A 57,671-nucleotide genomic window follows, 5' to 3' on the forward strand; every position below is an offset into this window, starting at 1 on the left:
TGATCCCTTCCCGAACTCAGAAGTGAAACATCATTGCGCCAATGGTAGTGTGGGTTCGCCCATGTGAGAGTAGGTCATCGTCAGCTCTCTATTCTAAAGAAAAACCCCCTCCGCTTTCGCGGAAGGGGTTTTTCTTTGTTTGGGATTTGGGAGATTAAGTGTAAAATTATACTTAATCTAACTTACTTTTATAATTCACACTCTATAAGTGTATTTTCTATTTGAATTGACGATTTTTTTGTTTAATTGCTATGCAATTTTATGAATATATTTTCTAGTCCTGCCATCAAAATGATTTGACTTATATCATTATAGCTGCTAATTTTAAACTATATTTTTATTACAGGTATGTAAAAGATATATTTAAAACTTGTAAATTATTACATCTGGTATAGATTGGATTATTTACCAGTGATGTATTACTCCTATTTTCACAATTATCAAAAGGAATTGATAATGAAGCTAGCTCCTCTTTTTTCAATTGGTGCCTTAGCGGCTGTTAGTCTTTTAGGCTGCTCTAACCAATCTGCTAACACGACTGATGGCTCATCAGCAAACTCTCAAGAAACGACCGTTTTACGCTTCTCCCACTTTTGGCCAGCAACCTCTTCTATTAGCACAGAGGTTTTTGAACCTTGGGCCAAGCAAATAGAGACAGATTCTAATGGTCGCTTAAAAGTAGAGTTGTATCCTTCCGCGGGTCTTGCCAAAGCAGATGTTACGTACGAATCTGCTGCTAAAGGTACGATAGATATCGGCTCACAAGCACATGGTTATACCAGTGGACGTTTTCCTTTAACTCAAATCACTGAACTTCCTGGTTTATCAAACTCAGCGACTCAAATGGGTTGTATGCTTCAGACGCTTTATGAGGATGGTACGCTTGCTAGTGAGTATGAAGACTCACATCTACTATTTATGTATGGCGCTGGGCCTGGCTCACTGCATACTACGGATAAGTTGATTCGGACTCCTGAAGACATGAAAGGCATGCGCATCCGCCGCCCTTCTGCGGTCGCGGGTGACATTATCGAAAGTGCTGGGGCGTCACCAGTAGGATTGCCTGCTAATGATATGTATACCTCGCTACAGCGCGGCGTCGTCGATGGGTTGAGTTTTCCCTGGGAGGCCGTAACAGCGTTCAAAATTGACGAAATCACCAAATATCATACCAATATTCCTTTTTATAGTTCGGCGCTGATGGTCACTATGAATAAGGATAAATATAACAACTTACCTGATGATTTAAAGCAAGTGTTGGATAAAAACTCAGGAATGGCATTGGCTAATAAAGTTGGTGAAGTGTTTGATAAGCATGATCAAATGGCCATTCAAGCTGCTAAAGCTAAAGGCGATGAGATCGTTGAAATTCCCGATCCATTGAATGATCCTGATTGGAAAGGACCACTTGAAAAGGGTACTAAAAAATATCTAAGTGATGTCAATGCTTTGGGTTTAGATGCTGATAGTGTCTATGAGAAAGCAAAAGCTGCCAGTGCTGCTTGTAAAGTGGTATAACCCATTGGAGGTGTCACATGGCATTTTTAGTAAAAATCAGTATTCTAATCTCTAGATTATGCCAGTTTATCGGTGGTATCAGTCTTATTATTATTGTTCTCACAACGATGCTCGATGTGACTGCTCGTTACATTTTCAAGCTGACTGGTGGCGAGTTTGGCTTTACCGTTAAAGGCAGTGTAGAGATCGTCTCTTACTTCATGCTCTTTGCTTTACTTTCTGCCTTTGGCGCTTTCGTCGAACGCTCACAAATCATCGTTGATGTCTTTACCCAAAAAATGCCGCAAGCCATTAAAGGTTATATGATGGGCGTCTTTATGATGGGCTTTTTTATCATCGGTATCGTTTTTGCTTGGGGGCTTTATGAGAGTGCTGTTGATGCCATAGAATACGGCAAAGTCACTCAAGATCTTAGATTGTCAATGATGCCCATCTATGCATTTAGTGCATTTTTAAGTCTCTTACTTGCCATTCGCTCATTAATCGAATCCATCAATATCTTTAAAACGGGCGAGTTCTTTGACGCCGAGGAGACAGGCGCATGAGTCCAGAAATTATTGGAGCTATCGGCTTAATCGTCATGATACTGCTTGTTGTCCTACGAGTGCCAGTGGCGCTTGCCATGTTAGGTGTTGGATTGGTTGGTTTTGGCGCAGTGACGGCGCCCAGTGGCGCACTGCAAATGCTTAAAGATATTCCGGTAGATGTGTTAGCCAAATATGACTTTAGTGCGATTCCCTTATTTATTTTAATGGGCGTTTTTGCCACTCATTCAGGGATGGCAGGGAAGTTATTTGAAGCTACCCGAACTATTTTTGGTGGAGTGAGGGGCAGTTTGGGTATTGCTGGTATAGGATCGTCTGGTATTTTTGCTTCTATTTCAGGCTCATCCTTAGCCACAGCATCCACTATGACCAAGGTTGCGCTGCCACAAATGGAGAAGTATGGTTATCAACCAGGTTTTGCCTGTGGTATTTTAGCAGCGGGTGGCACGTTAGGTATTATGATTCCGCCTAGCATTGCGCTACTGGTCTATGCCATCTTAACCCAGCAGTCGGTCGGTGACATGTTCATCGCTGGTTTCTTGCCTGGGATTTTGGGCATGGTGATGTATTCAATCACTGTTATGATTATGGTACGCTGGAAGCCGAATTTAGCGCGTCGCGGTGAGCCTACTTCTTGGAAAGCCAAGCTGCTGTCGTTGACGGGACTCATACCATTTAGCTTTATTTTTATTGTGATTATCGCTGGTATTTTCTTTGGGTTATTTACTCCGACAGAAGGAGCAGCAGTCGGTGCGTTTGTTTCTTGGGCTTATGCTTTTGCCAAAGGCATGCGTATAAAAGGTCTAAAGCAATCTTTGATTGAAACGCTTGCATTATCAGCGGTGGTGTTCTTTATGCTGCTGGGTGCAGAAGCCTTGGGTTACTTTATCTCTGTTTCACGTTTGTCTTATACGTTAGCGACTTGGATTGGTACATTAGCAGTTAGCCCGATGATTGTACTGATCTGTATCTTAATCATGTACTTCCTGTTAGGGTTGTTCATGGATGCTTTGGCGATGCTGGTCATTACCATTCCAGTGGTATATCCAATCATTGTGGCGTTAGGGTTTGATCCCGTATGGTTTGGTATCATCGCTGTATTGACAGTAGAGCTTGGACTGATTACGCCGCCGATGGGGATGAATATCTTTGTGATTAAGGCAATGGCACCGCATATTAAGCTGTCTGATATGTTTCGCGGGGTCGCACCGTTCATTGTCTCTGATCTGATTCGACTGGTTATTTTGGTCGCCTTTCCAGCGATATCTTTAGTGCTGCTAACGTAAGCGCTATTGATAAAAGTAAGCTTAGAAAATCATAGCTTCGTCGTTCATCTACACTGTTCATCTGTATTGTTCATTAATAGGGCCATATTGTTTTCATAGCAATATGGCTTTTTTATGATAAAAAAAAGTTGACGTGATAATTCTATAGATAAACTATTACACATAAAGTCACATTATGAGACACTTTCTGAGCGGTCATTTAATTACTTAAAAGGTGGTTTTTATATTAAGTGACATCGTACGTGGATAACTTTTCTTATCATTCTAAGGGCTTGTGAATGTAGTAAACTGTTGGCATTTCCGAATAGATAACTTTATAAGTAGAGAAAATCATGGCAGTCGATTTTAGTAATACGCTCATCGTCGCGATTTCTGCAACGGCACTTTTTGATTTAACAGAATCAGAAAATTATTTGCTAGAGCTGCTAGAGCAGAGACCTGTAAGCGCCATAAAAGAGTTTCGAGACTATATGACCAAGCGTGAAAACGATGCTCTCAGTATAGGTGCTGGTTACCCATTAATTAAAGCTCTATTAAATCTGAATAATTATTGCAATGATGGCATGCAAGATTTAGAGATTGAGACACCTTTGGTGGAAGTGGTCATTGTCTCAAAAAGTAGTCCAGATACGGGCATTCAAGTCCTCAATGCAATTCTTGAACATGAGCTGACTATCTCGCGCTCGGCTTTTATTTCAGGCAGTCCTGTTGCTCCTTATATTAAAGACTTCAACGTCGATCTATTTTTGACGACCAATCGCGAAGATGCTCAGCAAGTGGCTGATGCCAATATCTGCGCTTGTGCGATACTCGACGCAACCCCTGTCAATACCTATGAGTTAGATACTGATCAGCTACGTATTGCTTTTGATGGTGATGCGGTGCTGTTTGATGATTCAGGTGAACTGCTGTACAAGCAAAAAGGACTGCGTGCTTTTCACGATCGCGAAATACAGATGCGTGATTTACCGATTGAAAAAGGCCCCTATGCTGAACTGTTGATTAAACTATCAAATTTACAGGAACGTCTACCCGCTGGTCTCAAGTATTCTCCAATAAAGATTGCATTGGTGACAGCTCGCAACGCACCTGCTGATCTGCGTGCGATTAAGACATTACGAGAGTGGGGCGTCAATGTTGATATGGCGTTTTTCTTAGGAGGTTTAGAAAAAACAGCTGTACTTAGAACGTTTGCACCTCATATCTTTTTTGATGATTCTATCAAACATATCGATGCCGCTCGTCGTTTTGTGCCCACCGCTTTAGTGCCTTATCACTCGACGTCGTTATTACATAGTGACAGTTATTTGATGACTGACAAAGAGGCTGCATTGTTAGATTTTACACCTGTAACACGCTCCACTGCTACGCTGAGCCATTAAAATATTGCTAAAAACATAGATTAAAACATGAATTAAAAGAATAGGGCATTATATGAATTGGCAGCAACTGCTTAACTTGATTATGATACGAATAAAGCAGGTTATAGGCTTATATGCTTTTGTATTAATACCGATGTGGGGCATGTTTTTTTTAAATGAAGTGGCATTATTTGGCATGTGGAATATCTTTGGGATTGTGCCTCGTGCCTTAGATGTGGGCAGCATGATTGGAGTATTTGCATCATGGACGATGCATGGCAATTTTTCACACTTGCTTGGTAACACTTTGACGTTATTACAAATTTTATTTTTGTTTGGATTGTTTGAGAAGAATGCTTATCGAACAGTGATTAAGCTCATTATCGCATCTGGATTGGTCACTTGGATCATTGGCTCGCCATTGTCAATTCATGTTGGCGCATCAGGGCTATGCTTCGCGATGCTCGGCTATATGATAGGCGGTGCTGTATTTGCACGGCGTTGGGTTTATTTGATAGCCTGTATTATCATGGGTACTGGCTATTGGTTGACTATCAAGCAAGGATTGATGCCGCAACAAGGTATCTCGTTTGCGGCGCACTTCGGTGGTCTATGCGCTGGATTGCTGTTAGGCGCTAATTCTAAGCATACTTATACGGCAACTTCTCAGCGCAAATGAATACACGATTATAATATAAGCCGTCTTAAATCCCTTAATAATCAGATGTTTTAGCAGGGTTTTATTTGCATATTTATGAGGAGGTTAGCTTTTATCAGTACAAATACTAATGAACAACGGATCATCTGTTGCCAACTCTCGCCATGCTGTTGTTTGCTTGACATGTTCATCAATCGTTAGCTTACTGTCTTTTTCGGGTATGACATAATCGGCACGCGCAGGAATACGACAGTCTATAACTTGTGGTACTTTCTGCACACTTCTGCGTCTTTCAAAAAGATATAAATTAACCAAATATATATCTGGATTGTCTACCTGCACGCTAGCGTTGGCGGTATCGGCAGCGATAAAACGTAATATTTGCGGTTTGATATAAGACCATGGGCGAAACCACTCGGTGCTTTTTGCTACTTTGACGACTTGCACGCCTGCTGGTAACTTGCTCACTTGCTGACCATACCAGTTATACTCTTGGTGTATTTGAAAGGCAAACATACCAATCGCAGCAAACAAAGGAATAAGCCACTTTGGTGCGCGTTTGCCAGCCAGTTTACTGAGGTGAGTTATAATGAGTGCCAGACCAGCCATGCCAAATGCGGCAGCAATGGTAGCGATAAACTCAAAAAGCATAAAATCTTCCTTAATGCGTTAAGCACTTTTAATTGAGCGCTTTTAACTAGGGCGTGTCCTCATTTTAAAAACGGTCATAAAAATGAGATAAATTGCCATCAAACAAGGAAAGTAGCGAAAATAATATCGAGATATTGATAAGCTATTGACGATGTTTGGCAAAATTTAGCCATTTTTAGCCCATTTAGAGGGTAATCGATCTAATTGAGGACACGCCCTAAGCATAGTTAATAAAGTATATTCAATAAAGCAAAAATCTAGCATTTTTTATAATAAATAAGAGATAAAAAATCACTCACAAGCAGCTACTGCCTGTGAGTGATATATAGTAACTGAAAATATATTCTCATTTATACACTTAGTGGTCGACTGCACCGCCTGCGCCACGTGGAGAGCGGACACTTTCAACCAACTCTTGAATGTGTAATGGTGGGGGAGCAGTAGCATAAGAGACAGCAAACGCTACGATAAAGTTAAGCAATGCCCCAATCGCACCAAATGATAGTGGTGAGATACCAAACAACCAATACTCTGCCGTATCAGGGAAGTTCGCTGTACCGCTAATGAAGAACCAACCTTTAAAGACAAAGATATAAACAAGGATACTAATCAGACCTGTTAGCATACCAGCGATGGCACCAACATTATTGATCCGTTTAGAGAAAATACCCATCATCAGTGCCGGGAAGAGCGATGCACCAGCGATACCGAATGCTAATGCGACTACCTGTGCGGCAAACCCTGGTGGATTTATTCCTAACCAAGTAGCAACTACAATCGCAACACCCATCGTAATACGTGCAACTCTCAATTCGCCTTTATCAGTAATATTTGGATTAAGATTTCGTTTAATCAAGTCATGACTGATCGCTGACGAAATAGCGAGTAGTAGGCCTGCTGCTGTTGAGAGCGCTGCTGCCAAACCACCTGCGGCGATAAGACCAATAACCCATGGTGGAAGATTCGCAATCTCTGGGTTAGCCAATACTAAGATATCGGCATTGACATCAAGCTCATTGCCCTTCCAGCCTGCTGCGGTGAAGCGTCCATCAAGTTCTAGATCCTGTGCGACACGCGCAGTTTCTACGGCTGCAGTGGCAGCGGCTACATCGCCACCATCCGCTTGTGCAGCACTCAAGGCAAGCTCAGCGGCACCAAGCCCACTGTCGTTGTACATTTGGATACGACCATCATTATTAAGATCATTATACTTAATAAGACCGGTATCTTCCCATGTCTTCATCCAGTCTGGACGTTGATCATAGTTTATAGGTGCTTCTGCCACCCCTTGTGGATAAATCGTATCAATCAGGTTTAAACGTGCCATTGCACCTACTGCAGGCGCAGTGAAGTATAATAGCGAGATAAATACTAACGTCCAACCAGCTGTCCAACGCGCATCAGCAACTTTAGGTACGGTGAAGAAACGGATGATAACGTGTGGTAGGCCTGCTGTACCGATCATGAGTGATAAGGTAAATAGCACCATGTTTAGTTTGTTAGGGACATCAGCAGTATAAGCCGTGAAACCCAAATCAGTAACCACCTGATCTAGCTTGGTTAAGATAGGAACGCCTGCTTCCACATGGTTTGAAAACAAGCCCAAACCTGGAATTGGATTGCCTGTTAATTCAAGTGAGATGAAAACAGCAGGAATGGTATATGCAATCATTAGAACGACATACTGCGCTACCTGCGTATAAGTAATCCCTTTCATACCACCAAGTACAGCATAGAAGAAGACAACAACCGCAGCAATCAGTAGACCAGTAGTGTTTTCAACTTCCAAGAAGCGTGAGAAAGCGACACCGGCACCTGTCATCTGACCGATAACGTATGTGGTTGAGGCGATAATCAAACAAATTACGGCAATCATTGCTGCCGTTTTTGAATAAAAACGGTCACCGATGAAGTCAGGTACCGTAAACTTACCAAATTTACGTAAATAAGGCGCTAGGAGCATTGCCAGTAGTACATAACCACCTGTCCAACCCATCAAATAAGTTGATGCGCCATAACCGCCAGCGGCAAGAATACCTGCCATCGAAATAAATGACGCAGCACTCATCCAGTCAGCAGCCGTTGCCATACCGTTGACGACAGGGTGAACACCGCCGCCTGCTACGTAGAATTCACTCGTTGTGCCAGCACGTGCCCAAATTGCAATACCGAAGTATAGAGCGAAAGATAGACCTACAAAAATAATATTAATCGTAAATTGACTCATGGGGCTATTCCTCGTCTACGCCGTATTGTTTATCTAACTTATTCATACGCCAAGCGTAGAAGAAAATTAAAACGATAAATACCCCAATGGATCCTTGCTGAGCAAACCAAAAGCCCAAGTCGGTACCACCGATTTTAATACCTGCTAAGAGAGGACGTAACAAAATCCCAAACCCGTATGAGCATAGCGCCCAAATAAATAGGCTACCTAAAATGAGACGGACATTGGCACGCCAATAACCGGATGGATCGTTGTGGTTTTCCATAGGACAACTCCTTTTGCCTAACATAAAAACAAGATTACTGATCTGAGCCTGACAAGTTATTTTGCTTTAGCATGTATCACATGATGGAAGACAGTTCGATACGTTGTCTATAAACGGATCCTAAAATCAGTTTATAGGCTGATAAAGCAGAATGACCAACCAGTAATAAGTAACCCGATATTATCGAAAAAAAAGCAGATTTCTATCAATCAAAGCACTACGAAAAATACTTTTCTGTGGTTCGATTTTGCTAAAGATTACATTGTAAAATATGGCTGTGGGTCGACTATAACCTAAACATCTAACAAGATTTATGGGCTATAGAATGACTGGATTTATAGTATATAGAGATGAGGATTTATGGAGGAAGGTCGTTATTGGTTGACAGTCCTCTGTCTTATTATGCTCATCATCCCTGATGATATTGTCTTAATATTTCAACTTATTATTCATGCCAATAAGTATTGCAAGAAATATTTATGAACTTATTGGGAATATATACAATATTGACTTAATTAACAATAAATAAATTTTATTTACTTTATGTAACTAAATGTTTGCTTTGTGGAAACCCTGGTCAACTTATGTTAGAAAGAGTAGCTAAAAAAACTGGCGTTGCTCAGGTGCTGTGCTAAAACCTTATTTATACTAAGGATGTAATTTTATAGAGGTGTTAGAGCATTATTAGTAATAAAAGTCATTCATTCTGTAAATACAGACGTTACCTTACAAAAGTTTATATTTATTTAATTTTTATAATATAGGTTTGAAATAGTTAAATAATCTCTAGTCAGTTAAAATGTAGCGACAGGATGTTAGTGATTTACTTTGCCAGTATATTGAGCAGATGTTTACTGTTTCATAAGTAGGCAGAGAGATTAGTAAGCATTTTTAAATATCATTAACCACATCAATCCATAAAATATACTAGCAGTATAAAATGTAAGTGAGAGGATAGCAGTATGGGTGAAGGGATAGCAGGTTGGTTTAATAGCATCGTCAATTATGGTGTAAGCATTATTTGGGGCAACAATGATTGGTTGATTGCGAGTAACCCTTGGTATGGATTACTGATGTTCGTACTGATTGGTGCGGGTTTGTATTTTACCATTGCCACACGTTTTATTCAGTTTCGCCACTTTGGGCATATGTGGCAGCTATTGCGCGTGTCCAATCAAGGGCGTAAAGATGGCGGTATCAGCTCATTTGAGGCGCTGATGACCTCATTAGCGGCGCGGGTCGGTACGGGTAACTTGGCAGGGGTCGCAATCGCGATTTACCTTGGCGGTCCGGGTGCAGTGTTTTGGATGTGGATGACTGCGATCGTCGGTATGTCGACCAGTTTTATCGAATCAACATTAGCACAAGCCTATAAAGTGCCGCACAATGACAATGTTTACCGCGGTGGACCGGCTTATTATATCGAAAAAGGTCTCGGTCAGCGCTGGCTAGCGATATTTTTCTCATTATGCTTATTAGTAGCATTCGGTTTAGCCTTTAATGGCGTGCAGTCAAATACCATCGCACAAGCGACCAACGAAGCATTTGGTGTTCCAACGTGGATGACAGGTTTGGTATTGGTCGTATTAGTTGCGCCAGTGGTATTCGGTGGTTTGCGCTCGGTTGCTCGTATCGCGGGTAAAATCGTACCCGTGATGGCGATTCTCTATATCCTATTAGCCTTGTTCATTATCGTGACGAATTTTAGTCAATTCCCAGCGGCGATTGTGTTAATTGTTAAATCAGCATTTGGTTTTGAGCAAGCAGCAGGCGGGGTGATTGGTTATGGTATTGCTCAGGCAATGATTAACGGTATCAAGCGTGGTCTGTTTTCAAATGAGGCGGGTATGGGTTCAGCGCCTAATGCGGCGGCAACGGCGAAGAGTCATCCCGATCATCCAGCGGTGCAAGGATTTATGCAAATGCTGGGTGTATTTATGGATACGCTTGTCATTTGTACGGCAACGGCGTCGATTATTATTTTGTCCGGTGTGGTCGATCCTAGTGTTGAGCAAGAAGGTATTCAGCTGACTCAGTTGGCACTGTCGCAGTATGTGGGTGATATGGGCGTGATTTTCGTTGCGATTGCTATTTTCTTCTTCTCTTTCACCTCTATCATTGCCAATTATAGCTATGGTGAGTCAAATCTTGAATTCATCTCTGGTGCCAAAAATGCTAAAGTCATGATCATGATATTCCGCTTTATGGTACTTGGCATGGTATTTGTGGGTGCTATTGCCAGTCTTCCTGCCATATGGAACTTCGCTGACTTATCAATGGGTCTAATGGCACTCGTTAACTTAGTGGCTATTTTAATCTTGTCACCCGTAGCACTGCGCATATTGCGTGATTACGAGCGTCAGATTAAAGAAGGTAAAACTGGCGATCAAATCAAGTTTAATCCTGATGACTTTGTAAAGCTTAAAGACGAAGCCAATCGTGATGCATGGACAGATTAATCTCACCTGATTAAAGATAAACTTGTCTCATGTGTCGAAGTTAAAAAAACCGCCCTTATGAATTCATAAGGGCGATTTTTAGTATCAGCGATTAATCCTAATATTGTTTATATTTACATATTAGGATAGTTAGGGCCACCGCCACCTTCTGGCGTTACCCAAGTGATATTCTGCGAAGGATCTTTGATATCACAAGTTTTACAATGCACACAGTTTTGCGCATTGATCACAAACTTAGCTCCTTCCGCATCTTTTACTATTTCATATACACCAGCTGGGCAGTATAAACGAGCAGGCTCAGCATATAGCGGTAAGTTAATTGAAACAGGTACCGTTGGATCAGTCAGTCTCAAATGTACCGGCTGGTCTTCTGCATGGTTAGTATTAGAGATAAATACCGATGACAGCTTGTCAAATACCAGTTTGCCATCAGGCTTGAGGTAGGTTGGCTGAAAAGCATGATTGGCACGCTCTAACTGATCATAATCTGGCAAGCTGTCATGTAAGGTAAGCGGCATTTTACCTTTTAATAAGTTGTGCTCGATAAAGGTAAAAGCACCGCCCATAAACAGACCCATGCGATGTATTGCAGGCGAGAAGTTGCGCGATTCATAGTTGTCTTGATACAACCACGACTCTTTATACATGGTGGTATAGGCAACCACTTCATCATGCTGACGCTCGGCTTGTAGTGCCTCAAAGATGGCTTCGGCGGCTAGCATGCCTGACTTCATCGATGTGTGTGTGCCTTTGATTTTAGCAGGGTTCAAGAATCCAGCATCATCACCGACCAATACACCACCTGGGAAAGTGAATTTCGGTAGAGAGTTTAAGCCACCTTTGGTTAAAGCACGTGCGCCATAAGAGATACGCTTGCCGCCTTCCAATACGTTTTTGATGACGGGATGGGTTTTTAGGCGCTGCATCTCATCGAATGGCGACATGTATGGGTTGTGGTAAGACAAGTCAGCGACAAGACCAAAGCTTACTTGGTTGTTTTCATCGAAGTATAACCACCAGCCACCAGTAGATCCTGTTTCGGTCAATGGCCAGCCAAGACCGTGCATGACCACGCCTTGCTCGTGTTTCTCAGGGGCTACGTCCCACAGCTCTTTTAGACCGATACCATAATGCTGAGGATCTGAGTCTTTATCAAGATCAAAACGGCTGATTAAGCGCTTACCTAAATGACCACGGCTGCCTTCGGCAAAAATAGTGTATTTAGCAAGTAGCTCATAACCTGGCTCAAAGCTAGGCTTGGCTTCGCCATTGGCAGCCACGCCCATATCGCCCGTCAAGACACCACGTACAGAACCGTCATCGTTATATAAAATATCATCTGCAGGGAAGCCTGGGAACATCATGACTTCAAGTTCTTCAGCTTGTACCGCCAACCAGCGCACCACATTGCCCAATGAGACAATATAGTTGCCATTGTTGTGCATCGGTCCTGGAATCAACGAGTCAGGTACTTTAGTAGAGCGCGTGGCTGAGTTTAGATAATAAAAGCGATCTTCGGTCGCTGGCACATTAAGCGGCGCGCCTTTTTCTTTCCAGTCTGGTATCAGCTCGTTCAAAGCGCGTGGTTCGATGACAGCACCTGATAAGGTATGCGCACCAAACTCAGAACCTTTTTCGACCACACAAACCATAAACTCATCATTACCAGCAGCGATAGCGAGCTGACGCAGGCGGATAGCAGCAGATAGCCCAGCAGGTCCACCACCAACGATGATAACGTCAAATTCCATGGATTCACGTTCAATCTCAGGCTCTGCCGCGACAGCTTCTACTACTGGCTCTGGCGCTTTGTCGATAGCGACTGTTTCAGCTGGCGCTTCTTGGGTCACAACGGCTGACTCTGCTTTATCTAGATTTGCCGTCTCTGTCGCTACTGATGGGTCAGTATTCACAGTGTCACTATCAATGACTGGCTTTTGATTGTCTTGCTCTTGCATACCTACTCCTAAACTTTTAGTGGCTTATCTCAGGGCATCATTAGCTTAACCATTGAATAATAGACTTGCGGCGCTAACATTACTCAGACATATGGCTGCCCGATAAAAACTGTCTTTGCGACATCAATTGACCATGTTACTGTCGAGATCCATGTATTTAAGGATATCAACACATCACGTAAAATGTGTCATTAACACAACACCCACTTGACCATTTCAATAAAAAATCGTTACTCATTATAAAAGAAAAGTCCTACAAACACGATACGCATTTATGAGTATCGATGTTAAGGTAAGATTGAACTAATGAGGGTGCTAAGATGATATGTTTTCATCATACCCGAAACTAAAATTTATAGTAATAATAGATTTGCCAAACTTTGAATGCTAAGTAAAGGATTACACGATGAATAACAATAATGAAGACATAATTCAAAACGATGAATCGGCAGCTAAACCGCCAAAAGACGTGCCATCTGAGCTAAGTAATATGGATTCTCTCAGTCAGTATCTAAAGTCTACTGTAGGCAAACGTGAAGGACGTGCCATCCCACCATTGGATAAATGGCACCCAAAAGATGTGGCCGATATGGATCTGGTCATAAAGGCAAATGGCGAGTGGTGGCATGAAGGAGGGCAAATGACCAGAGAGTCATTGGTGAGCTTATTTGCGACTATTTTATGGAAAGAAGATAATAATGGTGTCATTGAATATTTTTTAAAGACGCCAGTACAGAAAATCCGTATCCAAGTTGAAGATGCCCCTTTATTAATCAATGACGTCGGTATCGTCAACGAAGGCAATAACCGTTGGCTAGAATTTACCACGACGACTGGCGATGTGGTGCGTTTAGATGATGAGCACACCATCACATTAAAAGCGTATAATCCTACAGACAATGATACGATTGATCAGCAGGCAGCAATGGATATGCAGGTACGTCCTTATATGCCCGTTAGAAATGGTTTGGACGCACTTATTGGGCGTAATACTTTTTATCACTTGACCGAAATTGGCGAATTGACAGAGCAAAATGGTGAGACGATACTGACGTTACAAAGTGGCGGAAAATCCTATGAGCTGTCGATGCCAGCCAGTTAACGCAAGGGCTCAAAGCTATGTATCTGTCAAATGATTTACTGCTTAGATAGCGATAAATCACCAGATAATTACTGTATTATGCCAAACAGCAAACAGCAAACAGCAAACAGCAAACAGCATAAAGATGACGATATGTATATAAAAATGGCAGTAGAGTAGTGATGGATATTACTACAGGTAATAGCTTAAATAGGGTGAAAATGCGCTCAGATAGCTTTGATGGTAAACATGTTGAGCATGTCGAGAGTGCAACTAATGCTAAAGCTGACATCCATAAAACGAATATTGGCACAGTTATAAATAATAAAAAGCGCAATGCGCCAATCGGATTGTTTGACTCTGGTGTAGGTGGACTGTCAGTTTATCTACATTTGGCACAGCAGTTGCCTGCTGAGCGTTATGTCTATTATGCAGACACCTTAAATGTGCCTTATGGTAATCGTGATAGCGCCGATATTGAATCGTTGACTTTAACAGCCGTTGATTGGTTGTATGAGCAGGGCTGCAAGCTCATTGTTATTGCTTGTAATAGCGCCTCAGCCTATGCTTTGGAAACAGCCAGACGGCGTTATCCGCAGCTGCCTATCGTCGGATTAGTCCCGGCGCTAAAGCCCGCCATATCGGCGAGCAAAACTGGTCGCGTGGTCGTTTTAGCGACTAAGGCTACCTTGAATGGCACATTGCTTAATGAGGTCATCGATCACTTTGCTAAACCCAACAATACGGTAGTGACCAAATATTTTGATCCGCAATTGGTACCTTGGGTAGAGGCGGGAATGCCAGAGCAGGATGATACTGCTTTAAGATTACGCCAGCAGCTCACATTATTTGCTCATGATGGCGTTGATCAATTGGTACTAGGCTGTACGCACTATCCATTTTTCAAAACGTTTTTGTTAGATGAGATTGCTCAGCAGCAATTGGCGATGCAGGTCGTTGATTCTGGACAAGCCATTGCTGAGCGAGTTAAGCAGCTATTGGCTGCAAACCAGCTGTCTGCATTGGTTGACAATACCCCAGATGATCATTGTTTAGAAACAACTGACAAAACAAAAGTTGTCATTCGACCGCCATTAACTTTCCATGCTACCAAATATAGTGATAGACTAGGCGCCTTGATTGAGCGCTTACTTGGTAAAGAGACCGTATTGCAATACTATCCTGAGTAATTGCTAGCAAAGCTATTTACGCCAATCCCTTGCCTGTAGTATTGATTTAGTTAAAATAAATTGAGTGTATTTCTGCAAGAGTATGCTCGGCTGTGCAGAACAAAATATTTGTGCTCTATTTTACATCATATTATTTTATGTCACGACCTAAGCTTAGAGGTGATTGTGCCAAACCGTCGCTATCATATTCATATCATATGCGCTGACAATGATCAATTGTTGGTCTTGGACAGCTTGGCGATATTTTTCCAGTCGCGAGCCTTCTTGACCTATGATGTGTCGAGCCAATTGCCAAAAGCCTCGCTATATGGTCGACAATGTATCGACTCCTGCGATTATGCACTGATGCTCATAGGGGATAGTTATGGCACCGTGCAAAGGAATGGCGTTAGCCAAATGCATTTGAGCTATTTGAATGCCAAAGCCAAGCTCAAACCGTTATTAATCTTAATCAAAAATCATCATCCAGATGCGAGTATCAGTCGTCAACTGCAAGAATTTATTAAGTCGGTAACTCGGCAGGACAATACGATATATTATTATGATACAGAAACGGATATTGAGCCATTACTTGTACAAGCTTACTATAACGCAGTGACCAATCATCAGGTCGTTGGTGGATGGCTGAGAGCTAATGAAGAGATGATCAAATTTAGCAAACAAACAGTAGCGGAACGGTTTGCAGATTTATTGTCTACTGACAAAACGCTAAAGGAAAATAGCCCACCTGCTGATGAATTCGTCTCTGATGATGTGAGTAAGCCAATTGTATTGTTAGAAGCTTTTGATATTCAATATAGTGCTCAAGCTTATGCAGGTGGCAACCTGACCGATGTTACCAGACCCATGACCTTAACATGGCAAGAGATATTGATCGCCTTGATGAAAATACCAGCGACCTTTTCGAGCTATGGCTTGCAAAATGCTATGAACCGCTTGATAGCGTCAAAAGCTGAGCAAGACATCAAAAAAGAGATGCCGAATGTCCATGCGGTCTCGCGCTGCCAAATTTCTCAAGATGATTTGAACCAGCTACAACGTCAGCTAGTGGGTGCAAACTGGATACAGCTCACAACCTATGGCACTCGCGTCTCGCAAGAACTTTGGAAGTTGACCTTTCATGCAAAAAATCTCTTGAACGAAGTCCATCATAACTCCCAATGATTCGCACTCTGCACTAATAATATTCCTGCCTTCCTTATTTCAAAATAGTCATAGCCTATCTGCTGTAAAGAGTACACGTGTGGCTGTGACTACGTTTTGTAATACAAAGCATACGCGTCAACGGTTGTGAATCCATTTAAGACTGGTAATATTGAGACTAATCAGAGACTAATCAGAGACTAATCAGAGACTGATAATAAATATATTGTATACATATAAATCGCATAATAATACTGACTAAGGAGAGCACCTGATGAGTAACGCTAAAAACGATGCATTAAAAAAAGAGCTTGATGGCTTAGAAGAATCTATGCATGCTGCCGAGCAGTTTCATACCTTAGAAGAGCAAGTAGCGGACATGAAACGCCGCGGTATCGACCCTAGCCAAGCTTACAAAGACTTAGACAGAAAAGAAGAAGACGCTGATTGGGGCGATGCCACGTGGAAAGAAAATGGCAAGTGGGAGCCAAAAACGCCTGCTGATCTAGATGAAAAAGCACGTGAGAACTGGGATGGTGACAATGGTAAACCGAACCCACCACCGATCGTTTAAGTTAAAAATTGACTAAAAACTAAAGAATGAACCCCATGGAAAAGCCACGTTATTATTAACGTGGCTTTTTTTATGTGCTTTAACCTAAGATACATCCGCGGAATACTAAGAACCTTCGTCAACACGAACGAGCTTCACCACACCGTCGCTACCGATGACACGGCGATAGCGTGTGTTACCAGAGTTAGGTGATTGCGCAGAAGGCTGCGTCGAGTAAGTATTAGGAGTACTCGTTTGCTGCTGAATCAGCTGTCCCATACGATCAGCAGAGGCAGGGTTTAAAGGCTGGCTATTCGGTGGCTGCCCGTATTGATTGCTGTATTGCGTGCTTTTAGGGGCTGTATTTCCAGCATCTCCAATGATTGCGCGGTAGAATTTTTGTCCTGCGCGGCCATCCGCTGGCAAGATACCACGACTAGATTGGTATTGCTGAATCGCGATACGGGTGTTATCGCCAATAATGCCATCAACACCACCAATATCGTAACCCGCATTCAATAACGCCTGCTGGATATCTTTGGCTTGCTGGCGACTGATACCAGGGTCATCGGTAGGCCATGCCGTGACAAAGTCAGTTTTGCTGCTGTCCTCTTTGGTGATTAAGTCTGATAAATGGGCGATTGCCAATGCATAATTTTCTGACGCATTATAAGAGTAAAACGTATCAAAGTTTTTACCGACTAAGAAAGCAGGACCATCTTTGCCAGCGGGTAATAATAGACCAGCACTACTCAAATCGTTTGGCAATGGACTGCCATTGGCGAGCGTGATACCTTGATTGCGCCAGTGGCTGATAGACTTCTTGTTTTTACGGTCAGACGCTGCCCAAAATCCACTGGGTAGCTTGACTTCGTAACCCCAAGGCTCGCCCGTGCGATAGCCTCGCTTATCTAAGAAGTTGGCGGTAGAGGCTAGCGCGTCAGGCACACTATTGACCAAATCACGGCGACCATCGCCATCAAAATCGACTGCCAGCTCTAAAAAGGTACTTGGCATAAATTGCGTTTGACCAAAAGCGCCTGCCCATGAGCCGGTCATATCACTTGGCGCGATATCACCGTTTTGGACGATTTTTAGTGCATTGGCGTATTCGCCTTGGAAATAGCTTTGACGGCGATCAAAACAAGACAGCGTCGCTAGAGACTCAAACAAAGGTTTTTTGCCCAATGTCTGCCCAAAGTTTGACTCAACGCCCCATACACCTAGTACGTGCTCGGCTTTGACGCCATAGCGTGATTCAATCTGACGTAGCGTATCCGCCCATTGACGCTTGGCGCGGATGCCATCTTCTACACGCTCTTTATCGACCAGTGAAGATAAATAGTCCCAAACGTCTTTTTGAAATTCTGGCTGATAATTCAATGACTGAATCACGCTAGGATCAGGCTGGCTAGGGCGATAGTTATTAAAAGTAGAGCTATCAACCCCTCGAAATTTGCTAGAGTTTTTCAAACCGTCTAAGCATTGTTGAAACTCGGCATTAGATAAGTTTGGTGCTGGTGGTTTGGCTGCTTGAGCAGTGCTAGCAAAACTCAGCCCAACAGCAAGGCTAAGTAATGATAAAGTAGAAACTGGAGTCAAACGCATGAAAATATCCTATAAACGTTGAAATAGTTATTAAAAGAGAAAGCAAAGCTGATTGGTGCAGTATGGACTTAGAGTAACCAATCTTATAGGTAAAGAAAAGGTGTCGAAGTAAGCTGTTACTATAAATTGACGGTGGCGTGAGGTTGAGAGAGGGTTTAAGCAAGTTGAGGCTTTTTTCCCAAAACAATAGCATTCATTACTTGTCTTTTAAGTTGTTATACTGATGGGTAAGAATTACCACAGAAATTGATAAAATACCTAAATATTTACTACCTATAAAAATAAGGTAAACAATGAAAGTCAAACGCTTACACCTACAAAACTATGGTCGCTTTGAAGACTTAAAAATAGACTTTGCGCCAACTTCTGAAAAGATGGGTAATGTCACTGTTATTGTGGGTAATAACGGTGCAGGAAAATCGCAAGTTTTGCAAGCACTGGCGACAAATTTGAGTTGGTTTGTAGCAAAACTTGCTAGTGATGAAGATGGTTTTAATATTGATAAAACTTATATAAATAATGGTAAGAACGAGGTCAAAGCTAGTATAAGGGTTGATTTTAACGAGAACAATCCAATGCCTTATGGATTAGAAGAAGATGCAGACTGGAGTATTACTTCTGTTAAAGATGGACGTCTTAAATCTTCGAGTAATTATATGAAATTGTTAAGTAAAACTGTCAGAAGTTTTCGCTCAAACCTAACTAAAGAAGATAAGTATTCTTTACCTCTTATAACTTTCTATTCAGTCAATAGGACAATATCAGTTGAAATTCAGAAGGATATCTTTTCATACCAATATGATCAGTTGGATGCTTATAAAAACTGTTTAAACTCAAACTCTATAGTTTTCTCGAATTTCCTAGATTGGTTTAGAAATTCAGAAGATATTGAAAATGAAAGGAAAGTATCAACTGAAAGTATTTTGGGAGGATTAAATAGTGAAAATGAAAAAGTTTTGAATGAAGTTAAGAAAATTTTAAGTCAGCTTAAGTCTTCTAAAGAAGACAAAGTAAATATTGGTCTAGAGATGTTAGAGGAATCTAAATATAAGATAGAAAAAGAAATACATGAAGTGCAAAAGCTACAAAAGCATAGCGAGGACATTTCTAGAGACTTACCTTTATTCTTTGTGAAAAGCGCACTGAAGTATTTTACTGGGTTCACTGATTTTTATATCCGTCGTAAAGGTACTGCTACCATGATAGTGGAAAAGGATGGCGAAAAGTTAGATGTTAATCAGTTATCCCAAGGAGAGAAATCACTTCTAGCTTTAGTAGGTGATATAGCTCGCCGTCTAGCAATCCTTAATCCAAGCCTAGCGAATCCATTAGAAGGTGAAGGCGTAGTGATGATTGATGAGGTGGATTTGCATCTTCATCCAAAGTGGCAACATGATTTGATTGATAAGTTGGTCGCTACTTTCCCAAACGTTCAGTTTATCTTAACCACACATTCGCCACATGTTATCAGTGATCGTAATGATATTTTGTTGTATTCATTGGATGATGGTGAATTAACAGAAATGCCTAATGTCTATGGTGAAGATGCCAATACAGTGCTTACCAAAATATTTGATGTGGATATCCGAGACAGTAAAGTCGAAGAGCAGTTTACAGTTATTCGCCGCGCTATCAGTAAGCATGATTATGTGACAGCAGATACTCGTATAACAGAGCTAGCTAAAAAACTGCCGTCTGACCATTTAGAACTATTAAAGTGTCGTCTATTATTGGCTCAAGCGAAATTGGCAAAATCTAATAAAGATGAGTCGAATCATGCAAAAGATTGATAAGTTAGGATCAATGCCTCTTGAGACAGCAAAGAGTTTTAAAAAGTATCAAACTAAGAATTGGGGCGAAATTCCAGAAACTATTAAAGCGCCTTTGCGTCAGCAGTTGTATGATGAACAGCGTGGAGTTTGCTGTTACTGCTGTAAAAGTCTTGGCAATGGAAACACGACTATTGAACATTTAAAAAGCCGTAACGACTATCCACATAAGTGCTTTGACTATGATAATTTATTATTAAGTTGTAGAACTGCTAAGCAGTGTGACAACGCAAAAGGCAGCCAAGAACTGCTTTTAACACCGCTTATGGATGAATGTGAAGATGAGATAAAACTAAATCTTGCAGGAGAGTTAGAGTCTGATAGTAAACGTGGTAGTGAAGCTATTCAAATGTTGAATCTAAATAGTCGTAAAGCCTGTAGACACCGCAAAGATTTGTTCACTATGATGAGTGAGGTTTTTGGTTATGACTTACCGTATAAGCCTCCCTTAGAAATAGCAAATGAATACGCTCTTGAAATGCTTTTAACATGTCTACCTGATGAAGGGCAAAGAAGTGAGCTTCAATATATTGTCAAAAAACTGACTAAATAAGTTATAGGAGGTTTCGAGGTTTCAAAACCTAATCACGCCCCCAAAATCCTATCCAACTCTTCAACCAACGTATGAATACGCGCCGCATTTTTGCCCAAATCGCTCCCACCAACCCGTGACTTACTGCGAATATCTACTAGACGTTCACTACTGTTATCCGTGATACGCACGACAACATCATCTTTAAAACCGAACCAAGCAGTCGTATCTGTCGCTTCAATGACACCTTTGTCAGCATCGATATTGACAAGCTCCCAACCTAAATTATCGATGGCTTGTCTGGTTGCCTCAACCAACTCAGATTTTGACTGGCTATAGCGTAATGTTTGTAATTCAGGGTAGGCGGCGCGCTGCTGCGTTGCAGTCTCTACACCTGCATACTCAACTGGGTTTGGTGCATCAGCGCGCAGTGGGGCAATGGCCACAAATTCAGGTGGATTCACTAGGTCGGTTGAAATATCGTGAATGGGCGGTACGTTTTTGGCGCTATTCATCATGCTTAGTGGAATAGCAATGGCAATGATAGCAAGCGCTGCTGATGTTAATACGCTACCAATGCTAGCCGTGTCTCGTTTAAATAAAAGCTGTATGACTAATAGTACCAATGCTGCGATACCAGTAAATACACCAAACTTAAACCCTGCAAACGCAGTCGCTAAATCGATTAAGCCAAACTTGTACAGCGGACCTGCGAGCGTGACTAGTAAAATAGAGATTAAACTTATCAGCCCAACTAATATTTTCATTCAATTTCTCCATCATAATTTAGTACTGATTAATCGCTACGCAAACGGCTTTATTAACGACTTATTTCATTTTTTAACCACTCATTTCAATAGCCAAACATGCTCAGAGGCTGTTAGCTCAGGTGCCGATCCTATAGAAGTAAGTTCACTCGTCAGTTCGCTGATATGATAGTTATCGCCATAATATTGCTGTATTTGCTCGCTACTGATCGAGAACGGCGGTCCCGCTTTTTTGCTTTGGTCATAAGTGAGAGTGATGATAAATTGTGGTGCATGACCACTTATTTTACGTATATGCTCGCTATACTTCGTACGCATGTTTTCTGGCAGCGCAATCAATGCGGCTTTGTCATACACCGCCTTTACAGATCCGATATCCTCAGTCGTTAGTGCAAAAATATCAGCAACCCATAGGGTAATGGTTTGTCCTGACAACTGACCTTGATAGTATTTAATCGCTGGATTGTCTACATGCTGGTGCACAGTAGGGGAGATATTCTGCTCAGCAAAGAATTCTTGTATCGCTGTTTCCACCAATTCAACGCCTACGACGTCGTAGCCTTGCGCCGCCAGCCAAGCCATATCAATCGATTTACCACATAAAGGAACAAAGACACGGCTACCAGCTGGCAGGTTTAACTGCTTAAAGTAATTTATTAATAAGGGGTTCACTGCAGACTGATTAAAGCCAATGCGTTTCTCTTGCCAGCGGCTGTGCCAAAATTCAGCGTTCATACCTTCGCCTTTATTCGTTGAGGGTTATATTTGAGTTGTTTCTATCATAACTGTTTGAGTGAGAATGCTAAAGATGTTAAAAAGCCAAACGCTCATACAATAAGCGTTTGGCTATAATGAAATGCTTAGATAATCTTTTTTCAAATGAATAAATATCTTTATTCTGTCGTTTAGCTCACCATATATTGACTAAACTCTTTACGCAATTTGGCAAGCTTTGGAGGTATGGCAAAGTTGCAATACCCTTGTCCTGGATTCTTATTAAAGAAATCCTGATGGGTCTCTTCTGCTTGATAAAACTCAACAGCTGGATGTACTTCAGTGACCACATTAACGCCCATATCGCGCAGTTTGTTGATAGTGCGGTCAATCGTTGGTTTCTGATTTTCTTCGGTATAAAAAACCACGCTGCGGTACTGGCTGCCGACGTCATTGCCTTGACGATCCATTGTGGTGGGATCATGGGTGGCAAAGAAAACATCAAGTATCACTTCTAACGGGACGATAGAGTCATCGAACTCGACTTTAATGACTTCAACGTGCCCTGTATTGCCACCACAAACCGCTTCGTAATTGGCAGAAACAGCGTCACCGCCCATGTAGCCTGAAACGACAGATTGCACACCTTTTACGGATAAAAATACCGATTCGGTGCACCAAAAACAGCCACCGCCCAAAATAATGGTTTGCATAATTTTTCCTATTTTTATAAATATAAAATATGAGCCAAGTGTTACTTACTTAGCAATACGTATTTAGCTTAGCAGGGCATCTGACTGCGATAAGTAACAAACAGTAATGTTATAATGGGCTTTTGCTACGTCGTGCCGCTTTCAGCTAATAATGACAAGCAAGACCATCAATTATCTCCTAATTTAAGTTCTATTATCACAAAATGAGTCGCACCATGAGTCAATCTAAGCCTGCTATTAAACATGACACCCTATTTGACAAACCGTTTACCACGCCACTTGATAAAGCAGCGCGCTTCTCCTTTGATGAGCAAGTGGTGGCTTGCTTCCCTGATATGATTCGCCGCAGTGTGCCCGGTTATGGTCAGGTGCTAGCGATGTTGCCCATATTTGCCCGACGTCATTGTAAGTATCGTCAACAGAGCGATAGTGGTCAGCGCGTCAGTCGCATTTATGATTTGGGCTGTTCACTTGGCGCAGCAAGCATGACGTTGGCGGGTGAGTTTGAGCCACAAGACTTGCAGATTAAAGCGATTGATATCTCACCAGCGATGACGACCGAGGCGACCACGTTACTGAGTGAAAATTATCCTGAGCATGACATCGAAGTGATTACCGCTGATATTCGCGATGTCGAGCTTGAACCGTGCGATATGGTGATTTTGAATTTAACGCTACAGTTTTTGCCCGCTGCCGATAGAGTCGCAGTCTTAGAGAAGATTTATGCAGCATTAAGCGAAGGCGGCATACTGGTATTAACTGAAAAAACCCATGCTTTTGATGAGCAATATGATGCGTGGTTGGTTGAGCGTTATTATGACTTTAAACGCGCCAATGGTTATAGCGAGATGGAAATCAGCGGCAAGCGTAATGCGTTAGAAAACGTGCTTATTACTGATACCTTAGACGAGCATCATGCGCGCTTGAGTGATGTTGGATTCGAGCGTCATCTGACGTGGTTTCAGTTTTTGAACTTCGTCTCTATTGTGGCGTTTAAATAATTCTTATTTTTAACACAGTTGTTTTTTGATCAATACGGTAACCTGCTTTTATGCTTAACGAAACTATCACCCACGCCGAACGCGAATTATATTTAACCTTGTTTGAGTTAGCCCAGCAGCAGCCGCGTGCTTATGAATGGCTTACGCGCTTGCCAACATGGTTAAATGATATCAAGGACAAAGCCAACTACGCGCATGCACCTGCTTATCAAGCGTCAGTCGCTCGTTTGCCAACATTAACCGTCAATAATGTCGATCTAAACAGTGATGTTCTAACGATTGAGGCAAATCTTAGTGAGTCTCAGCGCAAACAAACAATGGCATTATTAAAACAGCTGATGCCGTGGCGCAAAGGGCCTTTTCAAATTGGTGGTCAGCTCGAAAATCAAATAGATAGTGGTCAGAATGAAGACCAACAAGCCGCGCCAATATTGATTGATACCGAATGGCACAGTGATTGGAAGTGGCAGCGAGTCGCACCGCATTTGGGTAATTTAAAAGGTCGTCGCGTATTGGATGTGGGCGGTGGCTCTGGCTATCACGGCTGGCGTATGGCTGGCGCTGGCGCGGATACGGTCATTATCATTGATCCGTCTTGCTTGTTTTATCATCAGTTTATGGCGATTCGGCATTTTGTCGGGGCTGCTGATAGCTATAAAACGCATTATATCCCCGTACCACTTGAAGCCTTGCCCGAGCATAGTCAACTGTTTGATACCGTATTTAGCATGGGGGTGCTCTATCATCGCCAATCGCCGTTTGAGCATTTACAACAGCTTAAAGGACAGTTGGTCAAAGGCGGTGAGTTGGTGCTTGAAACCTTGGTTATCGAAGGTGATGCCAATACCGTACTGGTGCCACACGACCGCTATGCCCAGATGAATAACGTGTATTTTTTACCATCAGTCGCGGCATTGATAGGCTGGCTAGAAAAAGCAGGATTCTCAGACGTACGTTGCGTGGATGTAGCAGTGACTTCGATTGAGGAACAACGTAAAACGGAATGGATGACTTATCATTCGCTAGCCGACTTCTTGGATCCTAATGACTCGACTAAAACCATGGAAGGGTATCCTGCGCCGATGCGTGCAACTTTGATTGCCAAAAAGTAGCGCGTGCGCACTGTATCACTCATAGGGAATATGGACAGTGAAAAAATTAACGATTTTGCTCAGCGCTATGATGGGCTTGCTGCCATTGACGTCCATATCAGCTCATGCTGCCTATGGTACGCCATTTGAAGGGTGGGGCTTTGTGCAGGATGATTGGCAAGTGGTTTGTGATAATACATTGACTTGTCGCGCAGCAGGTTATGCAGAAGAGGATCAATTAGATACGTCTGCCTCAATATTGCTCACAGTATTACCTAAAGTTTCTTTACAAAGTGCCACAGTACAGTTTTTACCAGAGGTTCCAAAGCAGAATAATACCGAGGCTGAGCTTTGGTTAAATGGCAAAAACCAAGGCATGCTACAACCAGATGCTGATGGTTCTGCGTACGATTTAACCGCCAAGCAAACTCAGCAACTTCTGAGTCATTCGCGTCAAAATACTAAGATAGAGATAAGAGCGGGTGATAAAAATTGGTCTATTAGCGACAAAGGTATGAGTGCGGTATTGCTCAAACTTGATGAGGTGCAAGGCAGAGTAGGCACGCCAATAGCATTGGTGAGTAAAAACCACACAAGTAAGCAAACACCGAAATCCGCTAAGCCAAAGCCAATCATCAAAAAGGCATTCTCGTATTCAGAAAAAGACAATAAGACACTATCTGCATCAAAACAGGCGTACTTTCAGGTCAATATAAACAAGTGGGTGAATATTGATGACGAGCAGTTAATGGGCTCAGATGAGGTGATGGGAGACTGTGAGCTGGTTAATCCAAAGACCGACGCGTACCAACGAATGCAAGAGTATGGTTCTGATAGACTGGATTGGGAATTTACAGCCGTGGATGCCAAGCATACGCTTGCCAGTCATCTTTGTTGGCAAGGTGCCTATAATGAAAGCTATGGATATTGGCTTATAGACAACGCAAACCCTCGTAGTTCGCAGCTAATCACCACCGCAGGCAATGACTATTCTGATGGCGAGATTTGGGCGATGCATAAAGACCGTGGGATTGGTGATTGCTGGAATCATGCGATATGGGTTTGGAATGGTCAAACATTTGCCAAATCAGAAGATTCCAGCTCAGGAATGTGTCGCGGTTTTGCTGGTGGTGCGTGGGATTTACCAACTTACGTGAGTGAAGTCATAAAAAATGATAGCAAAGCTCAGTGAGTGATACTTTGGTAGGAATGATTGACACACTATAAAGTGAAGCCGTCATGAGCCATGTATTTTTTAATTGATTATTTAACCGCTTATTTATCAGTGATAGGCGAGTTATTTATTACCTATCATTGACAGTTAGGATACTGCTTAATTATATAAAAATTATATCAACCACCTTTTAAAAGCGACTTCCAATAATAGCTTGAGTAAGAAGCCCACAAACCCTGCGCCTAGTGCTAAGAAAATCCAAAATGTACCCGCGCGCCCAGCTTGAGATTCTTTAGAGATATCCCACATAATAAAAAATAAGAAGGCGATAAATATGGGTAGTAAAACATACAATCCCCAACTGGTAACCGTACTGGCAGCAATAGCAAACATGGCATAATCCTATAAAGTAGTAACGCCGCCTTTATTTATATTGTTTTATGGATCTTTTGATAATAACTGCCTTCAAAATGAAGTATCACCATTCATGATATAAGCAGTAATCCATAAAATAAGTCAGAAAAAAGCAGGCAGCAATACAAACTGTTATTATAACGCGGAAGCGAGCAGGTATAAACTGCTGCTAAGTATGAGACAACAGTAACGCTACAATTTGCAGGGTTGACTGATCGGTAACAGCGCTAAATCCTGATCTATTTAAAGCATTTCAATCTGACTTATCGTGAATGAAAGCACAGACAACGCCTGTTAGGGCGTGTCTTCAATTCAATCAATCATCCTCTAAATGGGCTAAAAATGGCCAAATTTTGCCAAACATAGTCAAATAGCTTATCAATATCTCGATATTATTTGCGCTACTTTTCTTGCTTGACGGCAATTTATCTCATGTTTATCACCATTTTTACAATGAGGACAAGCCCTAGTCACCTAAATTATCAGTGTTAACTGTCATAACCGTAAGATTTTAGTGCTAATTTTGGTGCAAATGGTGCAATGCAGGGCAAAGATTGTTATATTTACAGGTTACTTATCTTTTTTGTATTATTTTATCCCCTGCAATGTCGGTCGCTATTATAATAGGCAGTTATTGGCTGCTCGCATTCGCCACATTTTTATACCGTTTTTGTTGTTTATTTAACTGAGTTCAAATCCTTATGTCACAAGCCCAAATTGATACACTTGCATCACTATTTAACGATGCGATTCAAACCCTACAAGCAGATGGCACGCTACCAAGCGATTGGCAAAATAATAGCCAAATCACCCGTACTAAAGACTTAAGCCATGGTGATTTCGCCAGTAATATCGCGCTGACAGCGGCCAAAGCTGCCAAGGTCAATCCGCGACAGCTTGCCGAAAAAATCGTCAATGCGCTGCCTGAAAACCAAGACATTCGCCAAGTAGAAATCGCAGGTCCAGGCTTTATTAACGTGTTCTTAAATGCGGAAGCCAAATTTGCGGTATTAGATGATATCTTTGCCTTGCAAGATCGCTTTGGTTTAAGCGATCAGTTTGACGGGCAAAAAATTCAGGTTGAGTTTGTCTCTGCCAATCCAACGTCAAGTTTGCACGTTGGGCATGGTCGCGGTGCAGCGTTCGGTATGAGCGTGGCAAACCTGCTGGAAGCGATTGGTTATGACGTCACGCGTGAATATTATGTCAATGACGCCGGTCGTCAAATGGATATCTTGGCGACCAGTACCTATTTGCGTTATCTGGAAACCAACGGTGAGCAAATAATCTTCCCAGTCAACGGTTATCAAGGTGATTATGTCAGTGACATCGCCCAAATGTTAAAAGCGCAACATGGTGATCATTACGTTCATAGCTTTGCAGTAATCGCTAAAGATGTGCCAGCAGATGCTGAGTTTGAGATCAATGCGGACGGCGAAAAAACACTGCTATCAGGTGACAAAGAAGCGCATATTGATGGCTTGATTGCCAACAGTAAAGCCTTGCTTGGTGAGGGCTATGAGCTGTTTTTAAATGCGGCATTGAGCAGTATTTTAGCCGATATCAAAGATGACTTAAATGACTTTGGTGTGCGTTACGAGTGCTGGTTTAGCGAAAGATCGATCGATAGCGAGATTGAGCCAGTCTTGCAAACCTTAGATGAAAAAGGCTATCTATACGAAAAAGACGGTAATATTTGGTTTAAATCAACCGATTTTGGTGATGAAAAAGACCGTGTTGTGCGCCGTGCCAATGGTCAATCTACTTATTTTGCTTCTGATATTGCGTATCACAAAAATAAATTTGATCGTGGTTTTGATAAAGTGGTCAATGTTTGGGGTGCCGATCACCATGGTTATGTGCCACGCGTAAAAGCCGCTTTATTGGCGCTTGGTATTGATGCCGAGCGTTTAGATGTGGTGCTTGTGCAATTTGTTGCACTATGGCGTGGCAGTGAAAAAGTGCAAATGTCCTCGCGTTCAGGTCAATTTGTCACCCTGCGTGATTTACGTACCGAAGTTGGTAACGACGCCGCGCGTTTTTATTATGTCGCCCGTAAGCCTGAAGTGCATATTGATTTTGATTTGGAGCTGGCTAAATCACAAAGCAAAGACAATCAAGTGTATTACATTCAATACGCGCATGCTCGTGTTTGCCGAGTATTAGAAAAGCTACAAAATAGTGGTCTTGTGGTAGACGATGCGATTGGTTTAGAACATCAAAACTTACTTAGCGCACCAAACGAAGACGAGCTGATTAAATTATTAGCAGGATATCCAGCGACATTATTACGCGCCGCGACGGGTTATGAGCCACATGTCTTGACCAACTATCTTAAAGAGTTGGCAGCGCTATTTCATGGTTGGTATGACAGCAATCGCATTCTGCCAGTGAGTTTGACGTCAGGTGAGACACCAAGTTCGGATGAGATGGATTTGATGCAAGCCCGTTTGCGTTTGTCTAAAGCCGTGCGCCAAGTATTGGCCAATGGTCTTAGTTTGTTAGGGTTGTCGGCACCATCTAGCATGTAGTTTTTTTCTAGTATATAGTAACTTTCTAACATGTAGTATGAGTATAGATGACTGCCAGCCATAATTTGATGATAGTTAGATTCAGTAGGGAGAACCAGATCCATGCTAGCCAAAAAACCTAAAGGTGCGACTGAAAAACGCAAAACAAGTAGCGTATCAGGCTTATTGTGGATGTTTGTAGGGGCTGTATTGACCCTTATGATAGGGGTGTTTATATACTTGTCACCATTATTTGATTTCAGTCCTGCTGACAGCACCGCTGGTAATGATCCTGATCGTCAGGTACAGCCACGTGTCGACACTGATACTGATAATGGTGATTATGAGTTCTATGATATTTTGCCCAATCAAGAGATGGCGACTATTCCTGATGAAGATATTGCTGAGACAGGCAATGATCGCATAGGGGATATCAGTGCCTTTGAGCCTGATGTGGTGGTGACTCAACCTGAAGATGGTTCAGCCAGTCGCAATGATGATACTGGTAACTTTGGTATCTCTGAAAATACAGTGATTGCGCCCAGTCGTGGCAATAGCGCTGCTACCAGTAATAGCGGCGATGACATTGTGATCGTTGAAGAAGATGCGACCTATGATGGATCGACGCCTGCTAGTAGCAATAATACGTCCACCAATAATGCAGGCGCAGGTACTGCTAGCGTCCAGGCTGCAAAACCTGCGGCAACATATATTTTGCAGATCAACAGCTTCGGTGATGCGGATGAAGCAGATCGCCGCCGTGCTCAAGTGTTGATGGCAGGTGTAGACGCTCGCGTGGTCAAGAATACGACGGGTAATGGTTTGCCAATCTATCAAGTTATTTCTCGCCCGATGAATAACCGCCAAGCAGTAACCACTGCTCAGCAGCGTTTACAAAATAACGGTATTGACTCCATTATTGTTGAACAGCGTCGTTAAGTTATGCTGTTTAATGACAGTTATAGTTCTTTATGAATAATAAAAAAAGCGTCGCAATGACGTTTTTTTTATCTCTGATTTTTAGCAAAGTTATTTTTCTGTTGGTTTATTACCTTTCATCAAAAATTTTATAAAGAGCATGGCTATGACAGTCTCTCATTTAGCAACACCGCCTACCGGCTTCATGAAAGCATTTTTCCAAAAGTATTTTATTGATGCGTTTACTGGCATGGCTTTAGGGCTATTTGTCACATTGATTGCTGGTCTAATCATCTCGCAAATCGGTGGCTGGTTAGATTTGCCCGCATTGGTTGCGGTGGGCAAGCTTGCCTCAGTACTAATGGGTGCGGGTATCGGAGTAGGTATCGCCTATTACCTTAAAGCACCGACGCTCGTCATGCTCAGCTGCTTGGTGGCGGGTATGCTTGGCGCACACTCTGAAGCATTAATGGCAGGGACGTTATTTACGCCCCAAGTAGGCGGACCTGCGACCTTTGCTGCGTTACCGGGTAATCCGATAGGGGCGTATTTGACCTCGGTATTTGCTTATCGTGCTGGTACTTGGGTCGCTGGCAAAACCAAGCTTGATATTCTATTGGTTCCTTTATTGGTATGCGCGGTAGCATTAGCAGTTTGCGCCCTATTGAATCCACCTATCGTCGCTGCGGTTGCTGCCATTGGTCAAGGTATTCAAGCGGCCACTGAGTTACAGCCTCTGTTAATGGGTATTGTGATTGCAGTGGTGGTGGGTATTTTATTGACATTGCCAACGTCCAGCGCTGCTATTTGTATCGCAATTGGGCTTGGTGGCGTAGCAGGCGGGGCAGCCGTGGTAGGCTGTGCGGCACACATGATTGGTTTTGCCGTTGCAAGCTTTAAAGACAACGGCGTCAGTGGCGTAATATCTCAAGGTCTGGGCACCAGTATGCTACAGATTCCTAATGTGTTAAAAAAACCGCTGGTGTTGTTGCCTGCTGTGATTGCCAGTGCCATCGTTGGTCCTATTGCGACAGTAGGTTTTGGACTGGCATGTACGGCAACGGGTGCGGGTATGGGTACCGCCGGATTGGTCGGTGTATTTGGAGTGATTGAGGCGTCACAAGACATCATGAGTACGGGTCAATTATGGACAGCGATTATCCTGTTGATGTTTGTATTACCTGCCCTAATTGCAGGGGTGGTCGCTCATGTGATGCGCCGTGTGGGCTGGCTGGTTGATGGTGATATGAAATTGCCTTAAATTAAAGATAAAGGACGCAAATTGTCCTAACTATCAATAATAAAAAAGCCCAGCTACTTAAATAGCTGGGCTTTTTTACTATATAAATTATGAGCTTGTTTTAATTAGCGGCGTACATCTTTAGGGGCATCACCATTTGGCCAGTCTTTGTCTTTGTTGGCTTTGATAGGTCGCGGCAGATGGGTAAAGTAAGCGGCAATATCGACCGCTTCTTGGTCACTAAGCGAGTTACCTTGACCAAACGGCATTTTGCCCTTGATAAAGGCTGCTGCTGTATAAGTTCGCGCCATACCTGCGCCATCGTTGAAGGACTTGTCTCCAGCTACTGCTGGATAGATATAAGTGCCATCGTCGTTATATTGACCTTCGCTGTTTTCACCATGGCAAACGCTACATTTTTCAGCAAACAGCTTTTTACCATTGTCCGTATTTGGCTCTAAAGTTTTGTCTACCTTAACAAAACCGCGACCTTCAGGCGAGACACCGTAGGGCAAGCCCTGTGATAGCCAGCTCATATAAGACACCATCGCATTCATATCATCTGAACCTAGGTCAAGCGCTTTGCCATTCATTGAGCGTTCAAAACAGCCATTGATGCGCTCTTGTATTGAATTAACGCGACCAGCACGTGAACGATAAATAGGATAAATGCCCGGCATACCATTCCAAGGCGCTGCGTAGGCCTCTGAGCCATTACCCAAGTGACAGCTGGTACAGTTCAACTGGTTGCCGACATTGTCAGGCATCTCTTTATAAGTATGATTGGCGATTTGTAAGCCGCGACGTACTGCTGCGCCGAACTCATCATCTGGAATAGTGGATTCATCTGGCATGCTAACGGTCAGTTTGGCGCTTGGATTTGCAGCCATCTCGTCTTTGATTTCTGCGGCACGTGCCTCAAGTGACTTAACGCGGGCTAATGCTTCAGCTTCTTCGACACGGTCGACAGCCTTGGTATCTGATTCACTACAGCCTGACAGGTTAACCGCACCAATAGCAAAGATAGCAGCCAGTAAAACGGAGGAAGAGGGTTTGACCCTTAAAAGTATTTTCATTGGAATATCCTTATTATCAAAAATAATATATAATAATATATTTTTATGATAATTTAGCTGTCAAAATGACAGAAGTAATCTTAATTTTTGTGCAAAAAATCTGAATGAGTCATCAATCTGTAAGTTGCTAGAAACATAATTGTATCAAATATTAAATAATTAAAGTATATAAATAGATAAAGTGTTTTGGCTTTAGAGGGATATGAATTAATTTCATACCGTATGAAGAACCATATTGAAAGACAGTGTTGACATTCTATCGATCAAAAAAGCGCTTAAATATTATCAATATTTAAGCGCTTTTTTGTGGGCAAATACTCTTAGAATATATTATTTTGGTGTGCTTGGTTTTTTATGGCGGCGTGGTTTGAGCTTACGAGAGAGCTTATGGACATCGTTCAATATTTGACTGTATGTCGCTGGAAAGACACGCTGTACCGCGTCGATTATCTTGGCATCATTGCCAATAAGACAGCGCGGTTGATTGGTCGCGGCAGCCTGCAAAATAATCCAAGCGGCATTGCTTGCATCAAATTTCAGGAATTTATTAAAGCTCTGAATGGCTTTGGGGCCAGTACGCATGCCAATATCATTGATACTGTCATTGCCACGGGCACTATTGGCAATATTGGTTTTAATCCCGCCGGGATGGATGCAGGTCGCTGACACACCGCAGCGCTGAATATCTAGCTCTTGACGCAAGCTTTCGGTAAAGCCGCGTACAGCAAATTTACTGGCGTTATACGCAGATTGTGACGGCTGCGCGGTCAAGCCAAACAGGCTTGAGATATTAATGATGTGACCATGCTCGTTAAGTTGGCGCGATCTGCTTTTTTTGCTGCCATTCGTCGATTCGCTTTGTTTGACACTATTTTTAATCAATGGCAAAAATGCCTTGGTGCCATAGACCACACCCCAAAAATTGATGTCCATCACCCATTCAAGTTCGCTAATACTACTGCCTTCCACGGTCGAATATAGCGCCACGCCTGCATTATTAAAGATGAAGTTCACTTTGCCATGGTCTGCCATGACGCTATCTGCCCACGCTTCCACGGCTTTATAGTCTGAGACATCAAGCACCGTCATAGTCGCTTTGATATCATAACCGACGAGCAATTCTTTGGTCTGTGCCAGTTGCGCCGCGTTGATATCAGAGAGCGCCACGTGGCAGCCCATCTTTGCCAAATGAATGGCCAGCTCGCGACCCATACCAGAGCCTGCACCCGTAATAGCCGCGACATGATTATGATAATAAGGGGTAATAACTTGGTCTGTCGTGGTATGAAAAGGCAAGTGTTGACGTAATGAGGTTGCGATAGAAGTAACATTGTTAAGCATGATAAACAGTCCTTTGTTTCATCAGTGATAGGTGTTGGTAGCACATTTACCTTAGCATGCTTTGTGGTTTTAGCTATGAAGGATTGATAGACGCCGCTGTCACTTTACTCATACATTGGCTGTCATAAAAAAATCATAAGTGAGCAGCCATAAAAAAACGTCTAGCATAAGATATGCTAGACGCCTTTACTTCAATGACAGTTTTAATAAAGCTGATAACAACCGCTAAGCATCTACCGCTATTTGCTCTGAGTCGTCGGTAGAAAAGATGATTTCAGGTGTTTTACCTTCATTAATCACTTGCTCATCGACGATGACAGTCTTGGCATTTTTCATCGAAGGCAACTCGTACATAGTCTCAAGGAGCGCATTTTCAACGATAGAACGCAAACCACGAGCACCAGTCTTACGCGCCATGGCTTTTTTGGCAATTGCATCGAGCGCTTCTTTGGTAAAAGTAATGTCAGCGCCTTCCATATCGAATAGATACTTATATTGCTTAACCAAGGCGTTTTTTGGTTCCGTCAATATCTGCACCAATGCGTCCTCGTCCAGCTCTGTGAGTGCAGCGAGAACAGGAAGACGACCGATGAGCTCAGGAATAAGACCAAATTTGATCAAATCTTCAGGCTCTACTTGTTGCAGTAATTCTGAACTGCGTTTGCTATCATCTTTTGAGCTGACATCTGCATTAAAGCCGATACCGCCTTTTTCTGTACGCTGCTGAATAACCGCATCAAGACCGGCAAACGCCCCACCGACGATGATTAAGATGTTACTCGTATCAACTTGGATCAGCTCTTGCTGTGGATGCTTACGGCCACCGTGCGGCGGAATGGCAGCAACCGTACCTTCGATAAGCTTTAGCAATGCTTGCTGTACGCCTTCGCCTGACACATCACGCGTGATAGACGGGTTGTCGCCTTTCTTACTGATTTTATCAATCTCATCGATATAGATGATGCCTTGCTCTGCTTTACTGACATCATAATCTGATGCTTGCAAGAGCTTTTGCACGATGTTTTCGACATCTTCGCCGACATAACCTGCTTCGGTCAAGGTCGTCGCATCGGCCATCGCAAAAGGCACATCCAGTAGACGCGCCAAGGTTTGCGCCAGCAAGGTCTTACCAGAACCCGTTGGGCCAATCAACAAGATATTGCTCTTAGCCAATTCAACCATGGCATCGTCAGCGCCAATCTTCGCTTTTTTGCTGTCATTGGCTAAGGTTTGGCTAACTTTTAGACGCTTATAGTGGTTATAGACGGCAACTGCTAGTGCTTTTTTAGCAGCGTCTTGTCCAATGACGTATTCATCAAGCTTGGCACGCAGCTCTTTTGGCGTTGGTAGCTTTTTATTGACCCAAGACGTATCAATGTCGCTGTCATCATCGCCATCTTCAGCGCTATCAGCGATTAAATCGGTACATAGCTCAATACATTCATTACAGATATTGGCATCGTCAGCGGCAATCAGCTGCTGTACATCGCTTTTGGCTTTGCCGCAAAACGAGCAATGCGGGGTGTTATCTTCTGCCATAAAAGGCGCTCCTAAAATTTAAAACTTACAAATATTTTGATTTTTTACATCAAAGCCAAAACGTATAACGCTCAGGCTTTTGATGCCCATCAAAGCTTTTGCTCTTATGCGGTAATTATAAAGAAGTAGGGCGGCGCTCTAATACTTCATCAACCAGACCGTATTCTTTGGCTTCTTTCGCATCTAACCAAAAGTCACGCTCAACGTCTTTTTCAATTTTCTCTAATGGTTGACCAGTACGTTCTGCCAAAATCTCATTTAAACGGGCACGCGTTTTTAGAATTTCACGCGCATTAATTTCGATATCGGTTGCTTGACCTTGCGCGCCGCCTGAAGGCTGATGAATCATGACACGAGCATTGGCAAGAGAGTAACGCTTGCCTTTTTGACCAGCCGCTAATAAGAATGAACCCATGCTATAAGCGCCGCCCATACAGATGGTCGATACTTCAGGTTTGATGAAGTTCATGGTATCAAAGATTGCCAAGCCTGCACTCACTGAGCCGCCTGGTGAATTGATATACAAATGAATGTCTTTGTCTGGGTTTTCTGCTTCTAAAAATAGCAACTGTGCGACAATTAGATTGGCCATATGGTCTTCGACTTGACCTGTCAAAAAGATAACGCGCTCACGCAATAGACGAGAGAAAATATCAAACGAGCGTTCACCACGAGAGGATTGTTCAACGACCATTGGCACTAATGCTGCATGCGCAGCTTGAGGGGCGCTTTTGGTATATTGCATGCCTTGTGCGTCATTGTGCGCACTCATCAGCATATCAAAATGTGGGTTGGCAGTGATGCGATCATAATCTGTCATAAAGATGTCCTGTTTATAAGTACATAAAATAAAGGGATTGAAGCTAGCGAGCGGCTACGCTTGTATGGCTGCTCATCATGCTAAATGTTGCCGCTTTTTAATAATATTCGCTGGCTGAAATAATAAGCGCCAGATATCGCTAAAAATAATTGAGCTAATGGTAACTTTTTTATTGAGGCAATAGTAACTTTTTCATGTGAAAAATAATTTTCTATTTATAACATGAGTGCTATTAATAAAATGATTGACTCACTATTAATAAGGCGTCTGTAACCATTTATCAAGGGGCTTGGTTATAAACTGTCCATAAAGATAGCATATAAATCCCCAATAAAAATGCCCTAACACATATGTTAGAGCATTGCGTTAGAGCATTATGTTAGAGCATGTTTAGATTGAGATTAGCAATTTGCCATTGAATGGCAAATTGCTAAGTTATCTCACTAAATTACATGCCTTGCTGCTGTGCAGCTAATAGGTCTTGGTAGCTAACTTCTTTGTCAGTTACTTTACCTTGCTCGATTAAATAATCAACCACTTGGTCTTCTAGTACTACAGACTCAATGTTCGCGCGCTGCTGCTTGTCATTGGTGTAATACTCGATTACTTCGCTTGGATCTTCGTAATTTTCAGCTGCTTCTTTGATGAAGGTTTCAACGCGTTCTTGATCGACTTCTAAGCCTTTGGTATCGATAACGCGAGCAACGATGATGCCAAGACGGGCAGCACGTAGCGCTTGCTCTTCAAATAGCTCATTTGGTAGCATGTCTTTATCGAAGCTATCAGCATTGGCACCGAACTGCTGAGAAAAACGTTGCATCATCATGTTGCGTTGACGCTCGATTTCTTGCTCTAGCATAGCATTTGGTACATCAAACTCGTTCTTTTCTAGCAATGCGTCAAAAGTCGCTTGCTTAACTTGGCTACGAGCCGCGTTTTTGATTTCGCGTTCCATGTTTTTGCGAACGTCTTCTTTTAACTTCTCAATGCCGCCTTCTTTCACGCCGAATAGCTCAAGGAACTCTTCGTTGATTTCTGGTAGCTTAGATTTTTCAACCAATTTTACATTGATTTTGAACTGAGCTTCTTTACCCGCTAAGTTTTCAGCTTGGTAGTCTTCTGGGAAAGTCACGTCGATAACTTTCTCTTCGCCAGCTTTCATGCCTTTGATACCCGCTTCAAAACCAGGAATCATCTGGTTGCTACCGATAACCAGTTTGAAATCTTCAGCAGAACCGCCTTCGAATTTTTCGCCATCGATAGAGCCTTCAAAGTCAAAAGTTACTTGATTGCCTTTGTCCGCTTTACCTTTTTTCTCAACGAATTCTTCACGTTGCTTTTGAAGGTTTTCGATCATAGTGTCGACGTCTTCTTCGCTTACTTTAGCCGTGTGACGCTCAACTTCGATCTCATTGATACCTTGCACGTCTACTTCTGGGAAGATTTCAACAGTGGCTTGATAAACCAAGAAATCGTCTTCAAGTTTTACGTCGTCGATGTTAGGCATGCCAACCGCGCGGATGTCTTCAGATTTGATCGCTTCAAAAACGGTATCACGGATCACATCGTTTATGACTTCTTGTTGAATGCCAGCACCGTACTGTGAACGGATGTGTGACATAGGGACGTTACCTTTACGGAAACCGTCAATCTTGGCAGTTTTCGCAACTTGGCGAATACGACCTTCGACTTTGTTTTGAATTTTTTCGACAGGTACTTTAACTGTCAATTGGGTTTCTTTATTAGATAGCTTGTTGGTTGTGACTTGTAAATCTGTAGCCATGTTAATTACACCTTTAGGATTAAATAGTACGTTTGATTAAATAGTACTTAGGGTTAAATGGTAATAGACAAACCGCGCCTCAAATTACGGGCGTGTACCATGGGTTGCCGTTGGAATAAATAGGGGATAGCGATAGCGCGCAATGTCAAAGTCAGTACCTTGAGCAATCGCCTTTGGTCACCACTGGCGCTGACTGATACTAAAATGTGGAACGGTTATCTTAGTAATAGGCGCTATCAGATATCAATCATAAACCGTTAATGCACCGCATAATAACGCTTTTTGGTGAATTATACAGACAAATAACGGCTTTCAACAAAATTTTAAAAGTAGAACAGTATAATCTATCTGTTTATTAAAGTAAAAATTATCTCTTTATCGTCAATTCCCTTTGAATCCGCTACATCATCAATCTCGCTTAAACTACGATTTGTACCTCTGCGCTAGACTTTCTTGTATCAGCATTAATAGCTAAAGGAATAAATTGAATCGACTATAGGTTTTAAGGTTATCTACAACGGCAACTGCGCCAATAATTGCTGAATCGCCTGACCACGATGACTGATGATATTTTTATCAGCAGCACTTAAGCTTGCGGCGCTAGCTTGTAACTCTGGCAACCAAAACAGCGGATCGTAACCAAAACCGCCGTCACCATGCGCTGTCTCTAATATCTCACCCTGCCATAGACCTTGCGCGATAATCGGTAGCGGATCATCAGCATGGCGCACCATCGCCAGTACGCAAACAAATAACCCTTTAATAGGCTCGTTCGCGTGTTCAGTACGAATAGGTTGCAAGTCAGCGATGAGCTTGGCGTTATTTTTAGCATCGTTACCGTGTTCGCCAGCATAGCGAGCAGAGTAGATACCCGGTGCGTTACCGAGTGCAGGCACACATAGTCCTGAATCATCAGCAATCGCAGGCATTCCGCTGATACGGCTGGCATGTCGCGCTTTGATAATGGCGTTTTCTACGAAGCTTAGCCCGTCTTCGATTGCATCTTCGATATCAAGCTGTCCTTGCGGGATGATCGTCACATCCAAATCTGCCTCGGCAAACAGCCTTTTAAACTCAGCCAGTTTGCCTTTATTATTACTGGCAAGCACCCATTGATTATCAGGGGTTGATTGGGTAGAGGATCGTGAAGTATTCGTGGTGCTCATAGGGTTATTCCGTTATGTCATTATTAAGAATATGGTTAGTGAAAGTATCATTATTGAAAGTATGGTCAGTTTTTAAATTATAGCTGTCTCTTAATGCCAATTTCATCAGTTTATCAGTCAGCTAAGTGCCTAGCACGATTGGCATGGTAAGGCATTCTGCGCTTAGTCTATAGACAACCAAAGGCTATACTAACAGTGTTATCCATAACATTTGGTAACTGATATTTGTCGCCACTGTTGCTATAATAGCCGCCAAGCTACCGTGAATGATATCTTATGGCTTGTGAATATTAAGTTAATAAATGCTTATGAAGTCAAGCACTTGGCTTTTGAGCAAACTGTAACAAAAGTAAGTTGATTTTGGATTCATAATAATACGTGATACTGTGTTAAACAATAAATGGTATTAAGCAATAACATTCATTTCAAACAATAAACTCAGCCAATTTAGTTCGTTATTTTATAGTGTTTTTTATGATGTAAAAATAGCGTAAAATTCAGTTTCTATAATGAGTTTTTATCAAATGACGGCTAAAAAAAGCAAGGATAAAATAACTATGTCAAACATTACTTTACCAGAGCTACCATACGCAAAAGACGCACTAGAGCCACATATCAGTGCCGAGACGCTAGAGTATCATCACGACAAGCATCATAATGCCTACGTGACTAAGCTCAACGAATTGCTACCAGGTTCTGGTCTAGAAGACAAAACATTGCCAGAAATCATCGTAGCGACTGCTAAAGATGACAGTAAGCAAGGTATGTTTAACCAAGCAGCCCAAGTATGGAACCATACGTTCTATTGGAACTGCATGACGCCAACCAATGGTGGCGGCGAACCTACTGGTGATTTGAAAGCTAAAATCGAAGAAGACTTCGGTAGCTATGATAAGTTCCGTGAAGAGTTCAAAAACGCAGCATTGACTCAGTTTGGCTCAGGTTGGGCATGGCTAGTTGCTGATAAAGTCGGTGGCAAACTGTCTATCGCCAAAACGGCTAACGCTGACACACCACTTGCACATGACCAAATCGCAGTATTGACTTGTGACGTATGGGAACATGCGTACTACATCGATTATCGAAACCGTCGTCCTGACTATGTTGACACGTTCCTAGACAAGCTAGTGAACTGGGACTACGCAAACGCTAAATATAAAGGTCAAGATGCTGGTGTTGAAGAGTAATCTTTAACCACTAAGTATTTGATTGATAAAAAAGGACGCTGCGAGGCGTCCTTTTTTTGGTTTAGATCTGGCAAAGATATGAGGCGAAATTTTGGACGATTCTTAATTTTGGCTATAGCTCGATTCTTTACGAAAAATATCAAAAAAATCAAATTCATCATCTCTAGTAACTTTCTCTAAATGGGATAAGTTTCTTGTATATATATCACCGTCATATCTTTCAGGCTTGTTATTAGTAGAACCTCTAGAAGCTTTAAACAGCAATATTTCTCTATTGTTATATGTAAAAGTAACAAGATTAGTTTTTATTATTTTCTTGAATGTATCAGTAATTGGTTGACGTTCTATCAATTGGAGAATTTTTTTCTCATAGTTTTCGATTGTAGTATGATAAGTTTTTGCTTCCCCATCTATCCCAACTATACAAAATTCATTATATTTGATGTATTCAGATCCAAAGTGTGTCCTATGTGTTATTGCATCGTTTTCCTTATCAGCAACCCCTAGGATTACATAGCAATCGCCAACTTTAGTATTAGTCATAGCGGTTAAAGTTTTTATTATTTTATCAAATGTTCTCTGATTGAAGTCTCCACTTCCGTTGTTTATCTGGTGTAGACCTAATTTAAAGTCGTAGCAAACCTGTTCCGTTTTAGATTCATTTAAGATATTTTCTAAATTTGCAACCCACGAACTTAAGTTTCTGTCAGTTCCAGACCTTGGCTTAAAATGTTTTCGTATTACACCATATATAGATTCAGATAAGCTCTCTCTATCACTTTTGTGCCATTTGCTATTATTGTTGAGAGCTTTAAGGTGCTTGTCATATACGTCATTCAAAGAGTTAGCTAAATTCTTATAGTTTCCTACCTCTAAATTATGAACTATAAGTGCCTTGTAGAAAGCAATAAATATAACTTGGAATACAATAGAAACTTTGCTAGGTCGTTCCTTAAAAATAATATTTTTGAAAATAAGATTATTACTTTCAAATGTTTTTTTGACTATATCAAAAACATGATGGAATTTTCTATAAATTGTTTCGGATCCAGTCTTATTTATTGCTAAGTTAAGTGTTTCACATTCATCCGAGTTAGAATCATAGATGTAGTCCAGATAAGTAGAGGTTGTTCCTGCGTTTTCCGAATCAGCTATATATGAAACTAAATGTGAAACTAGCTCTTCATCACGAGACATCCTGATATTTTCATATGTAATTATTCCATGTTTTGCCCAAAACACTTCGTTCAAGTCAATACCATAGCCTAAGCCTTTAGTGCTAAGGCTTATATTTTTCATATTTTTAAGTTCAACAATATTAGAATGAGAGCTATCTCCGCGTACATATATCGAACAATCACGTATTAAGTCTGGAATTTTTCCAAGTGCACCTGCTTGTCTCAAATCCTGCTTTGATAAAGTTCTACCACCAGTATTTATCCTTCTAAAGCTTTCATCCACTTTTGTAATGTCATTATTATCACATATTGAAAATGGAACTGGGTAGTCTAAAATTATTGAACATAAACTGTTTTCTAAGACTGGATTTTTTTGAGAAAGTGTACCGTTTTCTTTACAAACTTTAGTTTGAGCTACTGATTCTAGGTTATAATATTTTCCATTTACTGGAAACTCTCCTTCAATAAATGAAGTGATTGCATTTAGCCTTTGCATTCCATCTAAGACTTCGAAAGCGCTATCACCATTTGCTTTTGTATGATTTGCAACTATAATCATAGGTATTGGAAAGCCTTGGAGTAAGGAGTCAATGAATTTTTTCTTTTCTTCAACACCCCATACTAACTTGCGTTGATAACGTCTATTAATAATATATTTTCCAGATGAATATTGAGAGTAAATATTCTGAACTGATATTCCTTTGATGCTTAAATTTCCTTGCATATTCCTAATCTCCTAATTGTATTAAAATCGATAATAAATATTACAACACCTCAAACCCAAACTTACCCAACGCTTCCCGCAACATCACAATATTATAATAAGCATGCGCATTAACGGTATTTTGAAAGAAGATATACAGCGTATCAAAATGCTGACGCTGATTGGCAATTGCTTGCGCCCAGTCGTTCATCTCTGCTTTACTATAGCGATAATCATGACGGTCAGCGGCGCTCATCGCATCCCACCAGTTTAGATTATTACCATGCATACGCAGGTAACCAGTTCGCTCGGTAAATATCAATCGTGATGGCGGCAGTCCGCTGACTTTGGGGTAATCGACACTACACCAAATGAGACCTTGCTCGCTAAAGCTATCGACCACTTGCGGGGTATGCCAGCCATTATGACGAAACTCAACGGCTAATGGATAATCCTTAAACCAACTGACGAGATTTGCCAGGTAGAGCCGATGCTCACGAGTACGATCAAAGCCATGTGGGAATTGTAATAATAATGGCGCTAGAGCATTGGCTTCGATAAGCGGGGATAGGGCATTTAAAAATGCTTGCGCATGTTCAGCAGTGCCCTTACGCGCATGAGTGAAGTCCTGATGCAGCTTGACGGCGAACTTCAATTCACTATTTGCTTCGGCATAGGCTTTATTAACCATACCTGCAAAAGCTTTCTGTCCGATAGGCGCATAAAAGGTACTATTAATTTCTACTGCGCCATATTGCTTGGCGTACTCACGTAAGAAGTCCGTTTTCTTTGTGCCAGTTGGATACAGCGTACCGAGCAAATCGGTATCGCTATAACCGCCAGTGCCAAGGTAAATACGCGGGGTAGGGTTACTATCCATGTTGACCACTCATTACCGTTCTTTGATGGTTAAATTTTTGGCTATTTTTTACGTGCCCATAGCCATTCTATTAATGCCAGTAAAGCATCGTTGTTTGCGTCATTGCCAAGCTCGCTACCGCTTGATTCATAAAGACTCAGTTCACGAATGATGGCTGCACGTCCGTCATTAAATAGCGATTGCGCATAGCTGGTCGCGTCTTCGACACCCATCAATTTCACATAGGTAGATTTATCTAGTTTCTCATCGCTGCCAGCAGGTTTGCCAAGGGTATCGGTGCTAGTCGTCACATCTAAGATATCGTCTTGTACTTGAAAGGCGAGACCAATATGCTGGGCGCACTCTTGTAATGCCATACGCTGCGGAGCGGTCGCACCAGCACAGATGCCGCCCATAAGCATAGCGGCTTCAATCAATGCACCTGTTTTATCACGGTGGATAGCTTCTAGATCGCTTTGTGAAATATTAGCACTAGCCTCAGCATTCAGGTCAAGCATTTGACCTGACACCATACGTCTGGCACGCGGCGCAAATATTGCGATAAGCTGGCTAGCGATGGCTGAATCAAAAGGTGCAAAGGTTGGCAGCTCTGCAGTCAATACTTCAAAGGCGAGCGTCTGTAGCACGTCGCCAGCGAGTAGGGCGGTCGATTCTTCAAAGACGATATGAGCGGTCGGCTGACCACGGCGCAGCTCATCATCGTCCATACAGGGCAAGTCATCATGTACCAATGAATAGGTATGCAGCAGCTCCACCGCCAATGCCGCACGGCGCGCCATATCATAATCGGAGTCGTTTTCTAACAGAGCTTCCAAACCATCAGCGTTAGCCATGCTGTTTTTATTGTCAGTGCTTTTATCTGTATTTTCATTGTCATTAGCATTGCTTTGATTAACACTATCAAAGGCACTGGCAACCAATAACGGACGCACCAATTTACCTTGACCGGTCATCACATAACGACAGGCATCAAGCAGCGGGCTTGGCAGGTTGGCAAAAGCAAACAGCACGTCGATATCTTGTGACAGTTGCGCCCGTACGGCGCTGTGAAATTGCTCGGTGTTGTTATTAAAGCTAGTAAAAGATACAAGTCTTGAAGGCATAAGGCTTTCAGGTATAAAGCTTGGCGTAGAGGAAACAGTCATAACCCAACCATTTATCAGGTGAATAATAAAAATATCGCTAGTGTAGCATGATAGATTATATAGCTTATGGGCTGAGCATCATCAATGCCATATTTTTGGCAGCTTACTATTAAAAATTCGATTAAGCACACCGAAATAATGCAACAAGCCCTCGTTACGTATTGGTGATTTAACTTAGTCAGTGGATATGTTTTGATAAAGAATCACGTTAAGCGTGTGACGGCGGGTGACGATAAGCATCTGTCATTATAATCTTTAAAAGACGAATTTTTAGTATACAATTTCAGTATACAAACCGTCACTTAAAGCACATTACTAGTCAGGTAAAGGGCTGCTGCTGATTTAAGAGTGACTTGTGAGTATGGTATTAGCTTGTGACAGTTAGGGGCATAATCCCCTACACTAATTGGCGTAAAAATGATCTGATGATTTAGGGCTGGAGGTTTGCGTGCTTATTTCAGCGAAAAATTTGCTCAACTCTCAGTCCATATTTTTAATGTTAGTATGTTCAATATCAGTACTGGTCACAATATATATAAATGAAGCGCCGTATTCACTTGTGCTAACGCGGTAATATTAAGCATAAAAAATGAATATATAACCATGAGCGCTGGATAATAAAGACATCTTCACTGCTTACTCTATACTGACTTTATAACACAGTATATTGGCAGTGTTATTACTCGTTTTTCTAACAATAACTGGCTATGACCTTTAATTTTAAAACTTTTAATTTTAAAACTAGCTTTCGTTATATAGCAAGGAGTTCCAAATGGTATACCAAGGAAATCGCATCACGGTGACAATGCTAGAAGATGGCATCGCCAACATGCAGTACAACGCCGAAAATGAGAGCGTGAATAAGTTTGATGCTGAAACCAATAAGCAATTTGGTGAAGCGGTTACTGCTTTAGAAAAAGCCGACGACGTCAAAGGTTTAATCGTGACCTCAGGCAAAGGCGTCTTTATCGCTGGTGCTGATATCACAGAATTCGTTGGCTCTTTTAAAAAGCCAGAAAGCGAGATTAAAGATTGGGTCGTAGGTATCAATGACGCCTTTAACCGCTTTGAAGACCTACCTTTCCCGAAAGTAGCGGCTATCAATGGCGCGGCGCTTGGCGGTGGTTGTGAGATGACTTTGGTTTGTGAATACCGCGTCATGAGCGACAAAGCCATCATCGGTCTACCAGAAACCCAACTGGGTATCTTCCCAGGTTTTGGTGGTACGGTTCGTAGTACGCGTGTGATTGGTATCGATAATGCGCTTGAGCTGATTGCGACTGGTACACCAAAGAAACCACTTGATGCCCTAAAACTGGGCTTGGTTGATGCGACTGTTGCTGCTGATGATTTGCAAGATGCTGCTATTGATTTGGTCAAAAAATGTATCTCAGGTGAGCTTGATTGGAAAGCGAAGCGTGAAGAGAAGCTGAATCCAGTTAAATTAAATCAGCTTGAGCAAGCGATGGCGTTTAACAGCGCTAAAGGTATGATCTTTGCCAAAGCCAATCCTAAACAATATCCTGCGCCAGCACTGGCTATCGCTGCGATGGAAAAACACGTTAACTTACCACGTGATAAAGCAATCGAAGTAGAAGCGGCTGGTTTTGCAAAAGCGGCGAAAACCCCACAAGCAGAAAGCTTGGTCGGTTTATTCTTAAGCGATCAGTTGGTTAAAAAATTAGCCAAACAGCACAGCAAAAAAGCACATGAAATCAATGAAGCGGCCGTACTAGGCGCAGGCATCATGGGCGGCGGTATCGCTTATCAAGCAGCCAGCAAAGGCTTGCCAATCATCATGAAAGACATCAAGTCTGAGCAATTAGACCTTGGTATGGGCGAAGCCAGCAAATTACTGGGTAAAATGGTCGATCGCGGCAAAATGACCCCAGCAAAAATGGGTGAAACCTTAAGCCGTATCCGTCCTACTTTGAATTACGGCGATTTTGCTGAGACTGATATCGTTATCGAAGCAGTGGTAGAAAATCCAAATGTGAAGCGTGCGGTACTAAAAGAAGTTGAAGGCTTAGTAAAAGACGATTGTATCCTAGCGTCAAATACCTCAACCATCTCTATTACTTTCTTGGCTGAAGCACTTGAGCGTCCAGAAAACTTCGTTGGTATGCATTTCTTTAACCCAGTACACCGTATGCCATTGGTTGAAGTTATCCGCGGTGAGAAATCCTCTGAAGAAGCGATTGCGACTACCGTTGCGCTAGCGTCTAAAATGGGTAAAGTACCTGTTGTGGTTAATGACTGCCCAGGTTTCTTAGTGAACCGTGTGTTGTTCCCATACTTTGGTGCATTTGATTTGCTCCTCAAGCAAGGTGCTGATTTTGCTCATGTCGATAAAGTCATGGAAAAATTCGGCTGGCCGATGGGTCCTGCGTATCTAATCGACGTGGTTGGTTTAGATACGGGTGTTCATGGCGCAGAAGTCATGGCTGAAGGTTTCCCTGACCGCATGAAGCCTGATTATAAAGGTGCAATTGAGCTTTTATATGAAAACAAACGCCTAGGTCAGAAAAACGGCGTTGGTTTCTACAAGTATGAAATGGACAAACGTGGCAAGCCAAAGAAAGTTGCTGATGAAGCCACTTATGAGCTATTAAAAACCACCACTGATAGCGACAAACAAACGTTTGAAGATCAAGCAATTATTGATCGCACCATGCTAGCGTTCTGTAATGAAACTGTACGCTGCTTAGAAGATAACATCGTCAGCACGCCATCAGAAGCTGATATGGCGATGATTATGGGCGTTGGTTTCCCGCCATTCCGCGGTGGACCTTGCCGTTATATCGACCAAATGGGTCTAGATAACTACTTGGCACTGTGTGAAAAATACGCGTACCTTGGCAAAGCCTATGAAGCCCCGCAAAAGATTCGCGATATGGCAGCAGCAGGCGAGACCTTTTACGCCACAGCGTAATGGGTAGTCATTACTAGGATGAAGTGCCGTACGTTTGCTGTTTAGGCTGAGAAAAATTAATTTATCACTACTCTTTAGTAGCAAGGTTCTTTAATGGCAAGCGTACGATTATAGTTAGTTTTATTTAGGGCTAGTACAAGGAAATCGAGCGCAGAGGTACGTATTGTACTTCAAGTGAGATTGACGAAGTAATAGCATTGAAATGGGCTGACTACACTGACAATAAAAATTGAAAAGGAAGATAGTATGACAATTTTAAGTCCAAAAGACGTGGTCATCGTAGATGGCGTACGCTCAGCGATGGGTAAAACCAAAAACGGTATGTTCCGCCATGTCCGCGCTGATAGCATGTCTGCTGAATTGGTTCGTGCATTGGTTGAGCGTAATGACTTTGACCCACGTGACGTCGAAGATATCATCTGGGGCTGTGTCAATCAGACACTAGAGCAAGGCTTGAACATCGGTCGTAACATCGGCTTGCTAGCTGGTATTCCAAAGACTGCTGGCGGTCAAACCGTTAACCGTCTATGCGGTTCATCTATGCAGGCGCTACATACTGCTGCGGCGCAGATCATGACCAACCAAGGTGATGTGTTCATCATCGGTGGTGTAGAGCACATGGGTCACGTCGGCATGATGCATGGCGTTGATCTCAATCCTGAAGCATCAAAGCATTATGCAAAAGCGTCAAACATGATGGGCTTAACTGCTGAAATGCTGGGTCGCATGAATAATATCACCCGAGAAGAGCAAGATGCCTTTGGTCTTGAGTCGCATCGCCGTGCATGGGCTGCGACCACCGAAGGTCGTTTTGATAATGAAATCATCGGTATCGAAGGTCATGACGAAGCGGGTCGCCTGCAACTATGTACTGTCGATGAAGTGATTCGTCCTGATGCCACGATGGATCAAATGCAAAAGCTACGTCCAGCCTTTGATCCAGTAGGCGGTACAGTAACTGCTGCGACCTCATCTGCATTATCTGATGGTGCATCAGCGATGCTAGTCATGAGCGCGCAAAAAGCCAAAGAGCTAGGTCTTAAACCTCGCGCTCGTATTCGTAGCATGGCGGTTGCTGGTTGTGACGCCGCTATCATGGGTTATGGTCCTGTACCTGCGACGCAAAAAGCACTTAAGCGTGCTGGCATGAGCATCGATGATATGCAAACCATCGAGCTAAACGAAGCCTTTGCAGCGCAAGGTTTGTCAGTACTAAAAGCCTTGAACTTGACGGACAAGCAAGACATCGTCAACATCAATGGTGGCGCGATTGCATTAGGTCATCCACTAGGTTGTTCAGGTGCGCGTATCACGGTTACGTTGCTTAACGCCATGGAGCAGTCAGATACTGAAATCGGTCTAGCGACGATGTGTATCGGTCTTGGTCAAGGTATCGCGACGATTATTGAGCGTGTGTAATTTTTATCTAATCTCCAAATAGCAGTAAATATTAATAAAGCTGATATTTGTTGATTAAACTTGTACTAATGCCTTGTAAAATGAGCGTCTCTCACTTAATGTTGGAGGCGCTTTTTTTTGGTTTAAGTCATAGTAATGAAAGGTAGAGTATAAATGGCACATCATAAATCGTCAGATAAGAGGCGCTTAGATTTAGAGGTGTTTAAGTTAAAAATGCGCTATGTTTTCCTTCCTTTTTTAGGTTTTAGTATTGGCGCCATTTTATTCTACAACATCATAAGATGGATGTTAGACATCTGTCTAGGGATATGGCCTCTAAAAGATACGGTCTGGAATTTAATTCTTCCAATAATTATCAGTGTTATTTTAGTGCTTGTCATAATGCGATCAAGGATTCGACTGCTACGATTTGAATTATTTGATGATAATAGCGCTAATGTATTTTACTTGGTGATGATACTTGCTTTATTTCCGCCTATATCAATCAGTCAAGCTTACTTATATGAAGCAGCATATGACATTATTGATATAAGTAATATAAGTGATATTAAATTATATCCAAAACAAAAATACTTCCAATTTGATAATAAAAGTATTGAGAAACAAGGGGTTGTTTCTTACTTCAATACTAGGGAGATGGGGAAATCTAGACAAGAGTTAAAAATATACTTATATTTTGCCACTCCTTTTTATGGAGATAAAGATATCTGGTGGGGACAGGCTTTTACTAAGGTTATTGATAATAACCTCAACGAAAAAGAGAAAGTTCAACAAATAGAAAATTTTAAAAGGATTTCTAGACAACAATATGCAAATGAAGAGATATCTACTGCTGATTATTTTGAAAAATTGCAAAACTCAGATACTAAGTATGGTTATTTAGAAGCGATTAGATTGTCAGGTCAGCAACATATTAATGACCCAATAATACTTGTATCTCAGTTGAGCACACTTAACGAAAAAACATATAAAGAGTTAGCAAAATTCTTTAGGTTTTTTATCATTGGCATGTTTATTTGCTTACTATTAGTCTTAAAAGCAACGATTGATAAAAAAGCATTTCAACAGTTTAAGGTACGCTAGATTAGTGGTGATAGTGCATGGATGATAATAATAAGCAAAGCCAGTATAGGTATAAGGATAAAAATAGAAGCAGAAACAAAAAAAGAGTAAGCAAAAGGGATAAACAGAAGCGAATACAAAGCCTAAGCGCTAAAGAATCGATCAAACTAAAACTAAAGCAAGTATTCTTGCCATATTTAGGTCTTAGTGTCCTGACCATTCTGCTTTTTGGGGCTTTACGCTGGTTGCTAGATATTTATCTAGATATTCTACCTTTAAAGGAGGGCTATTGGGATTTTGGTATTCCTTTTCTGTTATCTGTTTTAGGCGTTAGTATTTGGATGTGGCCGAGGTATGAGCTTTTAACCTTAAAATGGGTTAAGCGCAGTAGTTCAGGCTACTTTTTTATAACGATGGTTCTAGCATTAGTGATACCGCTCGTTCTCAGCCAAAACTATTTGTCTAAAGCGGCTTACGAGGTCATTGAAGTAAATAGCTTGAATGATATTCGTCATTATCCAAAGCAAAAGTATTTCAGAGTAAATGATTTTGAGCCACTCAAATTAGAGAGCGTTTCTTATATAGAAACACAAGTAATCAGTGGACGAAATTTTGACTCAACATTGCATATTGATTATTACATTGCGACGCCATTTATAGCCGCTGAGAATATTTGGCTAGGTTCTAGCTACCACACGAAATACGATAATCGTGCAGACCAAAGTATTAAAGACAGTCAATATTCAGCATTTATTAACGACTCGCGCCATAAGTACGAAGCCAAAGACCTCTCTACTATCAGCTACTTTAAGAAACTTAAATCATCAAATAGCAGAAATGCTTACTTACACACGATTTCTACGGCTAATAGGCAATCTAATTTGCCACCCTTGATATTGAAGCCAGAAACAGGATTACTTGCTGATAGCTTAGATCGTGATTTTGTTTGGGGATTTGGTTCGTTTTTTATTGGTATGGTGCTGTGCTTGTTGCTCGTTCTCGCAGCAGAGTTTGATAGTCAAGAAAAGAAAAGTACGCAAAAACATATACAAAAGCGAAAGCATATACAAAAGCAAAAGCCTGTGAAAAAACGAGCACCAGTAAGTGATGTATCAAAGAGCCTAGTAGTTTGGTTTAAAAATAATAAAGAGCGACCTGCGACGTTGGTGTTAATACTGACCTGTATAGGTGCATTTATACTGACCGTATTCATGGGTATGGATATCATTGATCCTTTATCTAGACAGGTAAATAGTGTAGGTGGGTTGACGATGGACGCGCTGCAAGCAGGTAAGCATTGGCGGGTAGTGACATCGCTTTTTGTACATGCAGGAATTATGCATTTAGTAATGAGTCTGGGGATGCTTTTTGCGACAGGTTATATTTTGGAAAAAGTATTGGGTCCTATACGTTTTATGATTGCGTTTTTTATATGTGGTATTTTCGCTAATGTTTTAGGGGTGCTATATTTTGATATGGACATGGCAGGTATTTGGGGTGCTACATTTGGCTTGTTTGGTATCGCGATACCGTTGGTGGCCTTTAAGATTTTTAATAAAAAATATCGAGAGCTATTCGGCGGTACTATCGCTGCGATATTAATCATTACTTTAACCAGCATGTTCTTTGCATTTATAAACACGCTCATTTATATGGTGTATTATCTTTTAACCTTGTGTTTTGGTATTGTTTTCGGTGTGGTCATAGTCATGACTCAAAAACAGTCGTTATTAAGGAATGCTAGACGCCATAATATATAGTTATTGGCTACTCTTCATTAAGAAACTATATCAAGCAGTATGAATCAAACGTGATGAATTGTTATTAATCATTATTAGAGACTATCTCCATTGACGCCCTCAGCAAACTATGACTAAATAAGAGTAAGGCTAATAAAGACAATATCAATGATAAAATTAACATAGCCTTTAACAATAAAGTCAGCCGTACAAGGAGTGTGCCATGTCTACTATGATTACCGATCGTACCTATCGAATCGCTCGCGAAAATACCCAAGCGATGATAATCGATGTTCAAGAACGCTTAACACCGCATATTTATGACCATGAAAATATCGTCAAAAAAACAGTGACGCTTATTAAAGGTCTACAAGCACTGAATATTCCTATCATGCTCAATGAACAGTATAAAAAAGGGCTCGGCGATACGCTACCTGAAATACGCGAGGTGTTAGAAGGCGATAACGCCAAAAGCTTTGAAAAGGTCACTTTTAGCGCTTGTGATAATGATGATTCGTGGCATTATTTAGCGCAGCAAAATCGAAGTATTGTTTTGCTATTTGGCGTAGAGACACATGTCTGTGTACTACAAACAGCGCTTGATTTGCTAGATAATGGTATGCAGCCGGTTATTATTGGTGATGCGGTCGGCTCACGCTTTCCGTATGATAAAAAGCAAGCAATACGCCGTATTCGCCGTGCTGGTGGCGTGATTACCACGGTTGAAACCATTCTGTTTGAGCTGTGCCGCAGTAGTCAAGACCCTGCTTTTAAAACCATCAGTAACTTGATTAAATAGTTATTTTATTCAAGATAGAACCGATAGCGCTTACTCACATAAGCGCTATTTTCTTTTTTATAGTGGTGCTAACTAGCTATAGGTTGGCATGCTCTTTCATAGCGCTCATAAAATGTATAATACTTGCTTATGCGTAAAGGTAAAATGAAGCGCTATATCTTCGTAGAAAAATTAAGAGAAAATTTATGCCATCAACCAAACCCCTTTTATTAACCAACCCAACGCTTGCCTCAAACATTGATATAGATCATGTCACTCATTTCTTATTAGAGCTTGATGCGCTTAAACGTATCAATCGTCATAGCTATGTGACGCATACCACACGCAAAGAAAACTCTGCCGAACATTCATGGCATTTAGCCATGGCGTGCTGGTCTATCGCTGAACAGTTCGAGCTAGATGTCAATCATGAAAAACTACTCAAGATGGCATTGGTACATGACTTGGGTGAGATTGACGCAGGCGATACGTTTTTATTCGCAAACAGTCGTAGCGAGGCGCACATTGAAGAACGTGCTGGTATTGCTCGATTGCAAGCTGAGCGTGGCAATGGCATCATGGATTTAAATGAGATTTGGGAAGAGCAGGAGACGGGTAGTAGTAAAGAAACCCAGCTGCTTAAAGTGGTTGATCGCTTATTGCCTTTTTTATTGAATTTAAATACCAATGGAAAAACGTGGATTGATGCTAACGTCACGTGCTCGCAAGTGACTGCGGCACTTGCTTTTATCAAAGACAGCTTTCCTCCCATTTATGATTGGCTATCAAAAAATATCGACTATGCGACTCGGCAAGGGTGGTTGATTGATGCTTAAGTAAAGCCATTATTTTGCCGTTTACATGTTTGCAAATATTCATCTTTTTCAACTAGTAAAGCATTTAGAATTAGCTAAATGAGCGATTAAGTACATCATATAGAGAGATTATTAAATGAGAGTCACTGGCACTTATAAGGTTTTTGCTAAATCGCTCGTCTTTGTTAGCCTATTAACTTTGGCGCAACTAACGCAGGCCGCCGCACCTATTAGTAATGGTGATAAACTGGCGCACGATGCCAAAAAACAGATCGGTATTACCACCAGCTATGATCCTGCTTACCGCAAGTTGGATTTTCCGCGTGGCGATGTACCGATAGAAACTGGCGTCTGTACCGATGTCATTATTCGCGCTTATCGCTTGCAAAATATAGATCTACAGCAATTAGTCAACCATGATATGAAGTCAAATTGGTCGGCTTATCCAAAGACTTGGGGGCTCAAATCAACCGATAAGAATATCGATCATCGCCGAGTGCCCAATCTTGAAGTGTTTTTTGCGCGTCACGCAAAGACATTATCGACGACTGATAAAGCCAGTTTTCAAGCAGGCGATGTAGTGACGTGGCGACTACCGAATGGTAATTTGCCGCATACAGGTATCGTCTCCGATAAAGTCGCTGCGGATGGTACACCGCTGATTATTCACAATATCGGACGCGGTACGCAAGAAGAAAACATCTTATTTGCTTATCCTATTCTCAAGCACTTTCGTTATTAACTACTTTTTTTATTAACTAGGGTGTGTCATCAATTAGATTGTGAGGCTTAAAATGAGAAAAATTGTAGATAAACAAGGAAGAAATTGTCGTTAATATGAACATATTGACAAAATTTCTGACGATGTTTAGCAAAATTTAGCCATTTTAAGACCACTAAATGTATTCATGTGCTAATTGATGACACGCCCTAATATGTTGCGATAAGATAATTACCCACAATAAAAGGCTCAGTTCAGCATAAATTAGGATGCTGAACTGAGCTTTTTTTAATTCATTAAATCGCTTGTCTAAGGAGTGTTAGCGACACCCAATAACTGTCCCATTTTTACCACACTATCGGCTTGCATACTATCTTGCCAATCTGCTTTTGCGCCTTTTGGTAGAATGACAATTGCGGTTGAGCCTAAATAAAAACGCCCCAACTCATCGCCTTTTTCAAAGCTCATATTGTGCTCAGCTTCTTGAATATCATCAGTGCGGGAAATTTTACCAGTTGCCACCGTTTCGATACCAGCGACAATTATCGCCCCAACCATCACCACCGCTGCTTTGCCATATGCTGTATCAAACAGACAAACCAAGCGTTCATTACGCGCAAATAAGTCCGGCACGTTCGCCGCCGTAGTATTGTTGACCGAAAACAGCGTGCCCGGTACATAACGGGTTTTGGTTAGAGTACCGGCGAAGGGCATATGTACACGGTGATAGTTACTGGGCGCAAGATAAACCGTCGCAAAACTGCCATCCGCAAAATAGCGGCCATCTTCGCTGTCAGCAAGCAGTTGACCAACGTCATAATAGCGACCTTTTGCTTGGAGCAATTTATGGTCGTCAATTTGACCCAACTGCGAGATAATACCATCGGCAGGACTGACGATACCATGAGGCGTCATGTCGATAGGGCGCGCGTCTTCTTTTAGCTCACGAGTAAAAAAATCATTAAAGCTCTCATAGGCGTTGAGACTTTGGCGCTCATACTCGTCCAAGCTGACGTTGTAGGCTTTAGCAAAGCTACGGATAAACGTGCGTTTAACATAAGGATGGCGGCTAGCGGCTAGACGCCCAGCAACTTTACTCAGTTGCTGCTGCGGGACAAACTGTTGTAAAGTAGTGAATACATTCATAATGAGGCTACCAAAATAGGGTGTGATGTAATAATTAATAAGCAAGAGAATGGCCGTATTTTATCATGGACGGCGTATTATTGTATGGGCATAATTGGTAAGGAATCTATAAATGAAAGCACTTATACAGCGCGTACGCCATGCTAGTGTCACCGTCGATGCGCAGTGTGTTGGTACGATTGAGCAAGGCATATTGGCTTATATTGGTTTAGGGCCTGATGACGACATAACAAGCGCACAGCGAATGGTGGATAAAATCCTCACCTATCGTATTTTTGACAATGATGATGATCCTGCCAAGTACGGCAAACTGGATAAAAATGTCCAGCAAGTTGGTGGCGGACTGTTATTGGTATCACAGTTTACGCTAATGGCAAAAACAGACAAGGGTCGTCGCCCTGACTTTGGTGGTGCGATGGCACCTGATGCGGCGCAAGCGTTGTTTGCGCAATTGGTCGCTTATGCCAACACGCAATATCCAAACGTGGCAACTGGTCAATTTGGTGCCAATATGCAAGTGTCGAGCGTCAATGATGGGCCATTGAATTTCTTGTTAGAAGTAAATTGAGTAAACCAAGCATTAGCCGTCACGAGACTTATGAACCGCTTAAAAGTCGAATGTCATTAAACTGTCATAATTACCCCGTTTAATAGGGAGCAGCAGGCGAGCATTTATCGCCTTTTTTGTCAGCTAAATGTTGTCCTCTAACACTGAGAATGCCGTATGTATAATGAGCAAATTTTGATTGTTGAAGATGAACCTGCGATTCGTGAAATGATCGTCATGACGCTAGAGATGGCGGGATTTGATAGTCTGCAGGCAGCGGATGTATCTGAGGCGCACCAACAAGTGGTCGATCACCGCCCTGCGCTGATTTTGCTAGATTGGATGCTGCCCGGTGATAAAAGTGGCATTGATTTTTGCCGATTACTCAAAAACGATGAGCTACTCGCTGAGATACCAGTCATTATGTTGACAGCTAAAAGTGAAGAGGACAGCAAGGTGCATGGCCTTGATGCTGGTGCTGATGATTATATGACCAAGCCTTTTTCGACACGTGAGTTGATATCCAGAATCAAAGCAGTATTGCGGCGTAGTAACGCGCTCAATAGTGATAAACCTATCGAAATCGGCAATTTGAGCCTTGATCCCAAAAGTCAGCGAGTGACAGCGGCTGGTAAAGTGGTTGATGTCGGGCCTACGGAATATCGATTATTGGCATTTTTTATGAGTCATCCAGAGCGTGCCTATACGCGGACGCAGCTGCTAGACCAAGTATGGGGCGGTAATGTATATATCGAAGATAGAACCATTGATGTGCATATCAAACGTTTGCGGACATTACTACGACCACATCAATGTGATACGTTGATACAGACAGTACGCGGGACAGGCTATCGATTTTCTAGCTTTATTGAACCAATTTAACGGACGGTTTTTATTCGCTATAAAAGCAGTATGTTAATCGTAGCACAGTGAAAAACGGCGAATAGTGATAAGGATGATGGATGAACACCCTAATATCGGCTCAAGGCGACCAACAAAATAAGTCACTGCTAGCAACTCAGCAGAATACAACGGATCAACTCAAAAAAATTAGAAGCGCACTACGCGCATTGCGTGATGCGGTGGTTTTGCTCAATGACGATGATGGGCTTGAATGGTGGAATCAGGCTGCCGAAGATTTAATGTTGTTACAGTTGTCAGATAAAGGTAAGTGCATTTTTGACTTTATTAGTGCGCCTGAATTTCGTCAGTATTATCAGGCGACGACCAACCCTATCGATGGTGCTCAGGATGGTGTGCACATTGTCTCGTGGCGCGCGCCCAAGCGTTATCTAAAGTGTGAGCTCACGCCTTTTGGCGATGAGAAGCTGCTCATCATTTATGATGTGACGCGCTTGCATCATTTAGAAGAGATGCGCCGCGATTTTGTGGCGAATGTCTCGCATGAGTTACGCACACCGTTGACCGTCATGATGGGTTATCTAGAAAATTTTTCGGATCAGCCAGATATGCCGCCGCATTGGAAGCGCGGGTTTGAGCTGATGAGCCAACAGACTGCGCGTATGAATAGAATTGTAAATGACTTATTGCTGTTATCTCGCATCGAAATCGAAGAAACCCATGAGCTCAGCTATATTGATATGACCAAGCTGCTGACCCATGTTTATGATGATGCGCAAGCGTACAATCAAGAATATGGGCATACCATTCACTTGCAAATAGACACTTATGACGGACTGTATGGCTCAGAGATGTATCTAAATAGCGCGCTTTCTAATCTGGTGATTAATGCCATCAAATACACGCCCAAGGGCGGTAATATCGCCATTAGCTGGACAAAAACGTCAGAAGGTTGCCGATTTGCCGTCGAAGACAACGGTATTGGTATTGCACCTGAGCATATCGCACGGTTGACGGAGCGTTTTTATCGTATTGATAAAGGTCGTAGTCGGGCGACTGGCGGCACAGGGCTAGGTTTGGCAATCGTTAAACACGTTTTATATCAGCATGAGGCTAATTTACAAATTGAATCAGTAGAAGGGGTAGGCTCGACGTTCAGCATGGTATTTCCAGCTGCCCACATTAGATCAGCTGCGATGCCCTAATCTTTTTGTAAAAGTGGATAGGGGTTCACTGCACTGCCGCTGATATAAATACCGTAATGTACATGTGGCGGCGTACCTTTTGCATTGCCACTGTCGCCGACGTAGCCGATGATATCGCCGGCATCAACCCAGTCGTTTGGACTAATATCTGCATAATCTTCTAAATGCGCATAATAATGCCCTGCGCCGCCTGGTCCAACCACGACCACCACACGACCGCCT

General features: G+C 42.1%; 49 protein-coding genes and 1 rRNA gene (1 of these 50 running past the window's edge). 30 read left to right on the forward strand and 20 right to left on the reverse strand.

Annotated features, from left to right (window positions below; all coding sequences use genetic code 11):
- From rrf to ACI2JM_RS12840, 6 genes are all read left to right on the forward strand, one after another.
- Window positions 1-86 (forward strand): 5S ribosomal RNA (rrf, locus tag ACI2JM_RS12815); the annotation flags it as partial.
- Between the two features lie 370 nt (window positions 87-456).
- Window positions 457-1,518 (forward strand): TRAP transporter substrate-binding protein, encoded by a 1,062-nt coding sequence (locus ACI2JM_RS12820; protein ID WP_045455604.1) that lies wholly within the window; start codon window positions 457-459, stop codon window positions 1,516-1,518.
- Between the two features lie 17 nt (window positions 1,519-1,535).
- Complete coding sequence (locus ACI2JM_RS12825; RefSeq protein ID WP_404644663.1) at window positions 1,536-2,063, forward strand: TRAP transporter small permease; 528 nt, start codon at window positions 1,536-1,538, stop codon at window positions 2,061-2,063.
- On the forward strand, window positions 2,060-3,349 hold the full coding sequence (locus ACI2JM_RS12830; protein WP_404644665.1) for a TRAP transporter large permease: 1,290 nt from the start codon (window positions 2,060-2,062) through the stop codon (window positions 3,347-3,349). The genes ACI2JM_RS12825 and ACI2JM_RS12830 overlap by 4 nt, the downstream gene beginning before the upstream one ends.
- A 332-nt stretch (window positions 3,350-3,681) precedes the next feature.
- On the forward strand, window positions 3,682-4,731 hold the full coding sequence (locus ACI2JM_RS12835) for a 5'-nucleotidase (protein WP_404644667.1): 1,050 nt from the start codon (window positions 3,682-3,684) through the stop codon (window positions 4,729-4,731).
- Between the two features lie 52 nt (window positions 4,732-4,783).
- A complete protein-coding gene (locus ACI2JM_RS12840) occupies window positions 4,784-5,389 on the forward strand; it encodes a rhomboid family intramembrane serine protease (protein ID WP_404644669.1) in 606 nt (201 codons plus the stop codon).
- A gap of 84 nt (window positions 5,390-5,473) precedes the next feature.
- On the opposite strand, the gene ACI2JM_RS12845 is transcribed toward ACI2JM_RS12840, so the two are convergent.
- The 3 genes from ACI2JM_RS12845 to ACI2JM_RS12855 all read right to left on the reverse strand — a co-directional run bounded on the left by ACI2JM_RS12845 (window position 5,474) and on the right by ACI2JM_RS12855 (window position 8,511).
- The gene (locus ACI2JM_RS12845; protein WP_404644671.1) at window positions 5,474-6,019 is read right to left on the reverse strand and encodes a hypothetical protein; all 546 of its coding nucleotides are present in this window, start codon (window positions 6,017-6,019) and stop codon (window positions 5,474-5,476) included.
- 358 nt (window positions 6,020-6,377) lie between these two features.
- A complete protein-coding gene (locus tag ACI2JM_RS12850; protein ID WP_055125849.1) occupies window positions 6,378-8,246 on the reverse strand; it encodes a sodium:solute symporter family protein in 1,869 nt (622 codons plus the stop codon).
- Window positions 8,247-8,250: 4 nt separating this feature from the next.
- Window positions 8,251-8,511 carry a DUF4212 domain-containing protein gene (locus tag ACI2JM_RS12855; protein ID WP_045448034.1) on the reverse strand — a complete coding sequence of 87 codons (261 nt, stop codon included), beginning with the start codon at window positions 8,509-8,511 and terminating at the stop codon, window positions 8,251-8,253.
- Between the two features lie 962 nt (window positions 8,512-9,473).
- Here ACI2JM_RS12855 and ACI2JM_RS12860 point away from each other — a divergent pair.
- Window positions 9,474-10,970 carry a sodium:alanine symporter family protein gene (locus tag ACI2JM_RS12860; RefSeq protein WP_045448031.1) on the forward strand — a complete coding sequence of 499 codons (1,497 nt, stop codon included), beginning with the start codon at window positions 9,474-9,476 and terminating at the stop codon, window positions 10,968-10,970.
- A 113-nt stretch (window positions 10,971-11,083) separates the two neighbouring features.
- Here ACI2JM_RS12860 and ACI2JM_RS12865 read toward each other — a convergent pair whose 3' ends face one another.
- The gene (locus tag ACI2JM_RS12865) at window positions 11,084-12,721 is read right to left on the reverse strand and encodes an electron transfer flavoprotein-ubiquinone oxidoreductase (protein WP_404644771.1); all 1,638 of its coding nucleotides are present in this window, start codon (window positions 12,719-12,721) and stop codon (window positions 11,084-11,086) included.
- Window positions 12,722-13,334: 613 nt separating this feature from the next.
- On the opposite strand from ACI2JM_RS12865, the gene ACI2JM_RS12870 reads away from it, so the two are divergent.
- The 4 genes from ACI2JM_RS12870 (at window position 13,335) to ACI2JM_RS12885 (ending at window position 16,916) form a co-directional block, all read left to right on the forward strand.
- Window positions 13,335-14,030: a DUF1285 domain-containing protein gene (locus ACI2JM_RS12870; protein ID WP_201582118.1), complete on the forward strand. Its 696-nt coding sequence runs from the start codon at window positions 13,335-13,337 to the stop codon at window positions 14,028-14,030.
- Between the two features lie 161 nt (window positions 14,031-14,191).
- Window positions 14,192-15,199, forward strand: coding sequence for a glutamate racemase (gene murI / locus ACI2JM_RS12875; protein ID WP_404644675.1), 1,008 nt, complete (start codon window positions 14,192-14,194; stop codon window positions 15,197-15,199).
- Between the two features lie 165 nt (window positions 15,200-15,364).
- Window positions 15,365-16,363: a DUF4062 domain-containing protein gene (locus ACI2JM_RS12880; RefSeq protein WP_404644677.1), complete on the forward strand. Its 999-nt coding sequence runs from the start codon at window positions 15,365-15,367 to the stop codon at window positions 16,361-16,363.
- 253 nt (window positions 16,364-16,616) lie between these two features.
- Window positions 16,617-16,916, forward strand: coding sequence for a hypothetical protein (locus tag ACI2JM_RS12885; protein WP_045455583.1), 300 nt, complete (start codon window positions 16,617-16,619; stop codon window positions 16,914-16,916).
- A 105-nt stretch (window positions 16,917-17,021) separates the two neighbouring features.
- Here the strand turns inward: ACI2JM_RS12885 and ACI2JM_RS12890 are convergent, their stop codons facing one another.
- Window positions 17,022-18,503, reverse strand: coding sequence for a lytic murein transglycosylase (locus tag ACI2JM_RS12890; protein WP_404644679.1), 1,482 nt, complete (start codon window positions 18,501-18,503; stop codon window positions 17,022-17,024).
- Between the two features lie 293 nt (window positions 18,504-18,796).
- Between ACI2JM_RS12890 and ACI2JM_RS12895 the strand changes: the two genes are divergently transcribed.
- Window positions 18,797-20,293 (forward strand): AAA family ATPase, encoded by a 1,497-nt coding sequence (locus tag ACI2JM_RS12895; RefSeq protein WP_404644681.1) that lies wholly within the window; start codon window positions 18,797-18,799, stop codon window positions 20,291-20,293.
- Window positions 20,280-20,885, forward strand: a complete 606-nt coding sequence (locus ACI2JM_RS12900) for a retron system putative HNH endonuclease (RefSeq protein WP_404644683.1) — start codon at window positions 20,280-20,282, stop codon at window positions 20,883-20,885. The genes ACI2JM_RS12895 and ACI2JM_RS12900 overlap by 14 nt, the downstream gene beginning before the upstream one ends.
- 32 nt (window positions 20,886-20,917) lie before the next feature.
- Here the strand turns inward: ACI2JM_RS12900 and ACI2JM_RS12905 are convergent, their stop codons facing one another.
- The 3 genes from ACI2JM_RS12905 to msrA form a co-directional block, all read right to left on the reverse strand.
- Window positions 20,918-21,631, reverse strand: a complete 714-nt coding sequence (locus ACI2JM_RS12905; protein WP_404644685.1) for a DUF1499 domain-containing protein — start codon at window positions 21,629-21,631, stop codon at window positions 20,918-20,920.
- Between the two features lie 81 nt (window positions 21,632-21,712).
- Complete coding sequence (tmpT, locus tag ACI2JM_RS12910) at window positions 21,713-22,366, reverse strand: thiopurine S-methyltransferase (protein WP_404644687.1); 654 nt, start codon at window positions 22,364-22,366, stop codon at window positions 21,713-21,715.
- Window positions 22,367-22,536: 170 nt separating this feature from the next.
- Window positions 22,537-23,058 (reverse strand): peptide-methionine (S)-S-oxide reductase MsrA, encoded by a 522-nt coding sequence (msrA, locus tag ACI2JM_RS12915; RefSeq protein ID WP_109592489.1) that lies wholly within the window; start codon window positions 23,056-23,058, stop codon window positions 22,537-22,539.
- 203 nt (window positions 23,059-23,261) lie between these two features.
- On the opposite strand from msrA, the gene cmoA reads away from it, so the two are divergent.
- The 3 genes from cmoA to ACI2JM_RS12930 are packed head-to-tail and all read left to right on the forward strand — an operon-like array spanning window position 23,262 to window position 26,342.
- Window positions 23,262-24,059 carry a carboxy-S-adenosyl-L-methionine synthase CmoA gene (gene cmoA, locus ACI2JM_RS12920; protein ID WP_404644689.1) on the forward strand — a complete coding sequence of 266 codons (798 nt, stop codon included), beginning with the start codon at window positions 23,262-23,264 and terminating at the stop codon, window positions 24,057-24,059.
- Between the two features lie 50 nt (window positions 24,060-24,109).
- Window positions 24,110-25,171, forward strand: coding sequence for a tRNA 5-methoxyuridine(34)/uridine 5-oxyacetic acid(34) synthase CmoB (gene cmoB, locus ACI2JM_RS12925; protein WP_404644691.1), 1,062 nt, complete (start codon window positions 24,110-24,112; stop codon window positions 25,169-25,171).
- Between the two features lie 37 nt (window positions 25,172-25,208).
- Window positions 25,209-26,342, forward strand: coding sequence for a DUF1176 domain-containing protein (locus ACI2JM_RS12930; RefSeq protein WP_404644693.1), 1,134 nt, complete (start codon window positions 25,209-25,211; stop codon window positions 26,340-26,342).
- Between the two features lie 156 nt (window positions 26,343-26,498).
- Here the strand turns inward: ACI2JM_RS12930 and ACI2JM_RS12935 are convergent, their stop codons facing one another.
- On the reverse strand, window positions 26,499-26,717 hold the full coding sequence (locus ACI2JM_RS12935) for a DUF2788 domain-containing protein (RefSeq protein WP_045448016.1): 219 nt from the start codon (window positions 26,715-26,717) through the stop codon (window positions 26,499-26,501).
- A gap of 722 nt (window positions 26,718-27,439) precedes the next feature.
- On the opposite strand from ACI2JM_RS12935, the gene argS reads away from it, so the two are divergent.
- The 3 genes from argS to ACI2JM_RS12950 all read left to right on the forward strand — a co-directional run bounded on the left by argS (window position 27,440) and on the right by ACI2JM_RS12950 (window position 31,427).
- Window positions 27,440-29,269 carry an arginine--tRNA ligase gene (gene argS / locus ACI2JM_RS12940; protein WP_404644695.1) on the forward strand — a complete coding sequence of 610 codons (1,830 nt, stop codon included), beginning with the start codon at window positions 27,440-27,442 and terminating at the stop codon, window positions 29,267-29,269.
- A gap of 102 nt (window positions 29,270-29,371) precedes the next feature.
- Complete coding sequence (locus ACI2JM_RS12945; protein WP_201502589.1) at window positions 29,372-30,187, forward strand: SPOR domain-containing protein; 816 nt, start codon at window positions 29,372-29,374, stop codon at window positions 30,185-30,187.
- Window positions 30,188-30,332: 145 nt separating this feature from the next.
- The gene (locus ACI2JM_RS12950) at window positions 30,333-31,427 is read left to right on the forward strand and encodes a PTS transporter subunit IIC (protein WP_404644697.1); all 1,095 of its coding nucleotides are present in this window, start codon (window positions 30,333-30,335) and stop codon (window positions 31,425-31,427) included.
- Between the two features lie 104 nt (window positions 31,428-31,531).
- On the opposite strand, the gene ACI2JM_RS12955 is transcribed toward ACI2JM_RS12950, so the two are convergent.
- The 6 genes from ACI2JM_RS12955 to rdgB form a co-directional block, all read right to left on the reverse strand.
- Window positions 31,532-32,482 carry a c-type cytochrome gene (locus tag ACI2JM_RS12955; RefSeq protein WP_404644699.1) on the reverse strand — a complete coding sequence of 317 codons (951 nt, stop codon included), beginning with the start codon at window positions 32,480-32,482 and terminating at the stop codon, window positions 31,532-31,534.
- Between the two features lie 330 nt (window positions 32,483-32,812).
- Window positions 32,813-33,823, reverse strand: a complete 1,011-nt coding sequence (locus tag ACI2JM_RS12960) for an SDR family NAD(P)-dependent oxidoreductase (protein WP_404644701.1) — start codon at window positions 33,821-33,823, stop codon at window positions 32,813-32,815.
- A gap of 225 nt (window positions 33,824-34,048) precedes the next feature.
- Window positions 34,049-35,362, reverse strand: a complete 1,314-nt coding sequence (gene clpX / locus ACI2JM_RS12965) for an ATP-dependent protease ATP-binding subunit ClpX (protein WP_404644703.1) — start codon at window positions 35,360-35,362, stop codon at window positions 34,049-34,051.
- A 115-nt stretch (window positions 35,363-35,477) separates the two neighbouring features.
- Window positions 35,478-36,182 carry an ATP-dependent Clp endopeptidase proteolytic subunit ClpP gene (gene clpP, locus ACI2JM_RS12970; RefSeq protein ID WP_404644705.1) on the reverse strand — a complete coding sequence of 235 codons (705 nt, stop codon included), beginning with the start codon at window positions 36,180-36,182 and terminating at the stop codon, window positions 35,478-35,480.
- A 448-nt stretch (window positions 36,183-36,630) separates the two neighbouring features.
- Entirely contained in the window at window positions 36,631-37,965 is a 1,335-nt protein-coding gene (gene tig / locus ACI2JM_RS12975) for a trigger factor (RefSeq protein WP_404644707.1), read from the reverse strand.
- Window positions 37,966-38,477: 512 nt separating this feature from the next.
- Complete coding sequence (gene rdgB / locus ACI2JM_RS12980) at window positions 38,478-39,131, reverse strand: RdgB/HAM1 family non-canonical purine NTP pyrophosphatase (RefSeq protein ID WP_404644709.1); 654 nt, start codon at window positions 39,129-39,131, stop codon at window positions 38,478-38,480.
- Window positions 39,132-39,688: 557 nt separating this feature from the next.
- Between rdgB and ACI2JM_RS12985 the strand changes: the two genes are divergently transcribed.
- The gene (locus tag ACI2JM_RS12985; RefSeq protein WP_045448006.1) at window positions 39,689-40,318 is read left to right on the forward strand and encodes a superoxide dismutase; all 630 of its coding nucleotides are present in this window, start codon (window positions 39,689-39,691) and stop codon (window positions 40,316-40,318) included.
- A 102-nt stretch (window positions 40,319-40,420) separates the two neighbouring features.
- Here the strand turns inward: ACI2JM_RS12985 and ACI2JM_RS12990 are convergent, their stop codons facing one another.
- From ACI2JM_RS12990 to ACI2JM_RS13000, 3 genes are read right to left on the reverse strand one after another with little or no spacing between them, the layout of a single operon-like run.
- On the reverse strand, window positions 40,421-42,220 hold the full coding sequence (locus ACI2JM_RS12990) for a DUF262 domain-containing protein (protein WP_404644711.1): 1,800 nt from the start codon (window positions 42,218-42,220) through the stop codon (window positions 40,421-40,423).
- A gap of 40 nt (window positions 42,221-42,260) precedes the next feature.
- Window positions 42,261-43,079: a DUF72 domain-containing protein gene (locus tag ACI2JM_RS12995; RefSeq protein WP_404644713.1), complete on the reverse strand. Its 819-nt coding sequence runs from the start codon at window positions 43,077-43,079 to the stop codon at window positions 42,261-42,263.
- Window positions 43,080-43,120: 41 nt separating this feature from the next.
- Window positions 43,121-44,224: a polyprenyl synthetase family protein gene (locus ACI2JM_RS13000; RefSeq protein ID WP_404644715.1), complete on the reverse strand. Its 1,104-nt coding sequence runs from the start codon at window positions 44,222-44,224 to the stop codon at window positions 43,121-43,123.
- Between the two features lie 772 nt (window positions 44,225-44,996).
- On the opposite strand from ACI2JM_RS13000, the gene fadB reads away from it, so the two are divergent.
- From fadB to ACI2JM_RS13035, 7 genes are all read left to right on the forward strand, one after another.
- Window positions 44,997-47,156, forward strand: a complete 2,160-nt coding sequence (gene fadB / locus ACI2JM_RS13005; protein ID WP_404644717.1) for a fatty acid oxidation complex subunit alpha FadB — start codon at window positions 44,997-44,999, stop codon at window positions 47,154-47,156.
- Window positions 47,157-47,402: 246 nt separating this feature from the next.
- Entirely contained in the window at window positions 47,403-48,575 is a 1,173-nt protein-coding gene (fadA, locus tag ACI2JM_RS13010; protein ID WP_404644719.1) for an acetyl-CoA C-acyltransferase FadA, read from the forward strand.
- A 153-nt stretch (window positions 48,576-48,728) separates the two neighbouring features.
- Entirely contained in the window at window positions 48,729-49,658 is a 930-nt protein-coding gene (locus tag ACI2JM_RS13015) for a hypothetical protein (protein WP_404644721.1), read from the forward strand.
- A 17-nt stretch (window positions 49,659-49,675) separates the two neighbouring features.
- Window positions 49,676-51,397, forward strand: coding sequence for a rhomboid family intramembrane serine protease (locus ACI2JM_RS13020; protein WP_404644723.1), 1,722 nt, complete (start codon window positions 49,676-49,678; stop codon window positions 51,395-51,397).
- A gap of 202 nt (window positions 51,398-51,599) precedes the next feature.
- Window positions 51,600-52,175: an isochorismatase family protein gene (locus ACI2JM_RS13025; protein WP_045447933.1), complete on the forward strand. Its 576-nt coding sequence runs from the start codon at window positions 51,600-51,602 to the stop codon at window positions 52,173-52,175.
- Window positions 52,176-52,360: 185 nt separating this feature from the next.
- The gene (locus ACI2JM_RS13030; protein WP_404644725.1) at window positions 52,361-52,990 is read left to right on the forward strand and encodes an HD family hydrolase; all 630 of its coding nucleotides are present in this window, start codon (window positions 52,361-52,363) and stop codon (window positions 52,988-52,990) included.
- Window positions 52,991-53,105: 115 nt separating this feature from the next.
- A complete protein-coding gene (locus ACI2JM_RS13035) occupies window positions 53,106-53,711 on the forward strand; it encodes a DUF1287 domain-containing protein (RefSeq protein WP_404644727.1) in 606 nt (201 codons plus the stop codon).
- Window positions 53,712-53,999: 288 nt separating this feature from the next.
- Here ACI2JM_RS13035 and asd read toward each other — a convergent pair whose 3' ends face one another.
- Window positions 54,000-54,836, reverse strand: a complete 837-nt coding sequence (gene asd / locus ACI2JM_RS13040; protein ID WP_404644729.1) for an archaetidylserine decarboxylase — start codon at window positions 54,834-54,836, stop codon at window positions 54,000-54,002.
- A 112-nt stretch (window positions 54,837-54,948) separates the two neighbouring features.
- On the opposite strand from asd, the gene dtd reads away from it, so the two are divergent.
- The 3 genes from dtd (at window position 54,949) to phoR (ending at window position 57,449) form a co-directional block, all read left to right on the forward strand.
- A complete protein-coding gene (gene dtd / locus ACI2JM_RS13045; RefSeq protein WP_201560815.1) occupies window positions 54,949-55,404 on the forward strand; it encodes a D-aminoacyl-tRNA deacylase in 456 nt (151 codons plus the stop codon).
- A 156-nt stretch (window positions 55,405-55,560) separates the two neighbouring features.
- On the forward strand, window positions 55,561-56,265 hold the full coding sequence (gene phoB, locus ACI2JM_RS13050) for a phosphate regulon transcriptional regulator PhoB (protein ID WP_201560814.1): 705 nt from the start codon (window positions 55,561-55,563) through the stop codon (window positions 56,263-56,265).
- Between the two features lie 80 nt (window positions 56,266-56,345).
- Entirely contained in the window at window positions 56,346-57,449 is a 1,104-nt protein-coding gene (gene phoR / locus ACI2JM_RS13055; RefSeq protein ID WP_404644732.1) for a phosphate regulon sensor histidine kinase PhoR, read from the forward strand.
- Here the strand turns inward: phoR and ACI2JM_RS13060 are convergent.
- Window positions 57,446-57,671: the end of a M23 family metallopeptidase gene (locus ACI2JM_RS13060; protein ID WP_404644734.1), read on the reverse strand. Its footprint extends 377 nt past the window's final position; the window shows 226 of its 603 coding nt (coding positions 378-603); its start codon lies beyond the right edge, outside the window — the gene reads right to left on this strand; the stop codon is at window positions 57,446-57,448. The two genes, phoR and ACI2JM_RS13060, sit on opposite strands and share 4 nt — an antisense overlap.

This window comes from Psychrobacter sp. NPDC064578 (assembly GCF_044901245.1).
GTDB lineage: Bacteria > Pseudomonadota > Gammaproteobacteria > Pseudomonadales > Moraxellaceae > Psychrobacter > Psychrobacter cibarius_C.

What these genes read in the sequence shown, in the direction of transcription:
- ACI2JM_RS12945 (WP_201502589.1), top strand. Translation starts at nt 29,372, where the DNA reads ATGCTAGCCAAAAAACCTAAAGGTGCGACTGAAAAACGCAAAACAAGT.
- tig (WP_404644707.1), bottom strand. Translation starts at nt 37,965, where the DNA reads ATGGCTACAGATTTACAAGTCACAACCAACAAGCTATCTAATAAAGAA.
- ACI2JM_RS13020 (WP_404644723.1), top strand. Translation starts at nt 49,676, where the DNA reads ATGGATGATAATAATAAGCAAAGCCAGTATAGGTATAAGGATAAAAAT.
- argS (WP_404644695.1), top strand. Translation starts at nt 27,440, where the DNA reads ATGTCACAAGCCCAAATTGATACACTTGCATCACTATTTAACGATGCG.
- ACI2JM_RS12890 (WP_404644679.1), bottom strand. Translation starts at nt 18,503, where the DNA reads ATGCGTTTGACTCCAGTTTCTACTTTATCATTACTTAGCCTTGCTGTT.
- fadB (WP_404644717.1), top strand. Translation starts at nt 44,997, where the DNA reads ATGGTATACCAAGGAAATCGCATCACGGTGACAATGCTAGAAGATGGC.
- ACI2JM_RS12855 (WP_045448034.1), bottom strand. Translation starts at nt 8,511, where the DNA reads ATGGAAAACCACAACGATCCATCCGGTTATTGGCGTGCCAATGTCCGT.
- ACI2JM_RS13030 (WP_404644725.1), top strand. Translation starts at nt 52,361, where the DNA reads ATGCCATCAACCAAACCCCTTTTATTAACCAACCCAACGCTTGCCTCA.
- ACI2JM_RS12845 (WP_404644671.1), bottom strand. Translation starts at nt 6,019, where the DNA reads ATGCTTTTTGAGTTTATCGCTACCATTGCTGCCGCATTTGGCATGGCT.
- ACI2JM_RS12820 (WP_045455604.1), top strand. Translation starts at nt 457, where the DNA reads ATGAAGCTAGCTCCTCTTTTTTCAATTGGTGCCTTAGCGGCTGTTAGT.
- ACI2JM_RS12850 (WP_055125849.1), bottom strand. Translation starts at nt 8,246, where the DNA reads ATGAGTCAATTTACGATTAATATTATTTTTGTAGGTCTATCTTTCGCT.
- cmoA (WP_404644689.1), top strand. Translation starts at nt 23,262, where the DNA reads ATGAGTCGCACCATGAGTCAATCTAAGCCTGCTATTAAACATGACACC.
- ACI2JM_RS12905 (WP_404644685.1), bottom strand. Translation starts at nt 21,631, where the DNA reads ATGAAAATATTAGTTGGGCTGATAAGTTTAATCTCTATTTTACTAGTC.
- asd (WP_404644729.1), bottom strand. Translation starts at nt 54,836, where the DNA reads ATGAATGTATTCACTACTTTACAACAGTTTGTCCCGCAGCAGCAACTG.
- dtd (WP_201560815.1), top strand. Translation starts at nt 54,949, where the DNA reads ATGAAAGCACTTATACAGCGCGTACGCCATGCTAGTGTCACCGTCGAT.
- murI (WP_404644675.1), top strand. Translation starts at nt 14,192, where the DNA reads ATGGATATTACTACAGGTAATAGCTTAAATAGGGTGAAAATGCGCTCA.
- ACI2JM_RS12935 (WP_045448016.1), bottom strand. Translation starts at nt 26,717, where the DNA reads ATGTTTGCTATTGCTGCCAGTACGGTTACCAGTTGGGGATTGTATGTT.
- ACI2JM_RS12950 (WP_404644697.1), top strand. Translation starts at nt 30,333, where the DNA reads ATGACAGTCTCTCATTTAGCAACACCGCCTACCGGCTTCATGAAAGCA.
- ACI2JM_RS13035 (WP_404644727.1), top strand. Translation starts at nt 53,106, where the DNA reads ATGAGAGTCACTGGCACTTATAAGGTTTTTGCTAAATCGCTCGTCTTT.
- ACI2JM_RS12895 (WP_404644681.1), top strand. Translation starts at nt 18,797, where the DNA reads ATGAAAGTCAAACGCTTACACCTACAAAACTATGGTCGCTTTGAAGAC.
- ACI2JM_RS12960 (WP_404644701.1), bottom strand. Translation starts at nt 33,823, where the DNA reads ATGCTTAACAATGTTACTTCTATCGCAACCTCATTACGTCAACACTTG.
- ACI2JM_RS13000 (WP_404644715.1), bottom strand. Translation starts at nt 44,224, where the DNA reads ATGACTGTTTCCTCTACGCCAAGCTTTATACCTGAAAGCCTTATGCCT.
- clpP (WP_404644705.1), bottom strand. Translation starts at nt 36,182, where the DNA reads ATGACAGATTATGATCGCATCACTGCCAACCCACATTTTGATATGCTG.
- ACI2JM_RS12995 (WP_404644713.1), bottom strand. Translation starts at nt 43,079, where the DNA reads ATGGATAGTAACCCTACCCCGCGTATTTACCTTGGCACTGGCGGTTAT.
- rdgB (WP_404644709.1), bottom strand. Translation starts at nt 39,131, where the DNA reads ATGAGCACCACGAATACTTCACGATCCTCTACCCAATCAACCCCTGAT.
- ACI2JM_RS12955 (WP_404644699.1), bottom strand. Translation starts at nt 32,482, where the DNA reads ATGAAAATACTTTTAAGGGTCAAACCCTCTTCCTCCGTTTTACTGGCT.
- ACI2JM_RS12900 (WP_404644683.1), top strand. Translation starts at nt 20,280, where the DNA reads ATGCAAAAGATTGATAAGTTAGGATCAATGCCTCTTGAGACAGCAAAG.
- ACI2JM_RS12990 (WP_404644711.1), bottom strand. Translation starts at nt 42,220, where the DNA reads ATGCAAGGAAATTTAAGCATCAAAGGAATATCAGTTCAGAATATTTAC.
- clpX (WP_404644703.1), bottom strand. Translation starts at nt 35,362, where the DNA reads ATGGCAGAAGATAACACCCCGCATTGCTCGTTTTGCGGCAAAGCCAAA.
- ACI2JM_RS12825 (WP_404644663.1), top strand. Translation starts at nt 1,536, where the DNA reads ATGGCATTTTTAGTAAAAATCAGTATTCTAATCTCTAGATTATGCCAG.
- ACI2JM_RS12865 (WP_404644771.1), bottom strand. Translation starts at nt 12,721, where the DNA reads ATGGAATTTGACGTTATCATCGTTGGTGGTGGACCTGCTGGGCTATCT.
- ACI2JM_RS12835 (WP_404644667.1), top strand. Translation starts at nt 3,682, where the DNA reads ATGGCAGTCGATTTTAGTAATACGCTCATCGTCGCGATTTCTGCAACG.
- ACI2JM_RS12860 (WP_045448031.1), top strand. Translation starts at nt 9,474, where the DNA reads ATGGGTGAAGGGATAGCAGGTTGGTTTAATAGCATCGTCAATTATGGT.
- ACI2JM_RS12985 (WP_045448006.1), top strand. Translation starts at nt 39,689, where the DNA reads ATGTCAAACATTACTTTACCAGAGCTACCATACGCAAAAGACGCACTA.
- ACI2JM_RS12840 (WP_404644669.1), top strand. Translation starts at nt 4,784, where the DNA reads ATGAATTGGCAGCAACTGCTTAACTTGATTATGATACGAATAAAGCAG.
- ACI2JM_RS12870 (WP_201582118.1), top strand. Translation starts at nt 13,335, where the DNA reads ATGAATAACAATAATGAAGACATAATTCAAAACGATGAATCGGCAGCT.
- phoB (WP_201560814.1), top strand. Translation starts at nt 55,561, where the DNA reads ATGTATAATGAGCAAATTTTGATTGTTGAAGATGAACCTGCGATTCGT.
- cmoB (WP_404644691.1), top strand. Translation starts at nt 24,110, where the DNA reads ATGCTTAACGAAACTATCACCCACGCCGAACGCGAATTATATTTAACC.
- msrA (WP_109592489.1), bottom strand. Translation starts at nt 23,058, where the DNA reads ATGCAAACCATTATTTTGGGCGGTGGCTGTTTTTGGTGCACCGAATCG.
- fadA (WP_404644719.1), top strand. Translation starts at nt 47,403, where the DNA reads ATGACAATTTTAAGTCCAAAAGACGTGGTCATCGTAGATGGCGTACGC.
- phoR (WP_404644732.1), top strand. Translation starts at nt 56,346, where the DNA reads ATGAACACCCTAATATCGGCTCAAGGCGACCAACAAAATAAGTCACTG.
- ACI2JM_RS12830 (WP_404644665.1), top strand. Translation starts at nt 2,060, where the DNA reads ATGAGTCCAGAAATTATTGGAGCTATCGGCTTAATCGTCATGATACTG.
- ACI2JM_RS12885 (WP_045455583.1), top strand. Translation starts at nt 16,617, where the DNA reads ATGAGTAACGCTAAAAACGATGCATTAAAAAAAGAGCTTGATGGCTTA.
- ACI2JM_RS13015 (WP_404644721.1), top strand. Translation starts at nt 48,729, where the DNA reads ATGGCACATCATAAATCGTCAGATAAGAGGCGCTTAGATTTAGAGGTG.
- ACI2JM_RS13025 (WP_045447933.1), top strand. Translation starts at nt 51,600, where the DNA reads ATGTCTACTATGATTACCGATCGTACCTATCGAATCGCTCGCGAAAAT.
- tmpT (WP_404644687.1), bottom strand. Translation starts at nt 22,366, where the DNA reads ATGAACGCTGAATTTTGGCACAGCCGCTGGCAAGAGAAACGCATTGGC.